Source organism: Arthrobacter sp. TJ-178 (assembly GCF_058269275.1).
Genome location: NZ_JBZCNK010000001.1, coordinates 170253 through 227619 on the forward strand (window position 1 = coordinate 170253; position 57367 = coordinate 227619).

52 protein-coding genes and 1 other RNA gene (2 of these 53 only partly in view) are annotated in these 57367 nt (G+C 63.7%); 17 read left to right on the top strand and 36 right to left on the bottom strand.

The annotated features are described in order from the left end of the window. Positions 1-1452, bottom strand: the 5' portion of a protein-coding gene (locus AC4D2Q_RS00780; RefSeq protein ID WP_490944250.1) for a glycoside hydrolase family 13 protein. It extends 258 nt beyond the left edge of the window; 1452 of the gene's 1710 nt are visible here — the first part of the coding sequence; the start codon lies at positions 1450-1452; its stop codon lies off the left edge, out of view. Positions 1453-1702: 250 nt separating this feature from the next. On the opposite strand from AC4D2Q_RS00780, the gene AC4D2Q_RS00785 reads away from it, so the two are divergent. Both AC4D2Q_RS00785 and AC4D2Q_RS00790 read left to right on the top strand, forming a co-directional pair. After that, a complete protein-coding gene (locus tag AC4D2Q_RS00785; RefSeq protein ID WP_490926666.1) occupies positions 1703-2194 on the top strand; it encodes a DUF1269 domain-containing protein in 492 nt (163 codons plus the stop codon). A gap of 169 nt (positions 2195-2363) precedes the next feature. Further along, on the top strand, positions 2364-2765 hold the full coding sequence (locus tag AC4D2Q_RS00790; RefSeq protein WP_490926665.1) for a hypothetical protein: 402 nt from the start codon (positions 2364-2366) through the stop codon (positions 2763-2765). A gap of 97 nt (positions 2766-2862) precedes the next feature. Here the strand turns inward: AC4D2Q_RS00790 and AC4D2Q_RS00795 are convergent, their stop codons facing one another. The 6 genes from AC4D2Q_RS00795 to ftsE form a co-directional block, all read right to left on the bottom strand. After that, complete coding sequence (locus AC4D2Q_RS00795; RefSeq protein ID WP_400931602.1) at positions 2863-3498, bottom strand: uracil-DNA glycosylase family protein; 636 nt, start codon at positions 3496-3498, stop codon at positions 2863-2865. A 375-nt stretch (positions 3499-3873) separates the two neighbouring features. Further along, positions 3874-4243, bottom strand: a transfer-messenger RNA (tmRNA) gene (ssrA, locus tag AC4D2Q_RS00800). A 103-nt stretch (positions 4244-4346) separates the two neighbouring features. Continuing rightward, positions 4347-4820 carry an SsrA-binding protein SmpB gene (smpB, locus tag AC4D2Q_RS00805; RefSeq protein WP_400931600.1) on the bottom strand — a complete coding sequence of 158 codons (474 nt, stop codon included), beginning with the start codon at positions 4818-4820 and terminating at the stop codon, positions 4347-4349. A 42-nt stretch (positions 4821-4862) separates the two neighbouring features. Continuing rightward, positions 4863-6269 carry a peptidoglycan DD-metalloendopeptidase family protein gene (locus AC4D2Q_RS00810; protein WP_490944252.1) on the bottom strand — a complete coding sequence of 469 codons (1407 nt, stop codon included), beginning with the start codon at positions 6267-6269 and terminating at the stop codon, positions 4863-4865. Between the two features lie 53 nt (positions 6270-6322). After that, complete coding sequence (gene ftsX, locus AC4D2Q_RS00815; RefSeq protein ID WP_490944254.1) at positions 6323-7234, bottom strand: permease-like cell division protein FtsX; 912 nt, start codon at positions 7232-7234, stop codon at positions 6323-6325. After that, positions 7231-8046, bottom strand: coding sequence for a cell division ATP-binding protein FtsE (gene ftsE / locus AC4D2Q_RS00820; protein WP_490944256.1), 816 nt, complete (start codon positions 8044-8046; stop codon positions 7231-7233). The genes ftsX and ftsE overlap by 4 nt, the downstream gene beginning before the upstream one ends. A gap of 189 nt (positions 8047-8235) precedes the next feature. Between ftsE and AC4D2Q_RS00825 the strand changes: the two genes are divergently transcribed. Next, positions 8236-10425: an acyltransferase family protein gene (locus AC4D2Q_RS00825; protein ID WP_490944259.1), complete on the top strand. Its 2190-nt coding sequence runs from the start codon at positions 8236-8238 to the stop codon at positions 10423-10425. A gap of 56 nt (positions 10426-10481) precedes the next feature. On the opposite strand, the gene prfB is transcribed toward AC4D2Q_RS00825, so the two are convergent. Next, on the bottom strand, positions 10482-11600 hold the full coding sequence (gene prfB / locus AC4D2Q_RS00830; RefSeq protein WP_490944260.1) for a peptide chain release factor 2: 1119 nt from the start codon (positions 11598-11600) through the stop codon (positions 10482-10484). A gap of 154 nt (positions 11601-11754) precedes the next feature. Here prfB and AC4D2Q_RS00835 point away from each other — a divergent pair, with 154 nt between their 5' ends. Then, positions 11755-12075, top strand: coding sequence for a hypothetical protein (locus AC4D2Q_RS00835; protein ID WP_490944261.1), 321 nt, complete (start codon positions 11755-11757; stop codon positions 12073-12075). Positions 12076-12144: 69 nt separating this feature from the next. Here AC4D2Q_RS00835 and AC4D2Q_RS00840 read toward each other — a convergent pair whose 3' ends face one another. The 8 genes from AC4D2Q_RS00840 to AC4D2Q_RS00875 all read right to left on the bottom strand — a co-directional run bounded on the left by AC4D2Q_RS00840 (position 12145) and on the right by AC4D2Q_RS00875 (position 17883). Then, a complete protein-coding gene (locus AC4D2Q_RS00840; RefSeq protein ID WP_490944262.1) occupies positions 12145-12627 on the bottom strand; it encodes a pilus assembly protein TadG-related protein in 483 nt (160 codons plus the stop codon). Next, positions 12624-13103, bottom strand: coding sequence for a hypothetical protein (locus tag AC4D2Q_RS00845; RefSeq protein WP_490944263.1), 480 nt, complete (start codon positions 13101-13103; stop codon positions 12624-12626). Before AC4D2Q_RS00845 ends, AC4D2Q_RS00840 begins: the two co-directional genes overlap by 4 nt. Continuing rightward, entirely contained in the window at positions 13066-13479 is a 414-nt protein-coding gene (locus tag AC4D2Q_RS00850) for a TadE/TadG family type IV pilus assembly protein (RefSeq protein ID WP_490945686.1), read from the bottom strand. Before AC4D2Q_RS00850 ends, AC4D2Q_RS00845 begins: the two co-directional genes overlap by 38 nt. Beyond that, a complete protein-coding gene (locus AC4D2Q_RS00855) occupies positions 13476-13700 on the bottom strand; it encodes a hypothetical protein (protein WP_400931582.1) in 225 nt (74 codons plus the stop codon). The genes AC4D2Q_RS00850 and AC4D2Q_RS00855 overlap by 4 nt, the downstream gene beginning before the upstream one ends. 24 nt (positions 13701-13724) lie before the next feature. Beyond that, positions 13725-14666, bottom strand: a complete 942-nt coding sequence (locus AC4D2Q_RS00860) for a type II secretion system F family protein (RefSeq protein ID WP_490944264.1) — start codon at positions 14664-14666, stop codon at positions 13725-13727. Next, the gene (locus AC4D2Q_RS00865; protein ID WP_490944266.1) at positions 14663-15517 is read right to left on the bottom strand and encodes a type II secretion system F family protein; all 855 of its coding nucleotides are present in this window, start codon (positions 15515-15517) and stop codon (positions 14663-14665) included. Before AC4D2Q_RS00865 ends, AC4D2Q_RS00860 begins: the two co-directional genes overlap by 4 nt. Continuing rightward, a complete protein-coding gene (locus AC4D2Q_RS00870; protein ID WP_490944268.1) occupies positions 15514-16740 on the bottom strand; it encodes a TadA family conjugal transfer-associated ATPase in 1227 nt (408 codons plus the stop codon). The genes AC4D2Q_RS00865 and AC4D2Q_RS00870 overlap by 4 nt, the downstream gene beginning before the upstream one ends. Before the next feature lie 174 nt (positions 16741-16914). Continuing rightward, complete coding sequence (locus AC4D2Q_RS00875; protein WP_490944270.1) at positions 16915-17883, bottom strand: D-alanyl-D-alanine carboxypeptidase family protein; 969 nt, start codon at positions 17881-17883, stop codon at positions 16915-16917. Between the two features lie 315 nt (positions 17884-18198). Here AC4D2Q_RS00875 and AC4D2Q_RS00880 point away from each other — a divergent pair, with 315 nt between their 5' ends. After that, on the top strand, positions 18199-19386 hold the full coding sequence (locus AC4D2Q_RS00880; protein WP_490944272.1) for a hypothetical protein: 1188 nt from the start codon (positions 18199-18201) through the stop codon (positions 19384-19386). Positions 19387-19410: 24 nt separating this feature from the next. Here the strand turns inward: AC4D2Q_RS00880 and AC4D2Q_RS00885 are convergent, their stop codons facing one another. From AC4D2Q_RS00885 to AC4D2Q_RS00895, 3 genes are all read right to left on the bottom strand, one after another. Then, positions 19411-20487, bottom strand: coding sequence for an acyltransferase family protein (locus tag AC4D2Q_RS00885; RefSeq protein WP_490944274.1), 1077 nt, complete (start codon positions 20485-20487; stop codon positions 19411-19413). 118 nt (positions 20488-20605) lie between these two features. Continuing rightward, positions 20606-22150, bottom strand: a complete 1545-nt coding sequence (locus tag AC4D2Q_RS00890; RefSeq protein ID WP_490944276.1) for a DUF2142 domain-containing protein — start codon at positions 22148-22150, stop codon at positions 20606-20608. A gap of 162 nt (positions 22151-22312) precedes the next feature. Next, entirely contained in the window at positions 22313-22783 is a 471-nt protein-coding gene (locus tag AC4D2Q_RS00895; RefSeq protein ID WP_490926644.1) for a GtrA family protein, read from the bottom strand. 253 nt (positions 22784-23036) lie between these two features. On the opposite strand from AC4D2Q_RS00895, the gene AC4D2Q_RS00900 reads away from it, so the two are divergent. Both AC4D2Q_RS00900 and AC4D2Q_RS00905 read left to right on the top strand, forming a co-directional pair. Further along, on the top strand, positions 23037-23774 hold the full coding sequence (locus AC4D2Q_RS00900) for a glycosyltransferase family 2 protein (protein WP_490926643.1): 738 nt from the start codon (positions 23037-23039) through the stop codon (positions 23772-23774). Between the two features lie 2 nt (positions 23775-23776). Continuing rightward, the gene (locus tag AC4D2Q_RS00905; RefSeq protein WP_490926642.1) at positions 23777-24217 is read left to right on the top strand and encodes a DUF2304 domain-containing protein; all 441 of its coding nucleotides are present in this window, start codon (positions 23777-23779) and stop codon (positions 24215-24217) included. Positions 24218-24301: 84 nt separating this feature from the next. On the opposite strand, the gene rfbA is transcribed toward AC4D2Q_RS00905, so the two are convergent. Beyond that, on the bottom strand, positions 24302-25165 hold the full coding sequence (gene rfbA, locus AC4D2Q_RS00910) for a glucose-1-phosphate thymidylyltransferase RfbA (RefSeq protein ID WP_490926641.1): 864 nt from the start codon (positions 25163-25165) through the stop codon (positions 24302-24304). A gap of 56 nt (positions 25166-25221) precedes the next feature. On the opposite strand from rfbA, the gene rfbB reads away from it, so the two are divergent. Genes rfbB through AC4D2Q_RS00930 form a run of 4 tightly spaced genes read left to right on the top strand, consistent with a single transcriptional unit; the run spans position 25222 to position 28741 of the window. Continuing rightward, positions 25222-26220 carry a dTDP-glucose 4,6-dehydratase gene (gene rfbB, locus AC4D2Q_RS00915; RefSeq protein ID WP_490944278.1) on the top strand — a complete coding sequence of 333 codons (999 nt, stop codon included), beginning with the start codon at positions 25222-25224 and terminating at the stop codon, positions 26218-26220. A gap of 4 nt (positions 26221-26224) precedes the next feature. Beyond that, positions 26225-27676, top strand: coding sequence for a sugar nucleotide-binding protein (locus AC4D2Q_RS00920; protein WP_490944279.1), 1452 nt, complete (start codon positions 26225-26227; stop codon positions 27674-27676). Positions 27677-27683: 7 nt separating this feature from the next. After that, positions 27684-28349, top strand: coding sequence for a glycosyltransferase family 2 protein (locus AC4D2Q_RS00925; RefSeq protein WP_490926638.1), 666 nt, complete (start codon positions 27684-27686; stop codon positions 28347-28349). Between the two features lie 5 nt (positions 28350-28354). After that, on the top strand, positions 28355-28741 hold the full coding sequence (locus AC4D2Q_RS00930) for a DUF2304 domain-containing protein (protein WP_490944282.1): 387 nt from the start codon (positions 28355-28357) through the stop codon (positions 28739-28741). A gap of 105 nt (positions 28742-28846) precedes the next feature. Here AC4D2Q_RS00930 and AC4D2Q_RS00935 read toward each other — a convergent pair whose 3' ends face one another. After that, positions 28847-29731, bottom strand: a complete 885-nt coding sequence (locus AC4D2Q_RS00935) for a glycosyltransferase family 2 protein (protein ID WP_490944284.1) — start codon at positions 29729-29731, stop codon at positions 28847-28849. 184 nt (positions 29732-29915) lie between these two features. Between AC4D2Q_RS00935 and AC4D2Q_RS00940 the strand changes: the two genes are divergently transcribed. Then, complete coding sequence (locus AC4D2Q_RS00940) at positions 29916-30695, top strand: glycosyltransferase (protein ID WP_490944286.1); 780 nt, start codon at positions 29916-29918, stop codon at positions 30693-30695. A 6-nt stretch (positions 30696-30701) separates the two neighbouring features. Here the strand turns inward: AC4D2Q_RS00940 and AC4D2Q_RS00945 are convergent, their stop codons facing one another. Together AC4D2Q_RS00945 and AC4D2Q_RS00950 are read right to left on the bottom strand one after the other, a co-directional pair. Then, on the bottom strand, positions 30702-31628 hold the full coding sequence (locus AC4D2Q_RS00945) for a glycosyltransferase (protein WP_490926634.1): 927 nt from the start codon (positions 31626-31628) through the stop codon (positions 30702-30704). A gap of 66 nt (positions 31629-31694) precedes the next feature. Beyond that, positions 31695-32600: a glycosyltransferase family 2 protein gene (locus AC4D2Q_RS00950; protein ID WP_490944288.1), complete on the bottom strand. Its 906-nt coding sequence runs from the start codon at positions 32598-32600 to the stop codon at positions 31695-31697. 173 nt (positions 32601-32773) lie between these two features. Between AC4D2Q_RS00950 and AC4D2Q_RS00955 the strand changes: the two genes are divergently transcribed. Next, positions 32774-34027, top strand: coding sequence for a polysaccharide biosynthesis protein (locus tag AC4D2Q_RS00955; RefSeq protein WP_490944291.1), 1254 nt, complete (start codon positions 32774-32776; stop codon positions 34025-34027). A gap of 42 nt (positions 34028-34069) precedes the next feature. Here the strand turns inward: AC4D2Q_RS00955 and AC4D2Q_RS00960 are convergent, their stop codons facing one another. The 7 genes from AC4D2Q_RS00960 to AC4D2Q_RS00990 all read right to left on the bottom strand — a co-directional run bounded on the left by AC4D2Q_RS00960 (position 34070) and on the right by AC4D2Q_RS00990 (position 43792). Continuing rightward, a complete protein-coding gene (locus tag AC4D2Q_RS00960; protein ID WP_490944293.1) occupies positions 34070-36040 on the bottom strand; it encodes a DUF6541 family protein in 1971 nt (656 codons plus the stop codon). A gap of 80 nt (positions 36041-36120) precedes the next feature. Continuing rightward, positions 36121-36852 (bottom strand): ABC transporter ATP-binding protein, encoded by a 732-nt coding sequence (locus tag AC4D2Q_RS00965; RefSeq protein WP_400931540.1) that lies wholly within the window; start codon positions 36850-36852, stop codon positions 36121-36123. Between the two features lie 4 nt (positions 36853-36856). After that, the gene (locus AC4D2Q_RS00970) at positions 36857-37729 is read right to left on the bottom strand and encodes an ABC transporter permease (protein ID WP_490926629.1); all 873 of its coding nucleotides are present in this window, start codon (positions 37727-37729) and stop codon (positions 36857-36859) included. A 2-nt stretch (positions 37730-37731) separates the two neighbouring features. Continuing rightward, positions 37732-39738: a glycosyltransferase gene (locus AC4D2Q_RS00975; RefSeq protein WP_490944294.1), complete on the bottom strand. Its 2007-nt coding sequence runs from the start codon at positions 39736-39738 to the stop codon at positions 37732-37734. Next, complete coding sequence (gene glf / locus AC4D2Q_RS00980; RefSeq protein ID WP_400931534.1) at positions 39735-40922, bottom strand: UDP-galactopyranose mutase; 1188 nt, start codon at positions 40920-40922, stop codon at positions 39735-39737. Before glf ends, AC4D2Q_RS00975 begins: the two co-directional genes overlap by 4 nt. A gap of 104 nt (positions 40923-41026) precedes the next feature. Next, the gene (locus tag AC4D2Q_RS00985) at positions 41027-43087 is read right to left on the bottom strand and encodes an acyltransferase family protein (RefSeq protein WP_490944299.1); all 2061 of its coding nucleotides are present in this window, start codon (positions 43085-43087) and stop codon (positions 41027-41029) included. Between the two features lie 267 nt (positions 43088-43354). Next, positions 43355-43792 carry a hypothetical protein gene (locus tag AC4D2Q_RS00990; RefSeq protein WP_490926626.1) on the bottom strand — a complete coding sequence of 146 codons (438 nt, stop codon included), beginning with the start codon at positions 43790-43792 and terminating at the stop codon, positions 43355-43357. Positions 43793-44037: 245 nt separating this feature from the next. On the opposite strand from AC4D2Q_RS00990, the gene AC4D2Q_RS00995 reads away from it, so the two are divergent. Beyond that, positions 44038-44286, top strand: coding sequence for a WhiB family transcriptional regulator (locus tag AC4D2Q_RS00995; RefSeq protein ID WP_104052537.1), 249 nt, complete (start codon positions 44038-44040; stop codon positions 44284-44286). A gap of 95 nt (positions 44287-44381) precedes the next feature. Here the strand turns inward: AC4D2Q_RS00995 and AC4D2Q_RS01000 are convergent, their stop codons facing one another. From AC4D2Q_RS01000 to AC4D2Q_RS01015, 4 genes are all read right to left on the bottom strand, one after another. Then, on the bottom strand, positions 44382-45863 hold the full coding sequence (locus tag AC4D2Q_RS01000; protein ID WP_490926625.1) for a sensor histidine kinase: 1482 nt from the start codon (positions 45861-45863) through the stop codon (positions 44382-44384). Positions 45864-45884: 21 nt separating this feature from the next. Further along, positions 45885-50732 (bottom strand): NAD-glutamate dehydrogenase, encoded by a 4848-nt coding sequence (locus AC4D2Q_RS01005; protein ID WP_490944301.1) that lies wholly within the window; start codon positions 50730-50732, stop codon positions 45885-45887. 85 nt (positions 50733-50817) lie between these two features. Further along, positions 50818-52155 carry a CpaE/TadZ family protein gene (locus tag AC4D2Q_RS01010; protein ID WP_490944303.1) on the bottom strand — a complete coding sequence of 446 codons (1338 nt, stop codon included), beginning with the start codon at positions 52153-52155 and terminating at the stop codon, positions 50818-50820. Continuing rightward, positions 52152-52799 (bottom strand): CpaB family protein, encoded by a 648-nt coding sequence (locus AC4D2Q_RS01015; RefSeq protein ID WP_490944306.1) that lies wholly within the window; start codon positions 52797-52799, stop codon positions 52152-52154. The genes AC4D2Q_RS01010 and AC4D2Q_RS01015 overlap by 4 nt, the downstream gene beginning before the upstream one ends. A gap of 221 nt (positions 52800-53020) precedes the next feature. On the opposite strand from AC4D2Q_RS01015, the gene AC4D2Q_RS01020 reads away from it, so the two are divergent. After that, positions 53021-53254 carry a helix-turn-helix domain-containing protein gene (locus tag AC4D2Q_RS01020; RefSeq protein ID WP_490926621.1) on the top strand — a complete coding sequence of 78 codons (234 nt, stop codon included), beginning with the start codon at positions 53021-53023 and terminating at the stop codon, positions 53252-53254. A gap of 18 nt (positions 53255-53272) precedes the next feature. Here the strand turns inward: AC4D2Q_RS01020 and AC4D2Q_RS01025 are convergent, their stop codons facing one another. Next, entirely contained in the window at positions 53273-53824 is a 552-nt protein-coding gene (locus tag AC4D2Q_RS01025; protein WP_490944308.1) for a hypothetical protein, read from the bottom strand. 198 nt (positions 53825-54022) lie between these two features. Here AC4D2Q_RS01025 and AC4D2Q_RS01030 point away from each other — a divergent pair, with 198 nt between their 5' ends. After that, on the top strand, positions 54023-54769 hold the full coding sequence (locus AC4D2Q_RS01030; protein ID WP_490944310.1) for a LysM peptidoglycan-binding domain-containing protein: 747 nt from the start codon (positions 54023-54025) through the stop codon (positions 54767-54769). Between the two features lie 74 nt (positions 54770-54843). After that, positions 54844-55437: an Rv3235 family protein gene (locus tag AC4D2Q_RS01035; RefSeq protein ID WP_490944312.1), complete on the top strand. Its 594-nt coding sequence runs from the start codon at positions 54844-54846 to the stop codon at positions 55435-55437. 24 nt (positions 55438-55461) lie between these two features. Here the strand turns inward: AC4D2Q_RS01035 and secA are convergent, their stop codons facing one another. After that, positions 55462-57367 carry the 3' portion of a preprotein translocase subunit SecA gene (gene secA, locus AC4D2Q_RS01040; RefSeq protein WP_490926617.1) on the bottom strand. The gene runs 851 nt beyond the window's last position, so the window shows 1906 of its 2757 coding nt (coding positions 852-2757); its start codon lies beyond the right edge, outside the window — the gene reads right to left on this strand; the stop codon is at positions 55462-55464.

Sequence of the window (57367 nt, forward strand, 5' to 3'; positions counted from 1 at the left end):
CCGCAGGCTGATCAGCTTTTGGTAATAGCGGTAGATGGATTTCTCAGCGGCGCGGTCCTTTTCCGCATTGATCCGGCTGGAATTCGAATTCACCGGAATCCACGGTGTGCCAGTGGTAAACCCGGCGTTTTCCCCGCCGTTCCACTGCATGGGGGTTCGTGCGTTGTCGCGGCTCATTGCCGCCAGCGCCTGCAGCGCTGCTTCCTCTCCCCAGCCGCGGCTCAGCGCGTCCGTATAGAAGTTGAGCGACTCCACATCCCGGTACTGGTCGATGGAGGTGAAATTGGCGTTGGTCATGCCGATTTCCTCGCCCTGATAGACGTAGGGCGTTCCGCGGTGCAGATGCAGCAGCGTGGCCCAGAGCGTTGCCGATTCGTACCGGTACTGCCCGTCATCCCCGAACCGGGACACGTGCCGCGGCTGGTCATGGTTCCCCAGGTAAAGGCTGTTCCAGCCCTTGTCCGCCAGTCCCCGCTGCCACCGGTTCCAGCTGGTCTTGAGGTCTGTCAGATTCAGCGGATGGTAGTCCCACTTGTTCCCCGGGCTCTGATCCAGGCTGACGTGCTCAAACTGGAACACCATGTCCAGCTCTCCGCGGTGCGGGTCCGTGTACAGCAGCGCCTGGTCCACTGTTGCACCTGGTGTCTCCCCCACCGTCAGGTAGTCGCCGCTGCGGTCAGCAAACACCGCACTGCGCATTTCCTGCAGGAATTCGTGGATCCGCGGACCCGAGGTGAAGTGCGGTGATCCGTCTCCCCACACCCCGCCGGGTTCCACCACTCCGTCCGGCAGCAGCGGATCTTTGGAAATGAAGTTGATGACGTCCATCCGGAATCCGTCCACGCCCCGATCAATCCACCAGTTCATCATTGCGTAAACCCTGGCGCGTACCCGGGGATTCTCCCAGAACAGGTCCGGCTGCTGGGGAGTAAAAAGATGAAGATAATACTGCTGGGTTTTCGGATCATAGGTCCAGGCCGACCCGCCAAAGTGGGATCCCCAGTTGTTGGGTTCGGCCCCGGGCTCACCGGGCTCAAACCCCTCCCGGGCATCGCGCCACCAGTACGCGTCGCGTTCAGCACTGTCGCGCGAACGTGCGGCGCTGATGAACGCCGGGTGCTCACTGGAGGTGTGGTTCACCACCAGATCCATGATGAGTTTCATGCCGCGGGAATGAATCCCCTCCAGCAGTTCATCAAAGTCCGCCTCGGAACCGAACAGGGCATCAATGCGCCGGTAATCGCTGATGTCGTAGCCGTTGTCGAACTGCGGCGACTGGTGAACCGGGGACAGCCAAATGACATCCGCACCCAATTCCGCGATATGGTCCAGCTTTGCCGTGATCCCTGCCAGGTCGCCGGTGCCGCTTCCGGTGCTGTCCGCGAAACTGCGCGGATAGATCTGATAGACGACGGCGTTGGTCCACCACGCCGGCTGTTCGGGATCCCTCACGGCGGCCCCTCTCGCTCAGCCCGGCGAAACCGGGCGCGACCCGCCGCTGACCGGACGGGATTGCGAGCATAATACGTCTCCTGCGCGAGTCAGGACAGGGGTATCGGGCACACTTCCCCGGTAGCCAACCGGTCCTGCCCGTTTCCTTGCCAGTGTCTTGGGAGCGTCATTAGTGTGGGCGCTACTTCGCCAGAGCCCAACCTGTGTGAGGTAGACGTTTTCTGGATCCCAATCGTTTGGAGACACTGCCATGGCAACATTGACCGTTTGGAAATTCCCGGATGCAGGAGCTGCCGAACAGGCAACCGAAACCCTTGATTCCCTGCAGTCGCAGGGTCTCATTAGCGTGCAGGATGAGGCTTACGTCACCTGGCCTCAGGATAAGAAAAAGCCCCGGACCGTTCAGGAACACCATCTGGTTGGTGCAGGGGCTCTCGGCGGCGGGTTCTGGGGCCTGCTTTTTGGACTGATTTTCTTTGTTCCGCTGCTGGGCCTGGTGGTTGGCGCTGCCGCAGGGGCCATCTCGGGTTCCATGGTGGACATCGGGATTGACGACAACTTCATCAAGCAGGTCCGCGACGAAGTGACCCCGGGGTCCTCGGCCCTGTTCGTCCTCAGCTCGGACGCCGTGGAGGATCGTGTTCTGGACGCTTTCCGCAGCAGCTTCCCTGATGCCAAGCTGATCTACACCAACCTCTCCAAGGAGCAGGAAGCCAACCTGCGGCAGGCCTTCGCGGACTAGCAGCACCGCACCGCTTCGGCCTGGTGCCGGTGCACAGGCCACTGGAGGCCGGACCGTCCCGCCGGGGATGGTCCGGCCTCCAGCTGTGCGCGGCTTGATGCCGGGGCCAGATGCCCGCAAACCGGCTGAGCCGCCGGAGGGCGTGCCGAGTCCCGTATCGTTAATGGGGATGATTACCAGACGCCAAGCAGCACTTGCCCTCGATATCCCCGTTGAAATGGCCACCCGCCACGGAATTCCCGCCCGCCTCTCCGAAGAGGAGCTGGCCCGGATGCAGGCGGATCCCCCGGCCTGGCTGGTTCAGTCCCGAGCCAACAGGACAGGAAAACGGCCCATCTGGACCGAGCTGGTGTGCACTGTGTGCGGCTACTCGGAGAGCGCCCGTCCCAAGAAGTGGTGGCCCGAGTTCGCGTTCCTTGCCTGCGCCGACCATGCCCTTTCCGAGCTTCCGGAAGTACCTGCCGGACACGTACGCGGCGAGTACGACGGCATTGGCACCCGTTTTGTGGGTTACGTCCATGTCCCGGCAGACCAGGTGCCGGGACGTTCGGATGCTCCGGAGGATCACTAGGCGCTCCGACAGCCGCCGGCGCTGAAGCTTTGGCCGGATGTAAAAAAACCAGGCGTGCTGTGAGCACGCCTGGTTTTTTTACACCTGAGTTTGGAGCCTAGCTCCCGGGAATGGCCAGCCCGGTGCGTGCCATGGCGTCCTTGTAGGCAATCCGCATGGTGGCGAGGCCTTCCTCCTGGCGTTCAGCGGTGGCGCCGAAGGCCCGGCCGTCAACGGAGCGGGCCTTGTAGATCTTGAAGCTGCGCCGGTAAATCATCCGGTTCTCGGTCTTGAGGAAAGCGGCACACAGCCGCTGGGCCTCGGTGCCGTGGGCAACAATGACGGAGGCACGCGGCACCAGGGCGAGGAAGCGCAGCAGGGGCTTGAGCCCCTCCTGGATCTGTTCCTTGGTCAGCTTGCCGTTCGGCTCCCCCGGGACGTACCACGGGTAGGTGTTCCACGGCATGACGTACTCGGGGCGCAGGCCCACCTGCCAGTGCACTCCCAGAAGGCGGGCCACGGCGTCGTCGTCTCCGGCGGTAATGAAACCGGACTTGTGGGCCGTGCCGATGTTGGAGAACAGGCTCACAATGCGGGTCTCTCCCACGTCGTGCATCGGATCAACGTAGGGCACCTCTGTGCCGGGCTTCAGTGCTTTCAGCGAATCGCAGAGCTGATTGACTTCAGCCACGTTGTCGTCGTAGCGACGGTTCCAGATCTCTTCGGACTGTGTTCCATGGTCCAGGCTTTGCATAAAGTGGTGCGTCTCCTACAGGGTCGTATCGACCGGTTATAGCTCATGTGCCCGGACGGAGCACGTACGGGCGGATGCTGCCGAACCCGCAGCGCCGGTACGCGGCGGTTTTCACGGATCCGCCTAAAGCGGTAGGCCGGATGCGGTTCCTGCAACAGGTTTCCGGCTCCTGCCAGTCTAGCAATTCCTGCTGCCCCTCCTCCGCCCCTGTCCTGAAGACGGCCCGAATATGCGCGGCCATGTGACCAACGCCTCCACCGGGGCAGTACCCCGAAGGGCGGCCCGTCAGGCCGGGACGGCGGCAGCGGGAAACAGTGAAGTTAAACGAAAAGCAGGGAAGAAGCCAAAAGGCTTCTTCCCTGCTTTTCGTTTTATGGGTGGAGATGGGGGGAATTGAACCCCCGTCCGATGTCGTGTTGTCAGGGCTTCTCCGGGCGCAGTCTGCGGTGGATTTTCTCGGCCCCAGCTGTCATGCAGACAAGCAGCTGATCCGGGCCCAGCCGTTTAAGAGTCCCGAACACGCCAACGGCGAGCATGTTCAGCAGTGGCCCTCTAAATGACGCCAGGGTCCGGGACGAGAGCATTCCCGGTCTGACGGACTATGCCCGCTGCTTAGGCAGCGAGAGCGAAGTCAGTGCGCTTTGAATCGGCACTTATTGTTTTACAAGGAGCGTTTACGAGATAACCCTGTATCCTCGGCCCGCTTCACCTGTCTCGACTAACACCGTCGAAACCTGTCATCCCCAATGTATGGGTAACCCATATGTACTTATCAAGAACCGGTCCGTTAGCCGCACCGGTGCGTTAAGTGTAGCCCATCGCCGGACCCGGCGCGGATTGGCTGCTGCTCAGGCGCCGCGGTTCTTCTCCCGCATATCACGCAGGGCTTCGCGGTTGTCCTGCTTTTCACGCAGCGTCTGTCGCTTGTCATAGTCGCGCTTACCGCGTGCGACGGCGATTTCCACCTTCGCGCGGCCGTCCAGGAAGTACAGCTGGAGCGGAACGATAGTGAAACCGGATTCCCGGATCTTCTGCGAGATCTTATCCAGCTGCTCGCGGTGCAGAAGAAGCTTGCGGCGCCTGCGGGCCGAATGGTTGGTCCAGCTGCCGTTGAGGTATTCCGGAATGTAAGCAGCCTCAAGCCACAGCTCATCGTTGTAGAAGGTACCGAAGCCGTCCACCAGGGACGCCCGGCCTTCCCGCAGGGACTTGACCTCGGTCCCCATCAAGACCATGCCGGCCTCATACGTATCGAGGATTTCGTAGTTGTGCCGGGCCTTGCGGTTGGTGGCCACAACTTTACGGCCACTTTCTTTAGGCACGGGACAGCTCCTTTTCGACGAACGGAAAACTCTATTGTAGGCCTAGAGCAGGCCCATGGGGTCAACCAGCTCACCGTTGAGCACCGTTTCAAAGTGCAGGTGGCAGCCGGTGGAGTTGCCCGTGGTGCCCACATAACCGATCAGCTGCCCGGCTTCCACCCACTGTCCCGGGGAGACCACAAACTTGGTCAGATGGTAGTAGTTTGTTGCCAGCGCACTGTTTCCGATCACGCCGTGGTTCAGGACCACGCGGTTGCCGGTGCCGATCATGCCGTCCGCCTGGCCCTGGTCTGCGCGCCAGACCTGACCGGAGGCCGGTGCGTACACGGGAGCGCCGCAGCCGGGGGCGAAGTCGATGCCGGAGTGCAGGTATCCGCCGGTGCCGTAGAAGTCGATGGTGCCCGCCGGCGTGGCCCGCCAGCCGAATCCGGAAGAAATGGGGGCCTGCACGGGCCGGCTCAAGCCGAACGCCGAAGGATTGGTGGGTTTGGTCGATGCAACTTCCGGTACTGGCGCGGGCCTGTTGTTGCGGGCGGCCTCTTCAGCTGCACGCCTGTTTTCCTCCGCAATGCGGGCCTCTTCAGCCTTCCTAGCCTCTTCAAGCAGGCGGCGCTGTTGTTCCGCGATGTCCGCCGTTGCCTGGGCCTTCGCTGTTTCCAGCGACGCGAGCTGGGCCTGGATCGCCGGCTTCTTGGCCTCCAGGGCGGCGTTCGCCGCAGCAGTCTGCTCGATCAGCGTATCCACCTTGGCCTTTTCCGCGGCAGCCGCGTCCCGGGCCTGCTGTTCCGCTTTCAGGGCTTCTTCGGCCTGCCCCTTGAGCGTGGAGATTTCCTCTTCCACAGCTGCCAGGCGTGCCTCGGAATTCACATTCGTGGCGCTTTGCTGGGAAAGCTGCTGCATGGTGGCGTTCTGTCCGCGGAGGACCTGTTCCGCCAGTCCCATGGAGTCGGTGAGGCTGTCCGCCCCGTCTGCGCCAAGCATCAGCGAGAAGCTCGACGGTACGCCGCCGCTCTTGTAGGCCTGCGCCGCAATTTGGCCGATGACCTGCTGCGTGTCCTTTATGGCGGCCTGGTCCTTCTCAATCTGCGTCGAGATCGTGCTGCGCGTTTCCTGCGCCAGAGCCACCCGGTCCGTCAGTGCGCTGACCTTGCCCACGGCGGCGGAGACACGGCCTTCGGCGTCTGCAAGTGCCTGCTGAGCTCCGGGGAGCTGCTGCTGGTAAACCGCCAGCTCTGCAACCTTCCGGCTGGATTCGGCGTCGAGGTACTCGTAGGTTTCCTGAACTTTTTGCTGTTCGCTTTCGATGGCTGCCTTGCGGTCATCAAGCTCATCTGCGGACGCGGTTCCGCTGAATGCCAGCGTCAGGGCAAGCACGGCTGAAGCAACCACGCCGGCCGAGGTTTTGCGCAGGGCAGGCCGCTGCGCCGGCGGCATGCCCGCGTTAGTCATTGATGCAACCATCCATGGAAATCCGTCCGCTTTCTTTGAGAGTGAGCAACACTCTAAACCTTTAAGTACCGTCGGAGGGTCAGCAGAGAGGATACACCTGCCATTAAGGCCCCAACAATAAGTAGAAGCGGGCTAAGCACCAGTACCTGCTGAGCTGAAATGAACGCCGTTGCCGGGTAGGCCTTCGCCAATGCACCGATAAAGAAGTGTGCCACTGCCCACAGCGTACCCGATGCCAGCACGGCGCCAATGACGGCGGCGATAACGCCTTCCAAGACAAAGGGCAGCTGGATCACCGCTTTCGACGCTCCCACCAGACGCATGATTCCGGTCTCACGGCGGCGGCTGAATGCTGACAGGCGAATGGTGGTGGCAATCAGCAGGATGGCGCACACCAGCATTACGCCGGCAATAATCAGTGCGATCAGCGACGCCATATTCATGAAGGAGAAAACTTTCTCCAGGAGTTCACGCTGGTCACTGACGGTTTCCACACCGGGCATCGATGAGAAGGCTTCGTGAATCACTTCGTATTTTTCCGGGTCCACCAGCGAAACGCGGAAGGATTCGGGCAGCTGGTCCGCGGTGACCGAATCAACCAGCGGGGAGTTTGCGAACTGCTCCCGGAAGTGACCCAGCGCGGTTGCCTGGTCCTCGTAATCAACCGAGGCAATGTACTGGGTAAACTCCGGGGACTTCAGCTCCCCTTCAATGGCATCACGCTGTTCATCTGTGACGGGACCGGCGGCGCAGGAGGCCGTGGTGGAGGAATCCGCGCACAGGAAGACCGCCACCTGGACTTTGTCATACCAGTAGCCCTTCATCTGCCCGATCTGCAGCTGCAGCAGTCCGGCCGCGCCCACGAAGGTAAGGGATACAAAGGTCACCAGGATGACCGAGACCACCATCGAGAGGTTGCGCCGGATCCCGGACCCGATCTCACCGAGGACGAATGCGAGCCTCATTCGGCTGCTCCCGTTCCGGCCGTGCGGCTGCCGTCAGCCGAGGGAGCGGCGTCAGGCGGGCGGACGCCGTCGTCGTCGGATGCGGTCACTGTTTCCTGCAGAATCACTGCCCCCTGCTGAGTCTGGGGCGCGCCCAGGTAAATGCCTTCGCGCTCGTCGCGCACGATCTTGCCGTGGTGGAGTTCGACGACCCGCTTGCGCATCGCGTTGACGATGTCGTCATCGTGCGTGGCCATGACCACGGTGGTGCCGTTCTGGTTGATTCGGTCCAGGATCTTCATGATGCCCTGCGAGGTGGTGGGGTCCAGGTTTCCGGTGGGCTCGTCCGCCAGGAGGATCGAGGGCTTGTTGACGATGGCGCGGGCAATCGCGACGCGCTGCTGCTCACCGCCGGAAAGCTCGTGGGGCAGGCGGTTGCCCTTGCCTTCCAGGCCCACAGTCTTGAGGACCTCGGGCACGGAGTCGCGGATCACCGCCCGGCTGCGTCCGATCACCTGCATGGCAAAGGCCACGTTGGCGAAAACGGTCTTGTTGGGCAGCAGGCGGAAGTCCTGGAAAACGACGCCGATGCCCCGGCGCAGGCGCGGCACGCGCCAGCTGGGAATCTTGGCAACGTTGGATCCGGCTACGTACACGGTCCCGCGGGAGGCATGCTCTTCCTTGAGGATCAGCCGTATGAAGGTGGACTTTCCTGAACCCGAAGCTCCCACCAGGAACACGAACTCGCCCCGGTCCACTTCGAGGTTTACGGAGTTCAGGGCAGGCCTGGATTTGCGGTCATAGACCTTGGTGACGTTATCGAAAGTGATCATGTCCGCTTCGCGCCCATCAGTGCAGCCGGAGCACGGGCCTTGGTTTGGGATGAGGGCACCGGCTGTTCGACTATATCGGCGCTTCAACGCGCCGGAGCAGATTAGGTCCGGTGTGTCGCAGGCCCGCTGCCGCCGCTTTGCCTCCGGCTGCCGGAGGGCAGGCGCAGCCCTGCCGTAGAATCGGTACTCGTGCCCACATCCCCCTCCGCCAGCCCGACCACTGCACCCGACCAGGCTTCCGCGGTATCCGGCGCTGCAGACAGCGGCGGAAAGACGCGCATCTCCGGCCATGCCCGCCCCGCCGCTTCAGCGGGAAAGCCTGCCCGGTTCCGCCCTGACATCCAGGGCCTTCGGGCACTCGCCGTCGGGCTTGTTGTGTTTTACCACATGTGGCCGGACGTCCTGCCGGGCGGATTCGTGGGCGTTGACGTCTTCTTTGTCATTTCCGGATACCTGATCGTGGGATCGCTGGTCCGCGAACTGACCCGGACCGGAACCATCGGTCTCCTCTCCTTCTACGGGCGCCGGATCCGCCGGCTCCTTCCGGCGGCGGCATCCGTGCTCCTGGCCACCCTGGCCGCAACCATGCTGATCTTCCCCGAAGGCAGATGGCAGGGGGTCGCCCGGGACACCGTGGCGTCCAGCCTGAACGTGCAGAACTGGAATCAGGCCGTCAACAGCACCAGCTATGCCGGTGCAACCTCCGCGGTTTCGCCGCTGCAGCATTACTGGTCCCTGGCCGTTGAAGAGCAGTTCTACCTCTTCATTCCGGTTCTGCTCCTTGCTGTTGCCGGGATCCTGCGGGCACTGGGACGAAAAACCGGCAGGGCGACGGCGGCGCTGGCCGCAATTGGTGCAGTCACCGCAGCGTCCTTCCTCCATTCGGTGCTTTTCTCGGCCTCCTCCCCCGATCTCGCCTATTTCTTTACCACCACCCGAATCTGGGAACTGGGCCTGGGCGGCATCCTGGCGGTGGCATCTGCCGGCCGGAACCTCCCGCAGCGGCTTTCGACGGCGGCAGGCTGGCTTGGACTGGCAATGATCTGCTTTGCGGCCGCCGTGTTCAGCACGAGCATGGCGTTTCCGGGCTGGATCGCGCTGGTCCCCACCGTGGGTGCCGCGCTGTGCATCGCTGCGGGAAACACCCCCGGCGCCGGATGGCGCAACGCGTCCCGGTGGCAGTCGCTTCGCCCCGTTACCTACGTGGGCGATATTTCCTATTCCCTGTATTTATGGCACTGGCCCGTCACCGTGTTCGGAGTCTTCCTGCTTGGATCGGCTCCCGGACCGCTGGCCGGCGCCGCCCTCATTGCCGTCAGCGTTGGCGCGGCAGCATTGTCCACGCGATTTATTGAAAAGCCGTTCCGGACCTTCGGTGCCTCTGCGTCCGGGTTTGCCTCCTCCCGCGGACGGCACGGAGCACCTCGGCCCGCTTACCGTGCCGTCTATGTGCTCGCGGGCGTATTGATTGCCGTGCCGGTTGCTGCCTCCGCGGTTCCCTATCTGGCGGTGCAGCAGAAGATTGATGCCCTGTCGCAGGAGAACGATTCCGGCTCCTACCCCGGTGCCATGGCCTTTGACTCCGCCAATCCTGCACTGGTTCCATCCGGCATGCCGCTGCGCCCTGACGCAGGTGCGGCCACCATGGACCAGCCGGACGTGAATCCCCAGTGCCTCAAGTACGACCCCGCAGTGATCGATTATTCCGACTGCGTCTACGGGGATACGGAGGCCCAGAAGAGCATCGTCCTTGTGGGAGATTCCCATGCTGGCCAGTTCGTGTCACCGCTGGACATCGCCGCGAAGGAAGCCGGATACCGGCTGTACATCATGACCCGCATCGGCTGCCCGTTCAGCGCCGAGCCTCTGCACAGCGACTCGCGCGTCTATGAGAACTGCTCCTCGCAGAACTCGGGGACCGTTCAGGACCTGCTGGAGATGAAGCCCGATCTGGTGGTCACCACTGCCATGCGGCCGGGCGGCTACAAAGATACCCTCGGCTGGACCTGGAACACGCAGGCGGATGCCGTGAACGGTTATTCGAAGCTGCTGGAGCCGCTGGACAAGGCCGGAATACCGGTGGGCGTCATAGGCGACATCCCCTATCCCGAATTCAGCGCGCCCGAGTGCGTAGTGAAAGAGAAGGACCCGGCAGAGTGCGCCGTGGACCGCTCGGACCACGCGTCGCAGGCGGACCCGCTGCTGACAGCTGCAGGCAAACTGGCGAACAGCCGGCCGGTGGACCTGACGGATTACTTCTGCGACGAGACGAAGTGCCCGTCAGTCATTGGCAATGTCCTGGTCTACCGCGACAACCACATCACCAACACGTTCGCGCAGACGCTGACTACTCCGCTTCAGGCCGGGCTGGGGCTGTAAGACCCCTGCCCGGCGGGCGGTCTTTACTTGCGGGCGGAGCTGCTTGCGGGCGGTCTTTACTTGCGGGCGGAGACGCTGCCGTTGGCACGCCAGCGGATGCCGGCGTCGATGAAATCGTCAATCTCGCCGTCGAACACTGCTGAGGTGTTTCCCACTTCATGTTCCGTGCGCAGGTCCTTTACCATCTGGTACGGGTTCAGGACGTAGGAGCGCATCTGGTCGCCCCAGGAAGCCTTCACGTCACCGGCGAAGGCCTTCTTCTCGGCGTCTTCCTGTTCCTTCTTCAGGATCAGCAGGCGTGACTGCAGCACGCGCATGGCGGCGGCGCGGTTCTGCAGCTGCGACTTTTCGTTCTGCATGGACACCACAGTTCCGGTGGGAAGGTGGGTCAGGCGCACGGCGGAGTCGGTGGTGTTCACGGACTGCCCGCCCGGACCCGAGGAGCGGAACACGTCCACGCGGATGTCGTTGTCCGGAATATCAATGTGGTCAGTGGGTTCGATCAGGGGAATGACTTCCACAGCCGCAAACGAGGTCTGCCGGCGGCCCTGGTTGTCGAACGGGCTGATGCGGACCAGGCGGTGCGTGCCGGCTTCCACCACCAGGGTGCCGAAGGCGTAGGGAGCCTTGACCTCGAAGGTGGCCGATTTCAGGCCGGCTTCTTCGGCATAGGACGTGTCCAGGACCGTGGTCGGATAGCCGTGGCGTTCGGCCCAGCGCAGGTACATGCGCAGCAGCATTTCGGCGAAGTCTGCCGCGTCCACTCCCCCGGCTCCGGAGCGGATGGTCACGACGGCCTCGCGGGCGTCGTACTCGCCGGAGAGCAGGGTGACCACTTCCAGCTGGGACAGCGACTTGCGCAGGGATTCCAGTTCGGTGACCGCTTCGGCCTTGGTCTCGGCGTCGGATTCGTCCTGTGCGAGCTCCACCATGACCTCAAGGTCATCGATCCGGGACCGGATCTTCTCCAGGCGCTCCAGCTCCGTCTGGCGGTGCGACAGCTTGGAGGTGATCTTCTGCGCTTCGGCAGGGTCATCCCAGAGGTCGGGAACTCCCGCCATTTCGCTGAGCTCTTCGATGTCCTCTTTGATCTTGGCTACATCGGAGACCTCCTCGATGGAAGCAAAAGTGGACCTGAGGGCGCGGATCTCCGCGGGAAAATCAATTTCAGCCATGGTGCTTACAGCCTACGCCATGAGCCGTGGCCGGTGCTTTCCGAGTGTCCCGGGGGTGCCCGCGGACACGGCACGCCGCGCCCGTCCTCCGTTCAACGGTTGTCGCCGGGGCTGGGTAAATTGGAAGTGTCAGCACATGCAGAAGGAGCCGACTGTGAGCAACCGCAAATCCGAAGGATCCGCGCAGTCCCTGCCCGTCCGTCATCCGGAATCGGGCCGCCGTTATTCGCTGGAAGAACTGGAAGCCCTCGCCGCCGAGGGTGACCCCTGGGCGCTGACCAAGATGGACGAGTGGGATGTGCACTTCAGCAACGAATACACTGGCCCGCTGAAGGACCGTTGCCCCGATCCGGAGTGTGACCAGTACGGGGAACCGGTCACCCTTTGCTACGCAGAGAACGGTGTCCTGCTGGACATCGACCACGGCGGCTGGGGACACGCGCCGTCGGCTGAGCCGCAGGCCAAGGCCTCCTAACGCCAGGCGCAGCCCGCGAGCGCCCCTATGTCCGGCCTACTGACTCCGAAACTCACTGGCTTAGGAGACCTACTGGCTCAGGCGGGCGCGGGCTTCACTGACCGCAGTAATCGGGATTCCGTCCGGTACCAGGAAGTTGACCAGCGGCGGATGGACGACGCCGGTCAGCACCACCTTGGCCGTACGGCCGTCCGAGGTTCCGGTTTCACCATCGATGCGCAGCCCCGGCAGCCGGTTGGCCGCGTTAATCTCCGCCAGATACCTGTTGGTCTCCGCACGAACCGCCGCCGGCGCCAGGACGGCGGCCGGCCCGTGCCCGGGTCTGCCTGGCCCCAGCTCGAAGGTATCGGCTGCAGCCAGGGCGGCACCGTCCGCAGCGGAGAGCAGCTTCTTGTGCCCGAGGTAGAGGGCGGAGGAAGCCATGACTACTGTGACAACCAGCAGGCTCACCAACATGTAGCCGATGATCAGGACGCCGATTTGTCCCTCCTCGCCGCGGCCAGTGGACTGCACAGAGGCCCGCAGCCGGGCGGCATAGTTATGCCCCCTCATCCGTAGCGCTCCACAACCTGTGTGGAGGACGAGTCAACGGTTACCGGGGCAAAGTCCATCCCCGGCAGCCCCGGCATCAGCGGCAACGGAACATCAAAGCTCACCAGCGCGGTCACTGTGGATCCCGGAGCCAGGCACTCCGCGGAACAGGAGATGTCCAGCAGCATATTTTCGGGCTCGAACCCAAAATCGGCAAAGGCCACTTCGGCTGCCATCCGTGCCTGATGTTCGCCGGCATCCGGCTCCCCGGCGTCGGCGTATACCTTTGCCGCGGATTCGGCAGCTCCGACGGCGGCAAACGCAGCACCCTGCACCTGCCCCGCGGTGATGATGAGGTAGATGACCGGCACCAGCAGCACCAGGCCCAGAAAGATGAACTCCACCAGGGCGCTGCCGTTTTCCCCGTTGTCATCACCTTCGCCAGGATCATTCCCGGCGTTAGCCGTTCGCAGCGGTGTCCTGTCCCCAGAAAGCATGTCCCCTCACCTCCAATCCGTTGCTCGGCCCAATGAAACCAATCACCGGAAGCGGCGCCCGGACCGTGATTTCCAGCATCCGAACGCCGCCGCTGGTCGTTTCCGCATAGCTGATGTCCCCGGCCAGCGAGTCGGTCAGTGCCACCTTGATCAGTTCACCGGTGCGTTCTGCGCCGTCGGCCGGGGTGCGGTCGGCCAGCGTCCCGTAGCGGGCCCCTGACGCAGCCGCGTCAGTCAGGGTATTCCGGACATGGAGAACCAGTGCCAGCTGGACAATCGATATGAACAACAGGGTCAGCAGTGCGCCGACCATGACAAAGTCCACCACTGCCGAGCCCGTCTCCCTGCCTCCGGCCCGCGGCCGACGGCCGATCAGGGAGTGCTGACCCTGGCGATTGCGGAGTTGAACAAATCTGTGAGGGCCGGCTTGGCCAGCCCCAGGATAAGAGCCACCAGGGTGGCTGACATGAGGGTGATCATGACCCACCCGGGGACGTCGCCGCGTTCGCGGTCCCCGCTTCGCACTGTCTGTTCGAAACGGACGAGCAGCGAGGTGCCGAGCAGGAGCAGGAGTCGTGGTGCGTGGATGGTGCGCATGGGTTGTTCCTTTCATTGGGTGTCCTAGAGTCCAATTCCCAGCAGGGAAAGACCGGGGAAAATTGAGAAGAGCACGGTGAGCGGAAGGACACCGAAAACCAGAGGGACCATCATGGCGATCTCCTTCTTCCCGGCGCTTTCCATCAGCTCGCGTTTAGCCAGGTCGCGCACGTCCTGGGACTGGGCACGCATCACGTCCGCCAGCGGGGTGCCGCGTTCAATGGCAACGGTCAGTCCGTCCACAAAACGCGAGAGCGGAGCGAGCCGAACACGGTCCGCAAAGTGCTGCAGGGCGCTGGTCAGCGGCACCCCGGAACGGGTTTCCGCGAGGATGCGGGCGAACTCCCCCGCCAATTCCCCGTTGGCCGTGCGGGCAATGCGTTCCAATGCCCCGTTGGCGCTTTCTCCCGCGCCGACGGCGAGCGCCATCATTTCCGCCAGGCTGGGAAACTCGGCCAGCATCCGTGTTTCGCGGTTCTGAATCTGGGAGGTGAGGCGGTAATCCCGGAGGACAAAACCCAGGACCGCCCCCATGATGGTTCCGAGGACGACCCCTGTGGCGCCTATCCGGTCCACGCTGGCGAGCCAGACGGAAATGATGCCGCCGGCCAGGAATCCGCCGCCGGTCCACAGCACCTGCTCGGCCCTGAAGTCCAGCACACTCGTGCCCTGCCCGGACCGTTCCAGCCTGCGCTCCAAATCCCGTGTGACCGGATTGAATCGGTTCAGGCGGTGGACTGCCAGATGCAGGGCCGGACGCAGGATGCGTTCCAGCGGGCCGAAGGGAGTCAGATCACCCGCCGGCATCATCAGCAACCGTGATCCCTGGCCACCGGTGCGCAGCTGCGGGGCGATTCGTTCGCTGAACGTCACAGGCCGCATCCAGGGCATCCGCAGGACCGCGAACCAGAGCGAGGCGCCCAGCGCGAGGCCGCAGAGGAGGGCCAGAAACCAAGGTGAACTCATCTCAGCACCCTCTCTTCTTCGGGAAGGGCGCCGATGCGCAGCATGAGCCGGTAGCAGAGAACCGAAATGACAATCCCTGCGGCCAGAACGGCCGCCCCCGCTGCGGAATTGTAGGCGGCAATGGCTTCCGGCCGGCTGGCCAGGAGCATCAGCACAATCCACGGGGCGGCGACGGCCAGGCGTGCAGCGTTGACGGTCCAGGATTGACGGGCCAGCAGCTCGCTCCGGGTCCTGGCGTTATCCCGCAGGAATTCGTTGAGCGTCCCGAGCAAACGGCCTAAATCCGAGCCTCCCACTTCCCGGGTCAGGCGCAGTGCCTCAACGATCCGGTCGGCGACCGGATCCGCAAGGTTCGCCTTCAGCCTCGTCAGGGAATGGTCAAACTGCCCGCCGGAACGGTAATCCGCCGCGAAGTCACGGAAAGGCTGCCTCAGCTCCTGCGGTCCGTTCTCTCCCAGCTGGATCAGTGCTTCGGGCAGGGACAGCCCGGCCCTGATGGCTGAGCGCAGGTGATCAACCGCATCGGGCCAAAGTTCGGCACGCGAGCTGCGTTGTTTGCGGGCCTGCCAGCGGACCAGGAACAAGGGGACGCCGGCGCCGAAGAGGCCAAAGCAGGCGGCGATGGGGATGCCGCCGGTTCCGGCGAGGACCAGCAGGGCCACCAACAGTCCTGAGGCGACACTGCTCGCGACAACGGCGCGGGGTGTCACGCGCTGAATTCCCGCCTGTAACAATTCATCCTCGAGCCTGCTGCTGCGGTGCGGGCGGACAGACGGCGCCGGCATAACCCAGCAGGACCGCCACACCAGGAACAATCCCAGTCCCAGCAACAGCCCGACGGCGGCACTCACGGGCGGGCTTCCAGCAGCTCGGCAACGTTGAACCCGGCACGGGCGAACTTTTCCGGTGCGGGCATAGACGCGGCAGTTACTTCGAGCCGCCCGTCGGTCCGCTGGAAAATGGACGAGGCTTCTATCACTCCGTTTTCCACTCGGTTGCCCAGCGCCATAATTTCCATGACCTGGCGTTTGCCGGCGGCGTTGCGGGCACAGTGGACAACGAGGTCGATGCAGGACGCGACGGTGGGCACCACAAAGGCACTGGAGATGTTTTCCCCGGCCAGCAGCGGCAGAGTGCAGATTTTCGTGACGGCATCATGGGCGCTGTTGGCGTGAACGCTGCACATCCCGGGCAACCCGGAATTCAGCGCGATCAGCATGTCCAGACTTTCCGCCTCCCGCACTTCGCCAACAATGAGGCGGTCCGGCCGCATGCGCAGGGCCTCCTTGACCAGCCGCCGCAGCGGGATTTCCCCAACGCCTTCCAGATTGGACTGGCGGCACTGCAGTCCCACCACGTCCCGCAGCGGCAGTTGCAGCTCAAAAATCTCTTCAACTGTCACCACACGCTCGCGCGGACCAATGGAGGCACCCAGGCAATTCAGCATGGTGGTCTTGCCTGCCTGTGTTGCTCCGGAAACCAGGACATTCAGGCCGCTGGCGACGGCGGCACCAAGGAACCTTGCCGCTTGCGGTGTCAGGGTTCCCAGCTCCACCAGGTGCTCAAGCCTGCTGGCGCGGGCAATGAATTTGCGGATGTTGACCGCCCAGTGCCGCCGGGTGATATCCGGAATCACCACGTGCAGGCGTGAGCCGTCCGGCAGTGAGGCGTCGACAAACGGAGAGGACAGATCCAACCGCCGGCCGGAGCTCTTGAGCATCCGCTCCACCAGGTCCCGCACCTGATCAGCCGAGAGCGACAGGGAGGTCAGTTCGGAGCGGCCGTCGCGTGCCGCGTAGATTTCGGTGGGTGAATTGATCCAGACTTCCTCCACCGTGGGGTCATCGAGCAGCGGCTGCAGGGCGCCGAAGCCGGCCACGGCGTCAAAGACACGGCGTCTGGCGGGCTCCAGCGCACCCAGCGGGGGCAACGATCCGAGGAGGGAGCGCTCGTCGTAATCCGTGACGGCGTCCTCCACCAGGCGCCGAACCTCGGCCAGCTGGCTCGCCGGATCCAAACCGCGCAGGCGGATCAGTTCCCGGACCTCATCCTCGACTATCGCAACGGCGTCCACTCGTTTCCCCCGGGCTAAGCACGGAAAAGGCTGCTGGTGAGCCTGGACCGCGAGACTGATGCGGCCCTTTTGCGGCCACGGCGGCCAGACTAGAAGCCGGACAGGGCGTTGGCTAGCGTAACTGTTGGTGCTGTGGACAACCGGGTAGCCGTACCCGTTTAATCCGCAGGCCGCTCAGTAGTTGGCGGCGGCTGGCAGGCCGGCGTACTCCTCCAGCGTTGCGATGCCCTCCGCGTGCATTCCCTCGGCGATATCGGCCCCCACGTAGCGCAGGTGCCAGGACTCATACGCGTAGCCGGTGACAGCCGAGGCTCCGTCCGGGTAACGCACAATGAACCCGAACCGGTGGGCGTTGACCGCAGTCCACGCTCCAACGGCCGTGTCCTCGAAACAGCCCTGAAGGGAGCAGGTGCCGTTCGGATCCGCGATGTCCACGGCGAGGCCGGTCTGATGTTTTCTGAACCCGGGACGCGCTGAGATGGTGTCTGCCGTTGGTGTCCCGTACTGCGCCGAATAAGCCGCGTACAAAGTTGCTTGGCTGCTGTAGGAGCGGTAGCCGCTGATCGCGGTGAAGGCCACGCCGTCTGCTGCCGCCGCCTCCTTCATCGAGGAATAGGCGGCAGCTGCGTCGGCGCGCAGCGGCTGCCCGTCCGCTGTCTGAAGATTCCCGGGAACATAGTCTGCGGTGCTGAGCGGGCGTTGCTTATTGACGACGACGGCGGCCGAGGCGGGATCATCCACCGCACGGCTGACCGTGATGCCCTGCGCAGCCGACCAGGAAATGGAACCCCGCTCATACTGCTGGGTGCAGGCTCGATGCCCGCAGCGCGGAGCGTCCAGAGGGTAGCCCAGCGTTCCCGTTTCGAAACCTTCCTCCAGCCAGGCCGAGCGGATGGCGCCGAGCGACGGCTGCGCACCGGTCTCCGGGGACCAGACGATGGCGCCGAACTGATAGTTGCGGTAACACCCGCCGTCGCGCAGTCCGCACACCTCGCTTCCGGCGGGGCTTCCCAGGCCGCCGGAGCTGCCGCCCAGCCGGCCGTAAGCCAGATCAATGGGCGAGGGGACCGAGGCTCCCGTGAGACCCAGCGAAACCAGGGCGCCCAGGAACAGCGGGATAACCTTGGAATGGCGCCGGGGCATAGGTCTCCTGATTCCGTTGGCCGGAGGTCACTGCCACAGCATACGCTTGAGCGGATTTCGCACACCCTCCCGGTTGGCGCTTCCCCCCGTACAGGCGTTAAGTTTCCGAGTACATGCCGCAGAGAACAGAACGCAGGTCCACCCAGAATGTCATTGAGCCCCAGGCTGAGTAACCGGCAAAGTAACCGGCTGGATAACCGGCCCCGCCTGGCATCCTTCCTCGTGATGCTCGGCCTCACCTTCGGTGGAGCCGCCCTTGCGTATTTCCGGATCCCGGCCCGCGCAGTCAGTAGGGTTTGGGCGGAGGACGGACCCTTGTTCCTTGCAGAGTACCTGGACCAGGGGCCCGGGCTTTTCACCCCCTATGCCGGATACCTCCACTTGCTGCCGCGCACCATTGTTGCCACGGTGGTGCCGGTCTTCGGGCTGGAAGCATATCCGGTGGCGGTCACGGTTGCCTGCTGTATTGTTCTGGGCCTCATTTCAGCGCTGACGTTCTACTGTGCCTCGGCGCTGACCACCAATGCGGCCGCCCGGCTTTGCTGGGCTTCCATCCCGGTGCTTGTTCCGCCGGGCGCAGTGGAGACCCTGGGCAACGTCGCCAACCTGCACTGGTACCTCCTCTGGCTGGCCCCGTGGGTGCTGATGAAATCTTCGCCGGTCCTAAGCCAAAAGATCCTGCTCGGCGCGGTCGCCCTGGTGATCGGATTGACTGAAATCCAGGCCGCACTGTTCCTGCCGTTGATTTTCTTCCGGCTCAGGGACAGGAATCTCTGGTGGGCCAAGGCAGGACTCGCCGCCGGAACGGCCTGCCAGTTGTTCACCCTGTGGCGGTTTCCCCGCTTCCCCGGAGGCACCGGGGAAACCGGGGACCTGCTGTCCGTCGTCTACGGATATTTCCTGAACTCAGCAGCGGCCATTTTCTACGGCAGTGGATCCGTGATCACCGACCTGATCCAGCGTTTCGGCGCCGCCCCCATCGTCCTCAGCGCCTTGCCCTTCGCCGCGGCCGCCGTCCTGACGGTGGCGGCGGGAAGGCCTCTGCACCGCATGGCCGGGGCCGTCTGGCTAGTGTCATCCATGGCCGTCTGGGCTGCAGCCGTGATAGTCAGCCCGGCAGCCTACTTCCACTACGCAACGTTTGAGTCGGCCCAAGACTGGGACGAATTCTTCCTTAGCCGCTACAGTGCGGTTCCTTCAATGTTTCTCCTGGCGCTGGTGCCGCTGCTGATCCCGGTCAGCGCGGACCGCCGTCCGGCCTCCGGACGGCTGGCAACATTCGTCAGCAGCTCGGGCTTTCGCGGTGGAGTGGCCGGCGCTTTTCTCATCCTGGTCACGGTCCATTTTTTCCCGCTTGAAACCTTGGGCTCCGCCGGCCCGGAATGGGCTCCCCAGATCCGGGAAGCACGGCAGGAGTGTGCAGCGGATCCGGCGCTGGAGAGCGTTCGGATAACTCAGGCACCGGGAAACTGGTTCACCACCATCGACTGCGCCGACCTGTAACCCTCCCCGGGCTGCTTCCGCGCTTCAGGCCGCCAGGGCGGGCCGGACGCGTCGTTTCAGCCGCATGGCCGGTCCCTCCACCCAGGTGAAGCTTGCCCACGCCAGCGGCACAACACAGGCGAAGGTGAGGAGGAGATAGACGGGGAGCGACAGATCCGGAAGTCCAACTTCAATCAGGTTTTGAACGGGCACCCCGTAAATGTAGATGCCGTAGGACAGATCACGGTTGGCGCCGATCCGGTTCAGCGGCAACACTGCCCCCAGGGCAAAGATCAGCAGCGCAAACGGAAGCGGAGCCAGAACTGTTGCTGTCCCAGTGGCCACAGAGATCAGCAGCACCGCGACGGCGACGGCGACCGCAGGCAGAACCCGGATTCTCCGGGCATGCAGGTAGAGCAGTGCTCCGCCGCTGAACGCGGCTATCAGCGGTGGCGCCAGAGTGAGTTCGCTGGCGGGAATCCATCCAACATGTGCGGCAAGGGACAAACAGGTGGCACCCGCAAAAAGCGTTCCCAGGATGGCGGTGCTGCGGCTGCGCAGCGCAGCAAACCCGAGCAGTCCGACGCCGATGTAGCACCCGGCTTCCCAGAAAAGGCTCCACAGGGCGCCGTTCCATATCTCGCCCTCGGGAAGCGTGGTGCCGATGGTGGTCTGCGAGAGGACGGGCGGATACAGGAAGAGATTCCGGACCACGTAGGACAGCGAGTCGCCCAGCGTGAAAGCGCCGGGCGAGCCAACGGCAACTGACAGGGGAGCAAAAACAAAAGCCACCAGCAGCAGTGCCACTAGGAATCCCGGATAGATGCGCAGGAAACGCGCCCGGAAAAACCGTGAAACAGGCTGTCCGTTCATCCTGCTGCGCGTAATCAGGTAACCGGAGATGCCAAAGAAGCCCAAAACGGACCATGCACCCAGCGTCCGGGCGCCCAGCGCGGGTTCCTCCCCCAGATTTCCAATAACCCAGGAATGGGAGACCACAACCAGGGAGGCCAACAGGAGTCGGAGAGCGTTCAGCGAGTTGTTCCGAGGATCAAACAACTCCCCCAGTGTCACCCGTGATCGCCGGTGAGCGGCGATGGGCGATTGGGCGGTACCGGGCATGGGTCAAACTTTCGGTTCAGTGTGGGAGCCGTCACGTGCGGGGCCGTCCCCAGCATAATGCACGTTGTCTGCGCAGCCCGTCCGGCGCCCGGCGTGCCGGACGGATCAACCTCAGCTGTTAATCGGCGGCAACCACTTTTTCCCGATGGTCCTTCCGGCCGCTTGCAAGGGCCGGCGCGAACAGCTGCCGGTACACCAGGACCGCTCCACCAAGGAGCACGAGGAAGTAGGCGACTGTCAGAAGCTGCCAAGTGAACGGCGGCTGCCACACGGGATGGAACATCTCGTTCCAGCGGACAGTGTCCTGAATGCCCACCGTGTAGCGGCGCAGCGTATAGACAAACGCGAAAACGTGGGCCGCAACCGCTCCTCCCAGCAGCCATTTTGCGGCGCCCCGGGCCCACGGCGAGGACGGGAAGGAATGGAACCGGAAGGCGACTCCGCATGCCAGCAGGAGCATGACCACCAGGGCCAGCAGATACCGGCCCTGCCAGATCCAGCCGAGGCTCTGGATGACCTGGGCCTGCATGATGGGCGGGACTGCCAGCACGGCAACCACCAGAAGATAAACACCGAACCGCCCGCGGACCGGACGTGCGCTGAGCCCGGTCAACAGGACCGCACCCATCAGCAGGTGCCAGAACATGTACACACCGGCGGGCAGCGGCGTATCCAGCCACCCCATGACACCCACGTAACCGGAGACATAATCGAAAGTGCGGTCAAACATGATGGCGGCTGCGGTATCCGGGGCCAAATCCACGGGGTTCCCCAGCAGGCTCTTGAAACTGTCGGCAATCACCAGCCAGGCGAGGCTGAAAGCGCAGGAGAGTCCAAGCAGGACCATCATCGCCTGGCTGAGCCGGTCGCGGAGTATCGGCAGCAGGGGGCGGAAGCCGTATGCCAGAACGACGGCGGCGGCAGCCAGCGCCAGCCAGAGCAGGGACACCGGCCGAGTGTTGGCCAGCGCAGCCCCGGAGACGGCCACCATGATGATGTTTATTTTGACGTCCGACAGCGTCCGGTGCTTTTCGAAGGCCACGCACGTATTCATGAAGAAGGCTGCAGCGGCGGCGATCTCAAGGGCATTGGGGTTAATCGATGCGTTCAGGAACAGAACCATCGGAGTGATGGCCACATATCCGGCTGCCAGCGGCCATTTGGGCTTCCCCAACCGTCCTGCCGCCTGAAGCGCGGAGGCAAGGAACGCAACGCCGATCAGCCCACTGAGGATTCGCATCCCGTAGATGGCCGGTGCACCGCTGAGCAGCAGTGTCGGAAGCCCCACGAAAAGGTAGTAGACGGGGTTGTAATTTCCCGCACTGGTCTCTGCCTGCCGCAGCTGGGTATCCTCCCCGTCCATAGTTGGAGCGCAGGCAGCGGGCTCAGCGGCATCATGTGCGTAGCATTCCTGCGCCCGAAGGTCGGCGATGTAACCGGGAACCGTCACCACGGACTGTTCGCTTTGCTGGCCCGAGGAGTCCCCCAGCAGCTGGCCCTGGGCCACCGAAGCAGCCCGGATTGCGTGGGCCGATTCGTCCGGAACAGACATGAGAGGGGAAGCAAAGGACCATAAAACGGTCAATAGTCCCAAGACCGTAAAGACCAGGGGGAAGGGCACCGCCGAGCGTCGGGAAATGGCCGAAGGGGACAATCTGCGCATGGGCCGGTGGGCTCCTGATCTATCGCGGGGAGGGGCTGGTGCGGCGGAATTGACCGCAACGCATCAGCAAGTCTACCGATCCGCCGGATGTCGACCGCAGGAGAAACCGCGGGGAATACAGGGGAAGACCCGCGGGATACAGGGAATGCGAAGCGGACGCGGTCAGGCAGTCCCGGCGGCGGGATCCGGCACCGCATTCTTTGCCGTAAAGACCCAGTACTTGTAAGCGAAAAAGTTCCAGATGGTCATGGCAGCCGTAGAGATTACTTTGCCCAGCATGTAGCTGCTGCCCAGCGTCTCAAAGCCGCTCACGATAAAGCTGGCCGCAACAGTATTGAAAGCAACCAGCGCCATGTACTTCAGGAAACTGGTCCCCTTCACAGATGTCCCGGAAAAGGTAAAGGACCGCTGCAGCACATAATTCGCGGCGAGGCTGGTAAGGAAGGCGATGGGCGTGGCAAGCCAGAGATGAACACCGAAGACTTCGTGCAGGAGCAGCAGCAGCAGGAAATCGACGGCGAAGGAGAGCCCTCCCACCAAAAGATATTTGCCTGCCGGTCCCAGGATCAGTTCCCGCAGCGCTCCTGCGCGCGACGACTTTCGGGGCGCCCCGATATTCTTGTCACGCGACATATAAGGCTTCCGGCTCCTGGTGGTCCTAGTGGGAGACCCCGCAAGGTCGGCTACGATAATAGCACCCTGGGATCATTCGCCGGGGTGCTGCGTTCCCCGCCTGCACTGCTGCAAACACCACCGCAGCTGTCCAGGTTCTGTCTGAAGAAGCCCATCGGCATGACAGCGCGGGCAGTCCAGGCTGCCTGCGGACTATCCGGTCGGGGCCGGGCCCTCGAAGGCCCATAACTTAGGAATAGGACTAAAGACTTTTATGCTCGTGCCGGAACGCTCCGACGTCCTCGTGATTATGCCCGCTTGGAATGAGGGCGAAACCGTGGGGAACACCGTCCGCGAGGTGTTGGCCCAGCGCAAGGGATATGACGTCCTTGTGGTCGACGACGGCTCCACCGACAGTACGGCCCGGTTGGCACGCGAAGCCGGTGCTACGGTGCTGCGGCTTCCCTTTAACCTGGGCGTGGGCGGAGCGATGCGGGCGGGGTTCAAATATGCGCGCAGCCGCGGTTACCAGGCGGTCATCCAGGTTGACTCGGACGGACAACATGATCCCCGGGACATTGAACGGGTGCTCAGCGGGCTGTCAGGCGCCGATATTTCCATCGGAGCCCGCTTCGCCGACAAGGGAGACGAATACAAGGTGGCCGGGCCGCGCAAGTGGGCCATGGCAGTGCTCGCCGGCGTCATCTCGCATTTGGCCAAAACACGGCTCACCGACGTTACCTCGGGGTTCCGGGCCGGGAATGTCAAAGCAATCAGCCAGTACATAGACCACTACCCCGCCGAGTATCTGGGAGACACCATCGATTCGCTGATTGTAGCCATCCGCTCCGGCTGTACGGTCACTCAGGTTCCGGTCACGATGCGGGTCCGGCAGGGCGGCGTTCCCAGCCACAACCCGGCAAAGTCTGCCCTCTATCTGCTCCGCTCGGTTTTTGCCCTGCTGCTTGCGCTTACCCGCCGCAAGTCACAGGTTTCTTTAGATAAGGCTTAACAATGGCTGTCCTCGCTGCATTCGTGTTCTCCCTGGTCATCGTCGTCCTGGTGCTGGTGATGCTGCGCCGCAAGAAGCTGCGCGAGAAATACGCCGTGCTGTGGCTGCTGGTTGGCGGCGGATCGCTGGTTCTTGCCGGCTGGCCGAGTCTCCTGGCCCTGCTGGCCGGATGGCTGGGCGTTGAGGTGCCGTCAAACCTTCTCTTTGCCATGAGCATTGTGCTGCTCATGGGAGTTGCCCTGCACCTCTCGTGGGAGCTGTCCGTCGTGGAGGAGGAGACCCGCGTTCTCGCCGAAGAAGTGGCCATTCTGGAAACATCCCTGACACAGCTGCGTGCCGAGGTGCAGTCGCTGTCCTCGGCGAAGTCACCGGGCCGGTCCGAATCAGCTGTGCACCGCTCCGGTGAGCCGCCGCGGGACACCCCCTCCCCCACCAGCTGCTGATACTACGAAAGAAGGGCCCCGGATCTGCGGATCCGGGGCCCTTCTTTTCTGCACTGTGCTGATCGGCCGGCAGCCGGCACCGTACTACTTCTTCAGCAGGTCCATCAGGTACTGGCCGTAGCCGCTCTTGATCAAAGGCTCGGCACGCTGGCGCAGTTCATCGTCGGTGATGTTGCCCAGCCGCCAGGAGATTTCCTCGGGGCAGCCGATGGACAGGCCCTGTCGCTTCTGGACCGTGCGGATAAAGTCCGAGGCTTCGTTCAGGGAATCAAACGTGCCTGTGTCCAGCCACGCCGTTCCGCGCGGCAGGATCTCCACCTGCAGCTTGCCCTTCTCCAGATAGATCCGGTTCACATCAGTGATTTCCAGCTCGCCGCGGGGCGAAGGCTCCAGGTTGCGGGCAATTTCCACAACGTCATTGTCATAGAAGTACAGGCCCGGAACCGCATAGTGGCTCTTGGGCGCTGCCGGCTTTTCCTCGAGTGAGATGGCACGCCCGGACTGGTCGAACTCCACCACGCCGTACGCGCTGGGATCGGCGACCCAGTAACCGAACACGGCACCGCCGTCGATATTCGAGAACCGGCGCAGCTGGGTACCCATCCCCTGGCCGTAGAAGATGTTGTCGCCCAGGACCAGGGCCACCGGCCCATTGCCGATGTGCTCCGCGCCCAGGACAAAGGCCTGCGCCAGTCCGTCGGGGGAAGGCTGCTGCTTGTAGGTGATGCTGATGCCGAACTGGCTGCCGTCCCCGAGCAGACGCTCAAACTGATCCGCGTCGTGGGGGGTGGTGATGATCAGGATGTCCTTGATGCCCGCCAGGATGAGGGTGGACAAAGGATAATAGATCATTGGCTTGTCATAGACGGGAACCAGCTGCTTGCTGACCCCGAGAGTGATCGGGTGCAGTCTGGACCCCGTGCCGCCTGCCAATATGATTCCGCGCATGCACCTCATCATCCCGGCTCGGTGGTGTCACGGCAAATCCGGTAACGTTGGTCTACATGCAGAAACTCCTGGTGACCGGCGGCGCCGGCTTTATTGGCTCCAACTTTGTTCACTACGCCCTTGAGCGCACTGACTATTCCATCACCGTGCTGGACAAACTCACCTACGCGGGCAACCGCGAATCGCTGGCGGGGCTTCCCGAAGACCGCTTCACCCTGGTTGAAGGCGATATCTGCGACGCCGCCCTGGTGGACCGCCTGGTCGCGGAGACGGACGTCGTGGTCCATTACGCAGCGGAATCCCACAACGACAACTCCCTGCATGACCCGCGTCCGTTCCTGGACACGAACATCATCGGCACTTACACGCTGATCGAAGCGGCCCGCAAGCACGGCACCCGCTTCCACCACATCTCCACCGACGAGGTCTACGGCGACCTGGAACTGGATGACCCGGCACGGTTCACCGAGTCCACCCCGTACAACCCGTCCAGCCCGTACTCCTCCACCAAGGCCGGTTCGGACCTGTTGGTGCGCGCCTGGGTGCGGTCCTTCGGCCTGAAAGCCACCATCAGCAACTGCTCCAACAACTACGGCCCGTACCAGCACGTGGAAAAGTTCATTCCCCGCCAGATCACCAACGTGATCGACGGCGTCCGGCCCAAGCTCTACGGCGCCGGCGAGAACGTCCGTGACTGGATCCACGCCAACGACCACTCCTCGGCCGTGCTGCGCATCATTGAAAAGGGCGAGATCGGCCAGACCTACCTGATCGGTGCCGACGGGGAAAAGAACAACAAGGAAGTTGTTGAACTGATCCTCAAGCACATGGGCCAGCCCGCGGACGCCTATGACCAGGTCATTGACCGGCCCGGACATGACATGCGCTACGCCATTGACTCCACCCGGCTGCGCACGGAACTGGGCTGGGAGCCGGAGTTCTCCAACTTTGACCAGGGCATCGAGGACACCATCGCCTGGTACCGCGCGAACGAGGCCTGGTGGCGGCCGCAGAAGGACCGCACGGAAGCCAAGTACAAGGAACAGGGCCAGTAACGCCATGGCCCCGGAATTCTCCAAGCCCCTTGCTGCCCGCCCGACGCCCATCCCCGGCGTCGTGCTTTATGACCTCCCCGTCCACGGCGACAACCGCGGCTGGTTCAAAGAGAACTGGCAGCGCGAGAAGATGCTTGCCCTGGGCCTGCCGGACTTCGGCCCGGTGCAGAACAACATCTCCTTCAACGAGAGCGCCGGCACCACCCGCGGCATCCATGCCGAGCCGTGGGACAAGTACATTTCGGTGGCCACCGGCCGCATCTTCGGTGCCTGGGTGGACCTGCGCGAAGGCCCGTCCTTCGGTGCCGTGTTCACCGCCGAACTGGATCCCAGCCAGGCCATCTTCATTCCCCGCGGCGTGGGCAACGCCTTCCAGACCCTGGAAGACAACACTGCGTACACGTACCTGGTCAATGACCACTGGAGCGCCGATGCGCAGGGACAGTACACGTTCCTGAACCTGGCCGACGAGACCGCTGCCATTGACTGGCCGATTCCCCTGGACCGGGCCGAGCTCTCGGACAAGGACAGGGCCCATCCGCGGCTGGCCGACGTAGTGCCCATGGCGCCGAAGAAAATCCTCGTGCTGGGTGCCGACGGCCAGCTGGGCAGGGCGCTGCGCGCCGCATACGACGGCGAAGCGAACGTGGAGTTCGCCACCCGCGCAGACCTGGACCTGACGGACCCCGCAGCTCTGGCCGGACGGAACTGGAAGAACTACTCCACGATCATCAACGCCGCCGCCTATACGGCAGTGGACGACGCCGAGTCCCCCGCCGGCAGGGCCGCCGCGTGGGCCATTAACGTCAGCGCAGTGGCTAACCTGGCCCGCACCGCGGCCGAACACCGGATCACCCTGGTCCACGTCTCCTCGGACTACGTCTTTGACGGCACCGCCGCCGAGCATCCCGAGGACGAACCCTTCTCGCCGCTGGGCGTCTACGGGCAGACCAAGGCCGCCGGCGATGCGGTGGTTGCCGCGGTTCCGGCCCACTACATCGTGCGCACCTCCTGGGTCATCGGTGAGGGCAACAACTTTGTCCGGACCATGGCGTCGCTGGCAGGGCGCGGCGTTCAACCCGCAGTGGTGGATGACCAGATCGGCCGGCTGACCTTCACCGAAGACATCGCGGCGGGTATCCGGCATCTGCTCGAATCCCGGGCACCCTACGGAACGTACAACCTGACCAACGACGGCGAACCCGCCTCATGGGCGGACATAGCGCGCCGGGTCTACGAACTCTCCGGACGCCCGGCGGACGCTGTCACCGGCGTCAGCACGGAGCAGTATTTTGCCGGCAAGGCGGCTGCCCCTCGGCCGCAGAACAGCATGCTGCCGCTGGACAAGATCAAAGCCGCGGGCTTTGCCCCGGCCAACGCCGCGGACCGGCTGGCCGCCTATTTGGCGGGCTCCGCCACTGCCGGCAAAAGTTCCGCCGCACGCGGTATGGGATAATGGCACGGTGAGCACCACATGGATTGTTATCCCGATGTACAACGAAGCGACAGTTGTCGGCTCTGTCATTCAGGACCTTCGGCGGGTGTTCCCCAACGTTGTTTGCGTGGACGACGGCAGCCGTGACGGCTCCCAGGCAGTGGCCCGCGCGGCCGGTGCAGTGGTGGTGCAGCACCCCATAAACCTGGGCCAGGGCGCCGCACTGCAGACCGGCATGGAGTACGCTCTCCAGGATCCCAACATGACGAGCATTGTCACGTTCGACGCGGACGGGCAGCACCGGGTGGTTGATGCCGTTGACATGGTTGCCCGCATCAACTCGGGCGAAGCCGAGGCAGTCCTGGGGTCGAGGTTCCTGGATGACCGGACCAAGCTCTCGCCGCAGAAACGCCTTGTCCTGAAGACAGCTGCCATTCAGTCCCGGATGGCAACCGGCATGAACCTGACGGATGCCCACAACGGGTTGAGGGCACTTAACCGCGACGTCGTCTCGAAACTTCACCTGACGCAGAACCGGATGGCCCACGCCTCCGAACTGGTCAACCAGCTGGCAACCATCCGGCCCCGCTGGGTGGAGCACCCGGTCGAGATCATCTATACCGACTACTCCAAGTCCAAGGGCCAGTCGCTGCTCAACTCCGTGAACATTTTGGCCGAACTCTTCCTTAGGTGACCTAATTGCTACTCATCGTCCAGATTGCGCTCGTTTTCGCCGTCATCCTGGTTTCCCTGGTCCTGATGCGCGGCGGCGTAAACGCCAAGCACCTGGCGGTACGCCGCATCATGCTGATGATCTTCGCCGTGGCGGCTGCACTGTCCATCTTCTTCCCGGATGTGCTGACCCGGTTTGCGGGGTTCCTCGGGATCGGGCGCGGCACCGACCTGGTGCTGTACGCGACCATCGTCAGCTTTTTCGTGTTCATGGCCACGACATACCAGCGTTTCCGCAACATGGAAACGTCCATCACCTCGCTGTCCCGGCGCATTGCCCTGGATGAAGCGCCCAAGCCGTGGCTGGCCAAGCACACCCCGGATGACCAGAGCACCGACGGTCTCCAGCAGTAGTCTTCCCCCGCTTCGCGCCTGCACACGCCGGCGGGGGCAAGGGCGGATACAAAAAAGTGGAGCGGACCCCTGACGGGTCCGCTCCACTTTTTTCTTGGGGAAAGACTAGCCGACCACGTGCTTTGCCAGCTTGGGGATGTAGCCAAACTTGCCGCCGACGGCGGAGCGGGCAATCAACGCGGCCGCGTTGAGGCGGGAGGTGGCGTGCAGCCGCGCTGCGCGGGCCGCCCGGGTCCAGCCGATCTGCTCAAAGCGGGTGGCCTCACCCTCGAAGAAGCGACGCTCCTCGTCAAAGCGCCGGCCGTCGAAGGCCCGGACGGACGAATCCGAGCCGGAATGACGGCGGTAGAGGAACGCCAGCTCCGGGGTCAGCACCAGGGAACCGCTGGCGGCAGCAATGTCCAGCAACAGCGCGAGGTCCTGGACGACGTCGAATTCTGTACGGAAACCGATTCGCTTGATGGTCTCGGACTTCCAGGCGATGGACGGGAAATAATGCCAGCCGGCCCGCAGCAGGCTCGTCGCCAGGTCTTCTCCGCCCAGGATGCGCCGCTCGTTGCCCCGGGGAAGGGCAACCCGCTTCACCCGGTCACCCAACGGGGCCGTGACCCGGCTCAGTTCGTCAATGACCTGAACGCCCGGCTGGACAGCGTCTGCCTGCGGGAACTCGGCAAAGGACTCCACCACGGAGGTGAGGTAGTTGGGGAGCATAATGTCATCCGCTCCCATCATGACCGCAATGGGCGCCTCAATGAGGTCAACGGCCTTGCGGTAGTTGCCGTTGGCTCCGAGGTTCTTCTCGTTGCGCTGGTAACTGACGCGGGGGTCCTCGATTTCCGCGAACCAGCGTGCGGGTTCCGGATCGGGATAGCCGTCGTCGATGACAACCAGGCGCCAGTCCTGGTGCTGCTGGCCCATAACGCTTCGGGCGGCTTGCTTCATCAGTTCCACGTCCCCGTAGTACGGGAACATAACATCTACGGCAGTCACGGGTTGCTTCTTTCACTTCTTTGCGACGGCAGGCATAGCCGACGGACGGCGCCGCAATCAGTGGGCGACCAGAGGGAGGGGATCAACCTCCACTATAGGGAGGGCATGCCGCTAAGTCGAAACAGGCCAGCCGGTATGCTGGATCCGGCACTCCAGCCCATACCAAAGACCCACCAGGATAAGAATGAACACCAGCGTCCACCCTTCCTCCCCCAGCCGCGGCCAGGTCAGTGTCTGCATGGCCAGCTACAACGGGTCCGCGCATATAGCGGAGCAGATCGCGTCAATCCTGCCGCAGCTGCAGGCCGGAGACGAGCTGGTGATTGTGGACGACGCGTCCACGGATAACACCGTTGACACAGTTGAAGCCATCGGTGATCCGCGTATCCGGCTCATCCGCTCCGCCGTGAACCGGGGCTATGTGAAGACCTTCGAAGCAGCCCTGACTGCGAGCACCGGCGAGTTTGTTTTCCTTTCGGACCAGGACGATGTGTGGCTTCCCGGCCGCGTTGATGCCATGGTTGCGGCACTTGGGCAGGCCGACGTCGTTGCCAGCAACTTCGGTTACTTCGGGCAGGCACCGCGCCGGATTGAGTCGATCCGGCTGCGCAGTTCGGACAGTTCCCGGCGGTGGGCCAATCTGCTGGCGCTGTGGATCGGAGTGCGCCCCTACTACGGCTGCGCCATGGCGTTCCGCGGCTCGGCCCGGAACCTGATCCTGCCGTTCCCCTCGTTCCTGGTGGAGACCCATGACCAGTGGATTGCCCTCGCCGGCAACCTCAAGGGATCCATGGTGCATTTGGAGCAGAACACGCTGAACCGCCGCCTGCACGAGAACAACACCACACCCAAAAAGGCCCGCAGCCTATCGCAGATCCTGCGGGCGAGGATCATGCTGGCGCGGGCCTTCTTTGTGGCTTTGAAGCGGATTCAGCGCGGGAAATCGGCTGCCGCAGGGTCCTAAGGCGGTTTACTTCTTCCGGGGCGTCACGAGCGCGGCGTCCCGGGCGCTGATCCGGCCCATCCGGCCGGTCAGGGCATCACGGACACCGAGCACAATGGCGGCGACCTGACGGGCACGGTGCGGCCCGTACACCACGCGCACACCGTAGAACACCACCTCGAGGCCGATCCGGCGCAGGACCCACACCGGCTGTTTGGTCAGGTAGCGCTTGTACATCACCAATCCGTTGCGGGTGATGTAGTAGACGCGGAAGGGCGCATGGGAGTGGACAAAGCGTTTCTGCCCGCCCACCGTGACGTGCCAGGTGCCCAGACGCATGGGCCGGGCCTCTCCGACAGCGTGGGTGATGTTGCATCCGGGCGCCACAATGGCCTTGAGCCCGAGGTCCCGGATGCGGGCAGTGAACTCGGAGTCCACGCAGTCGATGAACAGATCCTCCTCCAGCAGCCCGGCGGCATCGAAAGTGGCAGCCGGAATCAGGGTGCCCGACTGCATCGGATCAAAGGCCTCCGGATGCTCAACGCCTGCCTTCTGCACCATGACCGGCAGCTGGTTGTGGGACTCGGCGCAGACCATGCCCACAGGCACGCCCTGTGCCGTCGCCTTGTCGAAGGCCTCCAGTGCCAGGGCAACGTAGCCCGGGTCAAGCTCGGAGTCCTGGTCCAGGGTCAGATAGAAGTCCGGCGAGGAATCGGCCGCATAACGGATGCCTGCGTTGAGGGCGGCAGCGATTCCGCTGTTCTCCCCCTGTTTGAGGACGACGGCGCCCGCGGCTTCCAGCGCCTCGTAGACGGCGGGGTCTGCGGCGGGTGATCCGTCATCAACAACAATGACGCGTTCCACCTGGGCAGCGAGCCGCTGAACCTTTTCAACCAGGTCCGAGGGCGGGTTGAAGGCGGAAATCACCGCGGCAACGCGATGGGAATGGGTCATGCTGTACACCTTTGGTTGGAACGGGTCGGAGCTGATCGGCGGAAAGTCCGCACGGGCCTGCGCTGCTTATTTGCCCAGCTGCACGGTCCCGGACCGCAGCTGGCCGGGCCAGATGGTCCGCGGGGTGCGTGCGAGCCCCTCATACAGCCCCTTGGCGGCGCAGCGCAGCCACAGGGAGCGGTCCTGGGCCTGCACGCCCTGCCGCAGCGCGAGGACGGCCATTCCCGCTCCCCACCGGACCGGGTTTTGCAGCAGGGTCCGCGGCGCCGGGTCCAGGCGCCGGAGCCACAGGTTGTTGCGGAGGTAGTAGAACAGCCGTCCGGCCATGTCCGCCTGGTTTTGCTTCTCCGGATGGAGGATGCGGCTGTCCGGAAGAACCATCCCGTACGCACCGCGGTTCAGCCGCCGCGTGTATTCGGCATCATCAAACCAGATGAAGAAGTCGGCATAGGGCAGCGGCATTCCGGCGGCGGCCTTGAGGTCGATCAGCACGCCGACAAAACTGGCGCTGTTCACGGCAATGCCGCCGAGGGAATGCGCCTTCAACTGGCGGACCGGGTCCGTGGAGAGGTCGGGCAGGTGTCCGTTGTTCGGCTCCCCCTGGGGGTTGACCACCAGCGACGTAACGAATCCCGGACGTTCGGGTGCATTTTCCATGGCCTCGGCCAACGGCCGCAGGCTGCCGGGAAGCGGTTCGGCGTCGTCGTCCATGAGCCAGGCCGCATCATGTCCGGCTGCTATCGCATGCTCAATGCCCCAGGCGAAGCCCCCGGCACCGCCCAGGTTGGCGCCTGTCTCAAAGACCGTGACGTCAGGGAACTCGTCACGCACCATGGCAACACTGCCGTCGGTGGAACCGTTGTCAACGAGCATAATCTCGTCCGGTTTCCGGTCCTGGGACGCAAGCGCCGAAAGACACTTGCGGAGCAGGTCCACGCGGTTATACGAGACAACAACTGCTGCTACAGACAAAGAGTTCCCATCTTCGGAGGATGCCCCCGCCAGGCGCCGGAAGGCATACTGAGAGCGGGCTGCGCTACCACGATGATATCAACCCGAACATGGCCCTGAGTTAGAATCTTGGACGGGACCAAGCACCGGAATCGATCCGCCGCTTACCGTCGCCCCTGTTACGGAGGACATTCTTGGGTCAGCGCACGATTCTGCCGCACCTCCGCCGATTGGGGGCCTTCGGCGCTTCCGTGGTGATCACCACCGTGGTGGGAGTCCTGGCCATACCTGTGGTAATCGCCAACACCGGTGACAAAACCTGGGGTGTCATAGCTCTCGGACAGTCCACGGCCCTGCTCTTCGGCGTCTTGGTCTCCTTCGGCTGGGGCACCACCGGACCGGCCATGGTGGCTGGCATGCCGGCCGAACGGCGGCCTCAAATGTACATGGATTCACTCGTCAGCCGCCTGTACCTGTTCTGCGCGGCGGCGCCGGTGGCTGCGCTGGTTGTCTGGCTGATTGCCCATTATGACAAGCCGGTGGCTGTGCTCGCCTGCATGGCCTACCTGCTTCCCTTCCTGGGGGCGTCCTGGTTTTTCGTTGGAGATGCCCGTCCCGGACGGCTGCTGTTTTTTGACACGCTTCCCGTCACGCTGGGAACGGTGTTTGGGCTGATCGGCCTCACTGTCACGGGCAACGTCTATGTCTATCTGTGGATCCAGCTGGCTCTGAACCTTGCCGCGGTAGTGGTGAGCGGGGTGCTGATCCGGACGCGGTCAGCCGTGGCCCCATCCTTCAACTTCAACCTCCGCAGTGCGGCCCGCCGCCTGCAGGGCCAGCGGCACGCCGTCGTCACAGCCGCCACGTCCAGCCTGTACGTGAGTACGCCGCTAATGGTGGTGGCCGCAATTCTGCCGGGTTCCTTGTCGCTGTACGCGATGTCCGAGAAGTTCTTTAAGTACGGACTGACTGCGGTGGGACCGGTGGTCCAGGTGCTCCAAGGGTCCATCGCCAGTCCGGATAAGGCACGCCAGAATGCCCGCGTTCTCCTGGCCGCCAAGCTGGCCCCGTTCGCCGCAGCGCTCGGGGCCGTAGTGATGGCGCTGTGCATCCCCTGGGCCAGCCGTCTGCTCTCACAGGGGGAAATCCAGGTTGGCTTCGACCTCAGCGTGCCCATGGGAGTGGTCTTTGGCGCCGTCGCGGTCTCGCAGGTTGTGGGGCTCGCCTGCCTGATCCCCATCGGGGAAGGAAAGGCCCTGGCGGCCTCCACCGTGCTGGGTGCCGCCATCGGCATTCCGCTGATCTGTGCGGGCGCTCTGACGGTGGGAGTTTCTGCTGTTGCCTGGGCCGTGGCAGTGTCGGAGCTGGCAGTTGCCGTCTACCAGCTCCGCGTCGTCTTCAGCCACTTCCGGCGGGCTGCCAGGAACGCCGAGGTCGCAGCCTCCTGAGCCCGGCCGTCCGGACAGACCGCTTGGCGGTTTGCTCCGGCCTTAGCCGCAGGCCGTGATCCGGTAGAGCTTCGCGTCACCCTCGCTGTCGACGAGCTCCACCACCCCGCTGGATTCGAGGTCTTCCAGGCCCGGGTAGGGGTGGGTGCGGCCGTGGACTTCCTGGTCGCCGAAGTCCAGGACGTAGTCAACCTGCTCTGCTTCGACGGCGGGGCACACCTCAGGATCCGTCAGGGCATTGCGCAGGTTCGAGTAGATTTCGACTTCCTCGGGAGCCAGAGCGGCGATGGTGTGAAGCTGCATCGGCTCAAAGCCGGCAAGTGCGTAGACCAATGAACTCCCGGTCCACGGATTTCCGACCAGCCGGGCACCTTCCTCAATCTCGTCGTCCAGCCGCTCCATCAGCTCGTACTCATCCTGTGACACGAGGGGCGATTCCTCGCTGAGACGGTAATTGCCCGCGGCGGACCGGGCCTCGGCGCGGAGGTTTTCCGACTGCGTGGCCGCGGTGGCTACAAGCATCAGCACCACCACTGCAGCAGCAGTGGCGCCGCGCATCATGTCCGCGCGCAAGCCGCGGGCAGCCATCCGCTCCATGGCGGGGCGCCACAGCGCCTTGTTCAGGCCTTCGATGATGAGTGTGCCGCCCAGGGCTGCCACGGGGAGAATCACGACCGGAAGGAGTGCAGCCAGCCGGTTCGTGTCCGTGTACCACCCGCCGGTGATGAGGTCACGGAAATCCCCGTCCGGCGCACCGGTGGCCACGACGTAGAGGAATCCGCCGACGGCGTAGATCCCCGCGGTCCACCAGGGAGCCCGGCGAAGAATCAATGCGGCGAATCCAAACAGCGTGAGCACGAAGACGCCCCAGGAGACTGCAGTGCGCAGCGGGGCACTGGCCAGAACCTCACCCATGGCCTGTGCCTGGGTCTGGTACGGCAGCCAGATCAGCGTGTCATCCTCCGGCCGGACTGCATTCCACAGCATCACCACGCCGACGGCGTACAGCACGAAGACCAGGATGTAGAGCCATGCCCGCACGGCCCGCGACTGGGAGTACTCGATCCCGACCCGGCGGATGACAGCGGCCAGGACCAGAGGAACCGAGAAGGCGGTAACGGCCAGGAAGGCACTCGGATGCCCCAGGCCCAGGCCGGGAAGCAGGGCGATCAGAAGAAGCCAGGCCAGGGGAAGGGAAATATTGCGCCGGGCCAGTCCAAGGACGCTGAGCAGAACCCCCAGCACGGCAGGAATCAGGCTGACCCCGAGGAAGTTGGGGTAGAGGACTCCGAAGTTCACCAGCAGCAGCGGGAACGCGCCGAATGCACCGGACAGGACCCCTGCGATTAGCGTGGGCACGGCTTTCCGGCCGGCGATCTGCTGAACCAGGAAGATGCAGCCAAGCGGCCACACCAACGCGCCGATCACAAGGTTAACGGAGTTGACGCTGACCGGGATGGACGTGGAGGCGAGGGAATTGACGAGGGAAACAATCCCGTGCCAGCCCGAGGGATAGAAACCGATGCCGGTCATCCCGCCAAGGCTGAACGACGACGCGGAGCCGGTTTCCGCGATATAGCGGATCGCGTTGAGGTGGAAGATGTTGTCGAAAGTCTGCGAGATGTTCTCGGGTGCACCGAAGGCAAAGAGCAGGCGCCGCCCAATCAGGGCTGCAGCGCCCACCACGGCAACAGCCTCCACCACGTGGATTGTCGGATCGGTTGCCGTCGTCAAGATGTCCCGATCATGCCGCCTGCCCCACCAAAGCCGCAGTACCGCCGCCACAGCCGTGGCCAGCACCGTGAGCAGGGCAACCGGAACCAGGGACCAGCCCACCCCTGCCACATCGGCCACCACGGCCGCTACCGAGATCAGCGAGACGGACAGGACCGGTGATATGGCCAGGGCTGCCAGCCACCGGAGACGGAATCCGGCGAAGGCCAGCAGCGCTCCCGGCGCCATGATGACGCCTATCGCGGTGAGTATCTGTGGCGTGACGGAAATCCAGGTCACGGTCTTCCTTCCGGTGCTGTGGTCCACACCGCACGTTGCAGCGGGTAAGTCATATGGTGTCTGTAAGCGGGCGAGAAAGCCTACGAATCGCCGCGCATCCTGCCAACCACGTCGGTAACTGATGCGTCCATGACAATCTGGCCGTGCTCCAGCAGGACACCCCGCTCGCAGATCCGTGACACCAGATCCAGGTCATGGCTCACCACCACGAGTGTCTTGCCCTCGCCGGCCAGTTCCTTGATCTTGTCGATGCACTTCTTTTGGAAGGGCTCGTCGCCGACGGCCAGGATTTCATCCACCAGGAAGATGTCCGGGTCCGTGTGGACCGCAACAGAGAAGGCGAGGCGCAGGTACATGCCGGAGGAGTAGAACTTGACCTCGGTGTCGATGAACTGGCCAATTTCCGAAAATTCAACGATCGAGTCGAACTTCTCGTCGATTTCCTGTTCCGTCATCCCGAGGATGGCGCCGTTGAGGTAGACGTTGTCGCGGCCGCTGAGATCGTGGTGGAAACCCGCCCCCACCTCAATCAGTCCGGCCACGCGTCCGCGTGTCCCCACGGTTCCGCTGTCGGGGCGCATGACGCCGGAGATGTGCTTGAGGAGGGTGGACTTGCCGGACCCGTTCAGGCCCAGCAGTGCCACGGTCTCTCCCTGCTCGACGTCGAGGGACACGCCTTTGAGGGCATGGAACTTCTCGGACAAATCTCCCTTGCGGCCCTTGATCAGCCACACGAAGGCTTCCTTCATGGAACGGGTGTGCCGCAGGACAAACTGCTTGTTGACGTTATGTACTTCGATGGCGTTTGCCATGGTTCTACAGCTCCTGCGCGAAACGGCCTTCAAGGCGATGGAAGACGAGCTGGCCAAGCAGCAGCACAGCCGCCGAAATGGCCAGGGCAATAGGTATCCACACGGACAGCAGGTGCGGCGGAATCGCTTCGGCACCGTCAGTGGTGGGCAGCCAGAACGCGAAATGGAAGGTCTCCACGCCCACGGTGATGGGATTGAGCTGGTAGAGGTGGAAATACGTCTCCCCCAGCTTGTCCTGCACCATTTTCCAGGAGTACAGCACCGGCGACGCCCAGGTGGCGATCATCAACAGCATGTCCACCAGATTCTCGGCGTCACGGAAGTAGACGTTCACCGCACCGAAAAGCAGGCCGAGCCCCGTGGCGAGGAGCGCCACGATAATGAAACCGGCCACCGCGGCAGACAGCTGCAGCAGCGACGGCCGCCAGCCGTTGAACAGACAGGCCACCACCAGGATGAGCATCTGGGGCACGAAGTGCACGGCGGAAACCCAGACAGACGCCACCGGGAAGAGCTGGCGGGGCAGATAGATCTTCTTGATCAGCCCGCCGTTTCCCACAATGGATCTCGACGCATTGCCCAGTGCTTCGGTGAAGAAGTTGATCAGGACGATGCCGGAGAACAGATAAATGGCGTAGTTGGGCAGCCCGCCCGGATTTCGGGGGCTCTGCTCCAGGTTCAGGAAAACACCAAGCGCTACGTAGAAGACCACGAACTGCACGCCGGGCTTCACATAGGACCACAGCAGGCCCAGAACGGATCCGCGGTAGCGGACCTTCAGCTCCTTGGAAACGAGCAGCTTGAGCAGGAAGCGGGACCGGACGATGTCCGCCAGTCCCGCTCCCCGCCCCGGAGTTTCGAGTGCGCCGGTGGACAAGCTTATTTACTCTCTTCCGAGTGTTCGGCGAAGGTCTTCTTCCACGCCTCGAAGGATGTGATTTCCGGAAGTGCCTCGCGGTACTGGTCGCTGAGTTTCTGCCAGTTCTTGAGGATTTCCGCGTTCAGCTTCACGGCCTCGGCCAGCAGGACGCGCAGCTGCTTGGGATCGCGCTTGTACCAGGACGCGCCGGTTCCCTCGGCGTTGGACACCACGGCGCTGTCGTACTGGGACATCCGCCACCACTTGTTGTCCTGGTGGGCAATGTAGGCCTGCGGATGCTCCAGGCTCGAGGCCGGCACCTTCTTGGTCAGCTGGCGGATAACCGTCTTCGCAGCCCACGGGATCAGGGTGGTGTAGGACGGTGCGGAGAAACCCTGGCCATGACGCGGCGGCTTGTGCATCACCGGGGCCGGGAAGGCCTCCGGTTCCGGCTGAATCTGCGAGTCACTGAACTTCTTGGTCAGGGCACGGATTTCCGGCAGCTTCGTCGGAAGGATCTCATGCAGGTGCTCCGGGCCCTTCAGCAGGTCCCGCAGAGCCATGACACGGCCCTGCGCGGTGAAGTACTGCATGGAGATCAGGTGCTTGAGGTCGATGTATCCGGTCTCGCGGACCACACGGCCGCCGTGTTCGTACGGGCTGTGGATCAGCGCGGCAATCATGCGGTTGCGGGTGTGGAAGTACGCCTGCCAGCCCACCAGGTCATCCTTGTCGATCCAGGACACATGCCAGACCGCTGAGCCGGGCATCGATACCGTGGGGTATCCGGCACTCTTGGCACGCAAGCCGTATTCGGCGTCGTCCCACTTGATGAAGACCGGAAGGGAGAGGCCGATGTCACGGATCACCTTGGTGGGAATCAGGCACATCCACCAGCCGTTGTAGTCCACGTCCACCCGGCGGTGGAGCCACGGCGTGTGCCGCAGGTTGGAGCGCACAAAGTCGTGTCCCAGCGTCATCTGGTCATGCGGCTGGTCGGGCTGGAACCGGTACGGGTTCACCGTTTCGCCAAAGGTGTGCAGGACGGTGCGGTTGTACAGGTCAAACATGTGGCCGCCCACAATGGTGGGGGTCTTGCAGCGGTCGGCGAAGGTCAGGAGGCGGGAGATGCTCTCCGGCTCCATCACGACGTCGTCGTCCAGGAGCAGGACGTAGTCGCTTCCGTTCTCAACGGCCTCGTACATGCCGCGTGCGAAACCGCCGGATCCGCCCAGGTTGGCCTGGTTGATGATCCGCAGCTTGCCGTCCAGCATGGCTTCGACTTCAGCGAAACCCTCAGCATCGGCAACCTTCTCGGTGCCCTGGTCAACGATCAGGACTTCCTTGACGAAGGCCAGGGCCTCGGGATGCTCACCGAGGATGCGCAGGTTGTTGATGCAGAAGGAAGTCTTGTTGAGCGTGGTGATTTCCAGCGTTACGGCGCCGGGCTTCACAGGCTCTCCGGGAGCCTGCCATTCCGCTTCCTCGAGGATCAGCGGCTCGGAGCCGGCAACGAGATCGAACCAGTACCAGCCGCCGTCCCCGAAGGGCTTCAGGCTCAGTTCAAAGGTGCTGGTGGCCGGGGAATCCACGCGCTGGGTCTGAACATGCTGGAGCGAGCCGCGGGCGTTGGACTTGTAGACGCTGACGGCGCCGGTGCCCGTGGTGCGCACGCTGAGGCGTACGGTGTCCAAATTGGTCCAACGGCGCCAGTAGCTGGCCGGGAAGGCATTGAAGTACGTGCCGAAGGAAACGCGCTCGCCCGGGCGGACCGAGGTGGACCGCCGTGAGAGGAAGTCTTCAGCGTGTGCTTCCTTCCCCGGCATTGCAGCTGACGGCGACTGGGGGTTCGTGTGCGCATCACCGTTCATGGTGGACAGCTGCACGCCCGTAGCGCTGCCGGTGTCCATGTACAGGGGGATGGTGTCCAGCTGATCCGTGGACGGCAGTACTACCCGCTGCAGCGGTGACCAGACCTGGTCCGGTTCATTCACCTTCGGTGTCCGCTTTGCGGCTGCGTCACTCACGCGTCTACTCCTCCGCTTTGAAGTTTCGCCCCGCCGGTGAAGTGAGGCTTGATCTTATTGTCATACATCGACAACGCGGATCCGATCGCCATGTGCATGTCCAAGTACTTGTAGGTGCCGAGGCGGCCGCCGAACAGCACATCCTTTTCGCCCTTGGCCAGGTCACGGTAGGCCAGCAGCTTGGCACGGTCCTCCGCAGTGTTGACCGGGTAGTACGGCTCGTCACCCTTCTGCGCGAAACGGGAGTATTCGCGCATGATGACCGTGGCGTCCTTGGTGTAGTCCCGTTCCGGATGGAAATGGCGGAACTCATGGATGCGGGTGAAGGGAACATCTTCATCCGGGTAGTTCATGACGGACGTGCCCTGGAAGTCTTCGATGGGCAGGACCTCTTCCTCGAGGTCGATGGTTCGCCAGGAGAGGTCGCCTTCGGCATAGTCGAAGTAACGGTCGACTGCACCGGTGTAAATGACCGGAACCTGTCCCACGGTATTGTCACGGGAGAACTCGTGGCCGTCGTCGAAGAAGTCCGTCTTCAGGTGCACCTGGATGTTCGGGTGGTCGGCCATGCGCTCGATCCACGCCGTGTAGCCGTCTTTCGGCAGGCCCTCGTGCGTGTCGTTGAAGTACCGGTTGTCGTAGTTGTAGCGCACGGGCAGGCGGCTGATGATCTCGGCCGGCAGGTCCTTGGGATCGGTCTGCCACTGCTTGCCGGTGTAGTGCTTGATGAACGCCTCATACAGGGGCCGGCCAATCAGCTGGATTCCCTTGTCATTGAGGTTGGCCGGATCTGTGCCTGCCAGCTCGCCGGCCTGTTCCTGGATCAGCGCGCGTGCTTCAGCCGGCCCCATGGACGAGCGGAAGAACTGGTTGATGGTGCCGAGGTTGATCGGCATGGAGTACACCTCGCCCTTATGGCTGGTGTAGACCTTGTGCACGTAGTTGGTGAACTCGGTGAAACGGTTGACGTACTCCCACACACGCTCATTCGAGGTGTGGAAAAGGTGGGCGCCGTAACGGTGCACTTCAATGCCGGTCTGGACTTCGTTCTCACTGTAGGCGTTGCCGCCGATGTGGTGGCGACGGTCCAGCACTGCGACTTTGAGGCCCAGTTCCCGGGCAGCCCGCTCGGCTACGGTAAGGCCGAAAAAGCCCGACCCTACGACGACGAGGTCAACGTTCACTTGTTTCTCCTGTTTGTTTCGGTGCGGCCTATCCGGGCACGGACCCGACGGTCTAGGTTATCCGACAATCGAAGCACGGGCACTTTTACGGGCCCCTGCTGCTGTTACCAAGGCACCGCTGCATGGAACCGGCGGTCGAATTCATCAGTCATTGATGCTGTGTAAGTGGTTGTGAGGTGGTTGCCGTCCAGATAAACATAGACGTTCCCCACCACCGGCATGCAGGTCCCGTCGGGACAGATCAAATCTGTCATGTCGATGAGTTCCAGGCCGGGCATGGAATCGAAAAGCGACGCCACCGCTTCAGGATCCGAAAGCTTCTGGTCCACGGCAGTATTGCAGTCATCCGACTGGGCACCGTTGGCCTCGGCACACTGCAGCATGTTGAAGGCGTACCGCGGGTTGTCCCGCACACCGATGACCGGAACTCCTCCCTGACGCAGCATTTCTGCGGCTTCCGGAAGTCCGGCCACGGGAGGATCAGCTGGTTCAACCGGGTGGGCCGCCGTAGCGACGGTCACGACGGCGTCGGGCTTCAGTTCCAACGCGTAGTTCACGGCAGCTTCATTGAAGCTGTTGCAGTCTTCTCCGCGGCCATCGGTGAGGGCTCCGAACTGGCATCCGCCCAGCAGCAGGGAAACCAGCCGGTAGTTGTGCTCCTTGGCGAGGGGCTCCAGCGCTCCCAGCCACTGTTCGGCGTGGGAATCGCCAATCACCAGGATGGTTTTCTCCGGCTGCGGGGAAGGCTCTGTCATCATGCAGTTTCCGGCCAGCACCGGGTCCCCGGGCGCTGCCTCAAACTCGGAGCAATCACTCTCCAGGACGCCCCACTCCTGATCCAGCGCACTGAGCGCGGGAACGGGCCGGGCATCAGGGCTGCTGAGATCCTCGAACCCTGCGAGCAGGGAGCGTGCACCGGGATTATCCCGAATCGCCGCGGCCGCCTGCTTCTCGGCCTGCACTTTGAGTCCGTACTGCCAGCCGGCAATCGGAGCTGCGGCGACGGCGATGCACAGGCCTATCACCAGTGCGGCGCGGGCTGAGTTGCGGTTTACCCATGCGGAGGACCGGAGCGGGCGCTCCACCAGTTTGGTCGTCAGGTAGGCGAGGACCAGCGACACAGCAATGATCGCGGTTCCTCCAACGGGCCCAACCTCTTGGCGGTCCCGCCAAATCAGGTAGATGACCAGGACCGGCCAGTGCCATAAGTACAGGGCGTAGGACATGTCCCCCAGGCGCATCAGCGGTTTCCAGGACAACAGCCTGTCCGCTCCGATGCGGCTGCCGGTCTGCCCGGCAATAATTACGAGCGAGGCTGCCAGGAGCGGCATCAGAGCCACGTAGCCCGGGAACTGGCCCTGCACATCCAGCAGGAAGCCCACGCTGAGCATGGCTGCCAAACCGAGCCAGCCGGCCGCGACACGCAGACCCCGGGGAAGCTTCAGATACGGCAGTGCCAGGGCGAGCAGGGAACCCAGCGCGAATTCCCACAGCCTGGTGCGGGTGTCGAAGTAGGCATGGGCCTGATTGCCGTAGGTTTCAACAATTGAGAAGCCCAGGGACAGGGCAAAGACCGTTCCGAAGACAATCAGCACCATCCGCCGGAATCGGACCCGAAGGGTTTTGGCCAGAAGTGCCGCTGCCGCCAGGAGCAGCGGCCAGAGAATAAAGACCTGCCCCTGGATGGAAAGGGACCAGAAATGCTGCAGGGGGCTCGCTGTGCTGTGGTCTGCGGCGTAATAGTCCACGGACTGCGCTGCGAGCAGCCAGTTCTGGAAATACAGGAGGGACGCCCAGCTCTGCGAGAGGATCTCGCTCCATCGGCTCTGCGGAACAAACAGCGCCGTTGCCGTCAGAGTTCCGATGAGCACCACTATGACCGGAGGCAGCAGCCGCTTGAACTGGTGAAGCCAGTAGCGGCCCAGCGCCAGGGGCCGGCCGCCCTCCACCTTGCGGATAAAGGAGAGCGTGAGCAGGAACGCGGAGATGAGGAGGAAGACATCCACCCCGCCGGAAACCCGCCCAAACCAGATGTGATAGGTGACCACCATCAGTACCGCGAGGGCCCGCAGTCCCTGCACTTCGGGACGGTACGTGGACTTGGCGGCAGACGGAGTGGCGGCGCGAGCGGTGACCGGTTTGAGTTCCGTTTCTAGCTTCGACACACAGACCTCTCGTCAGGACAGCAATTCAGCCATAAACTGTACCCCCTCAAACTAGGGGGCTCAGGGCCACTGCCGTTGACGCGGCACATCCGTTGGGCCCGCTCGGCACCATTCTAAGGGCCTTGGCTTATCTCGCTAAAAAGCCACGCCCGCGCGGCTGCACATCAGAAAACCACTTGGAACAGGACACCTGCGCACAGGTATTCTCGGCGAGGCAGGGCCTCGCCGGCGGAAGCCGGCGTGTGGCCGATTCCACTGCCGGTCCGGTTACAGGGCCTTTGTCTCCCCCGAGAGCCTTGAGGTGTGCCGGACGACGGGCCGGGTGAACAGCAGTACCAACACGGCAGCGGCAGGCAGCAGCAGGAGCAGCCCGGCAAGAAGGACTCCGCCCTGCAGGGTGGGGACGGCGATCACCAGGGCAAACAGCTGGAACACCAGCACTCCGGCCCGGGTCCAGCGGAAACCGCGGAAGAAGAAGTGGCCCAGGGCCAGCAGCCATCCGCCTGCAGCTGCCAGCAGGACGGTGGTGAACACTGCCCCGCCCATGGATACCGGGGTTTCCGTGAAGAGGTTGTAGACAAACCAGCCCGCCAGCACCAGGAGAGTGGCTGCTTCCAGGATGAGGACTGCGGAAATGAAGATAACTGCCGCTGGACGGGACGCGGGGCGGCCCTCATGCGGCTGCGGCTCTTGAAGTCTTGACACACTGGCACACTACCGGACATAGTCGGAGGGCTCTGCGACAGGCCGCGGATTGGCCGTCCCCGCTGTGACACATCCCTCACGGTTTCGGGCAAATTGGGAGCTCCCTAACCCTTGTATGAGGTTCCTTTACATGGAATCCTAGGAGCTGGGGAAATGTGGGGCCGGAGCTGGCCCCTTTCGTTTGCAGTTGCTCGTGAATGTTTTCACAAACGGGAGACAACTATTTAGAGGAGATTGTGATTAGCATGGATTGGCGGAGCCGCGCAGCGTGTCTGGACAAAGATCCGGAGCTGTTCTTCCCTGTGGGCAACACCGGCCCGGCTCTTCTTCAGATTGAAGAGGCCAAGAGTGTGTGCCGCCGATGCCCGGTCATGGATACCTGCCTCCAGTGGGCTATCGAAACCGGCCAGGACGCCGGCGTTTGGGGCGGCATGAGTGAAGACGAACGCCGCGCGCTGAAGCGCCGTGCCGCACGCGCACGCCGCGCTTCATAATGAGCCGGATTTAGTCCGGGAAACTTCAGGAAGGGCCGCTGCCAAGAGCAGCGGCCCTTCCTGTTAATACGTTCATTTGCCGGAACTAAAACGTCTCAGCTCCGGCGCGACGCATTGTCCAAGCCCATTTCGATCCGCACTTCCGTTCCGCCTCCCGGGCGGGCGGACCATTCGATGGTGCCGTCCAGTTCGCTCTGCACCAGCGTGCGGACAATCTGGAGTCCCAAACCCTCCCGCCGCGGCCCCGGCGGCAGCCCCACGCCGTCGTCGGCCACTGTGACAATAAGGATTTCCTCGGCATAGGCGCCGTGCTGCCGTGCCGCACTGAGCCACACCGTGCCCTTGCGGTCGGACAACCCGTGTTCGACGGCGTTTGTCACCAGTTCATTGATCACCAGTGCCAGCGGGGTCGCGAAATCACTGGGCAGCTCTCCAAAGGATCCCTCCTTTTCGGTGCTGACCTGCTGGGTTGGCGAGGCTACTTCCGCGGCCAGGCGGAACTGCCGGTCAATGAGCTCATCAAAGTTGACATTCTGCGTCAGTCCCTGGGACAGGGTTTCGTGGACCAGGGCAATGGTGGCGACCCGGCGCATGGCCTGCGCCAGCCCCTGCTTGCCTTCTTCGCTTTCCATCCGCCGTGACTGCATGCGCAGCAGTGCGGCCACGGTCTGCAGGTTGTTCTTGACTCGGTGGTGGATCTCGCGGATGGTGGCGTCCTTGGACACCAGTTCCATTTCCCGGCGGCGCAGTTCGGAGACATCCCGGCACAGCACCAGGGCGCCGAACCGTTCCTTCTCGTCCCGCAGCGGAATCGCCCGCAGCGAGAGGCTGACTCCGCGGGACTCGATTTCCGTGCGCCACGGCATCCGTCCGGTCACCACCAGCGGCAGCGTTTCGTCCACCATGCGCCGGTCCTTGAGCAGTGCCGTGGTGATTTCCGCAAGGGCGCGGCCTTCCAGCGCCTCCATCTCCCCCAGCCGGCGGAAGGCGGAGACGCCGTTGGGCGAGGCATACTGCACAATGCCCTCGGCGTCCAAGCGGATGAGTCCGTCTCCCACGCGCGGGGCGCCGCGGCGGGAACCCGTGGGTGTGGCGAAATCGGGCCACAGTCCCAGGGTTCCCATCCGCAGCAGATCATAGGCGCACTGCCGGTAGGTCAGTTCCAGCCGTGACGGCATGCGGGAGGAGGACAGGTCCATGTGGCTGGTGACCACGGCCAGGGTTCGGCCGTTGCGGACAAAAGGAATGGCTTCCACCCGCATGGCCGTTTCCGCTGTCCAGTTCGTTTCCGGAGACCGTTCAATGACCTGGCTGTTCCACGCCCTGTCAACGAGGGGCTGCAGATCCGCCCGGATCCGCTCCCCCACGAAGTCGCTGTGGAACACGGTGTGCGACGTCGACGGGCGGGCATGAGCCAGCGCAACATAGCTGCCGTCCGGAAGAGGGAACCAGAGCGCGAGATCCGCAAACGCCAGGTCGGCGACCAGCTGCCAGTCGCCGACCAGAAGGTGCAGCCATTCCGCGTCCCCCGGTCCAAAATCGGCATGGTCCTTGATGGGATCGGTAAATATGGCCACTGTCTCTTTTTCTTTTCGTATCTAGCGTCGAACGATGGAGCGCAGCAGGCGCAGGGCAACCGAAAGGGATGCCATGTCCTCGTGCTCCAGTTTGTTCACATCTTCGAACATCACCCGGGCGCGCTCCAAATTATCCGAGTTCTGCTCTTCCCAGAGCGCCACCCGCTTCAACGGATCCTCGCCCGCCTGGCCCGCCGTCGCGGTCAGCGCGGCCACCGTCATGTCAGCGACGGTGGAGTACAGGTCGTCGCGGAGCGCGGCCCGTGCCAGCGCCTGCCAGCGGTCACCGCGCGGAAGCTTGGTGATCCGTTCCAGCAGATCATCAACACCGAACCGCTCGTAGAGTGCGAAGTAGACGCCTGCAACGTTCGCGGCCGGCTCATCCACCCGCTTTGCTGCCAGCAGTGCGATGTCCAGCAGGCCAAAGCTCTCAAACAGTTCCGCCCAGTAGGTGCCCAGGTTTTCCGGGACGTCCCATTCGCGGGAGCGTTCAAGGGCTGCCTGGAACCGGTCCAGGTCAGCGCCCTTGAGGTAGTGAAGGAGATCTGCCCGCAGCGGACCGATTACCGGCTTGAACGCCTCGATGTCTTCGTCGATGGAGCTGCCGCGCCCCACGTGGTTGACGAACCAGCGGACGGCCCGGTCCAGCAGCCGGCGCATGTCCAGATGGATGGTCGTCCAGTTTTCCGTGGGGAAGCTGGCCGGCAGGTGGTTGAGTTCGTCCACCACGCCGTCGATCTCGTAGATTTCCCGCAGGGCGGTGAAGGCCCGGGCCACCATGGATTCGGTGGCCGAGGTTTCCTCGATCACCCGGAAGGCAAAGGTGATGCCGCCGATGTTGATGATGTCATTGGCCACCATGGTGGAGATGATTTCCCGGCGCAGCGGATGGGTGTCCAGCTGGTCGTCAAAGCGTTCCACCAGCTGTTTCGGGAAGTACCGGCGCAGCGTTCCGCTGAAGTAGGGATCGTCGGCGAGATCGGACTGCGTCAGTGCCTTGGTCAGCTCGATCTTGGCGTAGGCGGCCAGCACCGAGAGTTCCGGTGACGTGAGGCCAACGCCGGCGGCCACGCGGGCCCGCAGTTCCTCATTCGTCGGCAGCGCTTCCAGCTCGCGGTTCAGGTCCGAGTGCTTCTCGAGCCAGTCCATCAGCCGTTCGTAGCTGGGGCTCCACTCGATCACGTGGCGGCGGTCATTGAGCAGGAGCATGTTCTGGTCCTTGTTGTCCTGCAGGACCAGGTGCCCAACCTCGTCCGTCATGGAGTGCAGGAACTCTGCACGCTCTGCCGGATCCAGCTTGCCGGCGGCCACCATGCGGTCCACGAAGATCTTGATGTTGACTTCATGGTCCGAGCAGTCCACGCCTGCCGAGTTGTCGATGGCATCGGTATTGAGGATGACTCCGGCACGGGCCGCTTCAATCCGGCCGCGCTGGGTCATGCCCAGGTTTCCGCCTTCGCCGATCACCTTGACCCGCAGGTCCCGGCCGTCCACGCGGATGGCGTCGTTCGCCTTGTCTCCCACCTCTGTGTTGGTCTCCGTGGAGGCCTTTACGTAGGTGCCGATGCCGCCGTTGTAGAGCAGGTCTGCAGGCGCCTTGAGGATGGCACGCAGCAGGTCCGGGGGGCTCATCTTGGTTACTTCACTGCCCAGCCCCAGCGCCTGGCGGACCTCGTCGCTGACCGGGATGCTCTTGGCCTGGCGCGGGAAGACTCCTCCGCCGTCGCTGATCAGCGACGCGTCGTAGTCGGCCCAGGAGGAACGGGGCAGCTCGAAGAGCCGGCGGCGTTCCGCATAGGAGGCGGCCGGATCCGGATTGGGATCCAGGAAAATATGCCGGTGGTCAAAGGCTGCAATCAGTTTGACCTGGTTGGACAGGAGCATGCCGTTGCCGAAGACGTCACCGCTCATGTCACCAACGCCGACGGCGGTGAACGGTTCGGTCTGCGTGTCGATGCCCAGTTCGCTGAAGTGGCGCTTCACCGATTCCCAGGCACCGCGTGCCGTGATGCCCATGGCCTTGTGGTCATAGCCCACGGAACCGCCGGAGGCGAAGGCATCGCCCAGCCAGAAGCCGTACTCGGCGGAAAGTTCGTTGGCGATGTCGGAGAAGGACGCAGTGCCCTTGTCCGCGGCCACGACGAGGTAACTGTCGTCACCGTCATGCCGCACCACGCGCTGCGGCGGAACCACCTGCTCCTCGCCGTCGGCGGACAGCACCAGGTTGTCGGTGATGTCCAGCAGGGCCCGGATGAAGGTGCGGTAGCTTTCCTTGCCTTCTTCCATCCACGCTCCGCGGTCTGCTGCCGGGTCAGGCAGCTGCTTCGCGTAGAACCCGCCCTTGGCACCGGTCGGAACGATCACGGCGTTCTTCACCGTCTGTGCCTTGACCAGCCCGAGGATTTCCGTGCGGAAGTCTTCCCGGCGGTCGGACCAGCGCAGGCCGCCGCGGGCAACCTCGCCGAAGCGAAGGTGAACGCCTTCAACCCGCGGAGAGTAGACCCAGATTTCATACTTGGGCCGCGGGAACGGAGCACCCTCGATGGCCGCCGTGTTCAGCTTGAAACTGACGTACGGCTTGTCCTGGTAGAAGTTCGTGCGCAGGGTGGAGTTGATCAGGTTGGCCACGGTGCGCAGGACCCGGTCAGCGTCCAGGGTGGGGACCTTTTCCAGTCCGGCGTCCAGCGCCGCGCGGGCCGCTTCTTCGGCCGCGGTGCGTTCATCGTCGGACAGGTCCGGATCAAACCGCGCTTCAAACAGGGCCACGAGGGCACGGGCCACCTCCGGATTGCGGCGCAGCGTTCCGGCCACGAACCCGTAGGAATTGGTGTTGCCCAGCTGGCGCATGTACTTGGCGTAGCTGCGCAGGATGACCACCTGGCGCCAGGACAGTCCCTGCTCAAGGATCAGCCGGTCAAAGTAGTCCGACTCGCTGGCTCCGGACGCTTCGGCACGGAAGGCTTCAGCGAGCAGGGAACCGGTCTTGATGGGGTCCAGCCCCGCCGGGTATTTCAGCCCCAGGTCGTAGAGGAACACCGAGGTGCCGTCTCCCCTGCGGATTTCATAGGGACGTTCGTCAAGCACTTCCAGGCCCAGGTTGTGCAGGGTGGGAAGCAGCTGGGTCAGGGACCGCGGCTGCAGCAGGTACAGTTTCAGCCGCGCGTCCTCGCTGCCGCTGACGCCGGTGCGCTCGGGAACGTAGACGAACAATTCGGGGGAAGACTCGGGTGCGGCCAGCCGGGCCTCAAAGCGGGCAATGTCTTCCAGGGCATCTTCGACTTCGTATCCGACACGGTAATTTTCGGGGAAGGCTTCGGCCCACAGGCCTGCCAGCCGCTGCGCGTCGCTCCGGCTGTACTTGGCACGGAGAACTTCGCTGATGCCTTCGCTCCAGGAACGGGCGGCCTTCACCAGCCGCTGTTCCAGCGCAGCCGGATCAACGTCCTGGATTTCTGCGCCGCGCGGCAGCCGGATGCGGAAGAAGATGCGGGTCAGTGCCGATTCGGTCAGCCGCGCCTCAAAGTCAATTGACTCGGCGTTGAAGCTGGAGCGCAGTTCGTCCTGGATACGCAGGCGGACCGAGGTGTTGTACCGGTCCCTTGGCAGGAAGACCAGGGCGGACATGAACCGGCCGTAGACGTCCGGGCGGAGGAACAGCCGGGTGCGGCGTCGTTCCTGCAGCCGAAGGATGCTCTGGGCTGTTTCCAGCAGCGTCTCCACGTCAATCTGGAACAGCTCGTCCCGCGGGTACGTTTCCAGGATGGACAGCAGGTCCTTGCCGGAGTGCGAATCGGCGGGGAAGCCGGCACGGCGCATGACTTCGCGGACCTTGTCCCGCACGATCGGGATATTGCGCACGGAGCCGGTGTAGGCGCCCGTGGAGAACAGTCCGATGAACCGGCGCTCACCGTTGACGTTGCCCTGCGCATCGAAGCTCTTGACGCCGATGTAGTCCAGGTAGGCGGCCCGGTGCACGGTGGACCGGGAATTGGCCTTGGTGATCACAAGTGCGCGCTTTTCGCGGGCCTTCGCCCGGCCGGCACTGGTCAGATGCTGCACGCGTCCGGCTGCCGAGGCACGGCTGAGCAGTCCCAGCCCCTTGTCCGAGCTGACGCGCAGCAGGTCCTCGCCGTTTTCGGAGATGAGGTCGTATTCGCGGTAACCCAGGAATGTGAAGTTGCCGTTGTCCAGCCAGGAAAGCAGTTCGCGGGCCTGCGCCAAGTCGGGAATTTCCCGGGGATTGGCGGCATTTTCCAGGGAACGGGAGACCTCGTGGACCTTTGCCCGCATGGCGGGCCAGTCGGCAACTGCCAGGCGGACGTCTTCAAGGACCTTCTGCAGCCCGGCGATGAGTTCGCTGCGCTGGGCTTCGTCGGCCAGTCGGCCGATTTCCACCGCAATCCAGGATTCAACGCGGGTGGTTTCATTCTGCTTGCCCAGAAGGCTGGAGAGGTTGGGCATGGCCGCGGTGTCACCGCTGGAAATACCCGCGCTGGCCGGCACCCGGTGCACGGCCTGAAGTTCGCCGGTCTCCCGGTCGCGGTTGGCCAGGAAGGTCGGGTGCACCACGAGCCTGATAGCGGCGTTGCGGCGCACGATTTCCGCGGTCACCGAATCGACAAGGAACGGCATGTCGTCGGTGACGATCAGGATGACGCTGGCATCGCCGTCGTCCATGATGTCCACGGACGCCTGGCCATCGGGCCGGACGGCTCCGAGGCTGCGGTGACGCACCGCCCTTTCCCGCAGGGCCGACGGCGGATATCCGTCTGCGTCTTCCCCTGCCAGATGCTCGTAGTAGTTCCCTATGAATTCATCCAGGGACTCGTCGATACCCGATAGATCCGAAATGGGGGATCCAGACGACATGTAATACGCCTCCGTTGTTGCCTTCTTTGCGACCCGCTTCTTTGCGGATGGCTTTCCTTGAGCCTATCCCGCAAGGATGAAAAGGTCACTTTGCCGCGGCCGCAATCCGTTTGCTCCGGCGCCGGGTGGAAATCCGGACCTCCGCGAGCGCCGCAATCGCATGCCGCAGGGGTGACGAGGGCGCCGTCTCCAGCAGCGCGGAACCGGCCAGCAAAGCTGCATCAACAGTGGCGTATTCCGCCGGGAGGAAAGCGGCCACGGGCATTCCCGGTCCGAAGCGTTCCCAGGCATCGCGCAGCTGCCGTTCCGGCGAGCGCCCCACCGAAGAGCTGCGCACTTTGTTCAGCACCACTTTCGGTGCAGTGCCGGGCACGGCGCTTTCCAGTTCCGTAAGCGCCCGGACAAGCCGCGGAACCCCCACGGAATCAGCAGCCCCCACGGCAAGCACTGTGTCCGCGAGTTCCAGGGCGCGCAGCGTGGCACCGTTGCGCCGCGGGGCCATGGTGTCGAAGCTCAGCTCCTCGTCCGCCTCCAGGCTGAAGCCGCAGTCGATGACGATCAGGTCCATGGACTTGCGCGCCTGCTCCACCACCAGGCCCAGGGCGGTGGGACGCAGTTCGATCCAGCGGTCCGACCGGGTAATCCCGGTGAGCACCAGCAGGCGCGGTCCCTTGATGGACACGCTGAGGGTGCTGCGGAGCAGTGATTCCCCGTCCAGCAGGCCCTGTTCCGCGAGGCGGCAGGCCTGCGCAACTCCTGCCGATTCCTCCAGCAGGCCCAGGTGTGCGGCCACCGAGGATCCATACGTGTCCGCGTCCACCAACAGCACGGCTTTTCCTGCAGCCGCCGCCTCGGCGGCAAGATTGACTGCAACGGTGGTCCGCCCGGGGGCGCCGGCCGGTCCCCACACCGCGATAACTGAACCGGCTGCCCGGTACTCGTCAGCACTGCCCGTTCCGCAATCCCCCGTCCCGTCAGTGTTCGTGTCCCGCCCCTGCCCGGCACGGGACTCCCCCGTCCAGTCGCTGAAGGCCCGGGAGGGATCGGCCAGGCGCGCCGCGCGCCCTGCGCCGTCGTCCAACCGGCCCACTGCGTCCGTCACCAGGTCCGACAGCACCTCGGGGCGGGAATTGCGCGGGGCATGTACGATGTCCAGCGTGTCGAGGCGGCGCTGGACATTCTCCTCGTCGCTCAGCACCAGCAGTGCCACGCCCGACGCCGCCAGCCGGTCCGCCAGCGCGGCAGTGACTTCACCGGCGTCGTCAGTGATGATGGCAGCGCGGGCGATGCCGCTCTGGCAGGCGGCGATCAATTCGGGCATCTCGGCGCAGCGGCGGACCACAGTCACGGGCCCGTGCAGGCGTTCCAGGTCCTGGACGAGGTTCCCCACCCCGCTGCCCGCCGTTACCACGGGAATATTCATGAGCCGGCCGCCGGATTGAGTACCACGGCAATCTTGGCACCGTTGGACCGTGCGCTGAGCAGGGCCGAAAGGTCGTCGTCCTCCACCAGAACCAGGATCTCGGTGGCCCGGGTGGCGCCCAGGACAGACTCGTCGATGGTGAGCTCAGAGATTTCAGCTCCGGACAAAATCTGTTGTGGCTCCTTGAATCCGTTTTGTGCATCCGGCATGGAGGACCAGACATCAACCCGTGACCCTGCTTGGGTGCCGGAGGGCAGCGGATCATCCACGCGCAGCCCCACCGGCTTCCGGTCGAGCTCATCCGCTGCGCCCAGGTCACTGCGGGAGACCAGTTCGCCCTTCCGCAGCAGCCCGGTGGCAACGGCTTTGTCCGGAATGCCGTCCGCCACCGGCAGATAGGATCCCTCCACATCGCCGAGCCGCACGGGCACCACGGCAAAATCCTCGGCCGTGACCGGGGTGCCCAGCGGGATGGCCTCGTCAACGGCAAAGACCTCAGTGGTTTGGTCCGCTGATCCCACGAGAGCAACAACGCCCGCCGTGGACGCGAGGACCAGGAGTATCCCCACCAGCAGCCGCGGATCTTTCCATGACGGCTTTTTCAAACGGGGCGCGGCTGCCTGCGTGCCTGTTGCGAGACTCATTTCTTCCCCCTGGTTGTTCCCCTGGCGACCCCGGAGTCCGGGGCTGCTGGGCCCGGACTGGCAATCGCTGACATTGTTGACTACAAATACGCGGAAGGAAACGGTGATTTGGGGAAAAGTTCAAAGTGTGGATAACGTGACCAGCGCAGCTGCAGGAATGGGACACTGAAGGCAGCAGTGCGGCACCCGGATACGCGGTAAATGGATACAGAGGTGGATACGTGGGTGAGAAGAGGTTCCTGACGCTGGCCGATGTCGGCGAGGTGCTGAACATATCCTCGTCCCAGACGTATGCGCTGGTGCGGTCCGGAGAGCTTCCCGCCATCCAAATCGGAGGACGGGGACAGTGGCGGGTGGAGACCCGCGTATTGGAGGAGTTCATCGCCGACGCCTACCGGCGGTCGGCTTCCGGCCAGCGTGAAGAAGCAGCCCAGGGCGCCCTCCCCGAGCAGTAAGGGGATGGCCGCAGGGCATCAGACGACGGAGCTGACCGCCGCAACAGCAGAAAGCGGCAGGGTGTAGACGCCGCGCACGTTTTCCGCCCGGCGCGGTTCGCCGTGCGGTATCAGCGACAGTTCAAAGAAATCCTTTCCCACCCGGTCCACCGTGCCTTCCAGGGCTGAGGCCGGCGGTACACCCGCCGGGTGCACCCGGACCTGGGCACGGTTCCGCGAGAGCCCGCGGAGCGCTGATGCCAGCCCCAGCCGTGCCGCTGGTGCTTCGACGTCGGAAAAGCGGTCCATTCCGCTGATGGACAACGCGTGGTCAAGGGCGACAACGAAGGAACGGCCGCTGCCTTCCAGCACAACCCACCCGCGGCCCACATGGCTGAGCACCCCCTCAAGGGTTCCCGGAAGCCCCAGATCAATTTTCAGGAGCCGCCCGGCCTGGCTGTGCAGCCGGCCGGCCAATTCCATTGCGGCGAAGTCCGTTCGCAGCCGCTCCGACACCTCGGACTCGAGGACCTGTTCACGCACCGAAGCAAGCTGGGCTTCCAAATCGGCAAAAAGAGCATCCCATCGCATCTGCACAGGCTAACCGCTCTCCGGGCCCCCAACTACGGCACAGCGTTACAAACAATCTTGAAAACACCCTAGACACCCTCCGGGCGGGCCTGTAGACAAGTCCCATCAAACGAACTCATTCACTCTAAATCGCATCAAACAACGTCAAACTACATCAAATTGCTGATGACCGGTCCGGAACCGAAAGGAGACTCAGGCATGAGACACCATCTGCGGGATCTCCTCACCCTGGCCGCCGGCACCATTGCCGCAGTGATTCTGGTCCGGGCAGGATTCGCAACTCGGCCCAACCCTGAAACGCTTCTTCGCGGCTCCGTTTCTTCGCTGCAGGAGCTTGCCGGTTTTACCGCTGCTGCGGCGGGACTGGGCATCGCGGTGGTGTGGAGCGTTGGACTGGCCATGGCTGTGGCATATGCAGGGCTGCGCAAGGCGGGCCATGCTGCCGCCGCCGCTGCCGCCGGTGCACTGGCCCCCGCCTTCATGAAGCGGCTCGCCGTTGCTGTCATCGGACTGAATCTCGTCTCCGGAACGGGTGGGGCCCAGGCCGCTGAGTTCTTCCCGCAGGGAAGCCAGCCGCCGGCAATCTCCTCTTTCGAGCAACCTCCACAGACCGTCCGCCCCCAGTGGAATCCTGCCGCAGCGGACGGAAGCGATGAGCACCCGACACCCCACTGGAAACCCCGGGCAGCACCGGATGCACAGAATGTCTTTGTCCGTCCCGGACGGCCGGAAACCGAATCACAGGCAGTAGTGCGGGAAGGCGACTCGTTATGGAGTCTGGCCTCGGCGCAGCTGGGTCCGCAGGCCACGGAGGCGGACATCGCTGCCCACTGGCCCCGCTGGTATGAGCGCAACCGTGCAGTGATCGGCGACTCCCCGGACCTGATTCTGCCCGGCCAGGTCTTGGAGATTCCCGACGCTCCGGAAACACCGCCGCGGCACTGACCCGACGTACATGTTCGGCTCGCATCCAGTTATCGGCGCTCCCCGGAGCAGCCGTGCAGGAAAGGACAGTCACCATGACCACCGTGATCACATTTCCCGTCCATGAGGAAGCAGATGACCTGGCGGCTGCCTCGGGAGCCCCGCGTCCGCTGACTGTCCAGCGCATTGCCGTCACGGGCTACGCCCCGCAGGATGCTCCGCCCGTCAAGCTGCTGCCGCGTCCCGTCGCGGTTGATTTCGAGACCCCGTCCGGGCCGGCGGCGGTGGAGGAGGCACATTGGCGCAGCGACCCCGCGGATGATTCACGGGTGGATGCCATCGCCAGGTCAGTTACCCAGGCAGCGTTGGAGGTGCTTGGAGGAACCCGCCCCCTGCAGCAGATGGCCCGCTGGCTGGATCCGGACAGCTATGAACGGCTGCAGCTGCGCGCAAACCTGGTGCGCAGCAGGAATGCGGCACCCGCCGACCGCAAGGGCGGAGGCCCGCTCCCCGCTCCGGTGCGGCTGCACCGGCAGGTAGTGATCCGGTGCTGCCGGATCTGTCCGGTCTCGGAGGGCGTCTATGAGGCTTCAGTGGTTGCCGCCGAACAAAACAGAGTCCGCGCCGCAGCTCTGAGAATAGAACTGCGGCGCGGACTCTGGAAAATTACCGCTCTGGAGATCGGTTAGGCCGGACGGCTGCCGGCCTCACCCCTACTTGCGGCGCTTGGTTTTCTTCGGAGCGCCCTGTGCCTTCCGCTGCTGACCTTCAGCGCCGGACTTCGCAGGCTTGTCGGAAACGGCACGCTCAACACGGGTTTCCACGCCGCCCTCGGTGTTGGGCGCCGAGAACTGCAGGCTGGCAGGACGCTGGGGAGCCTCGAGGCCGGCAGCTGTCACCGTCGGCTGGCCGACGACGCCGCGTCCGTCCTTAAGTCCGGCCAGAGCCGGCGGAACGTCCGCGGCAGGCTGGTTTACCTTTACCTCGGCATTGAACAGGTAGCCGATGCTCTCCTCGCGGATGGCCTCCGTCATCGTCTGGAACATGACGAACCCTTCGCGCTGGTACTCCACCAGGGGATCGCGCTGGGCCATGGCCCGAAGTCCAATACCCTCCTTGAGGTAGTCCATCTCGTAAAGGTGTTCCTGCCACTTGCGGCCGATCACCGAAAGCACCACCCGGCGCTCGAGTTCGCGCATGGCCGGTGCACCCAGCGCATCTTCCCGGGCCTGGTAGGCCAGCTTGGCATCGGACAGGATTTCCTCCTGCAGGAATTCCCGGGTGACCTTGGAGCGTCCTCCGGCTTCCTCAACCACTTCGTCAATGGTCAGGCTCACCGGGTAGAGCGTCTTGAGGTTGGTCCACAGCTGTTCGTAGTCCCAGTCATCGCCATGGCCCTCGGCGGTCGCCTCGTTGACGATCGAGGTCACGACATCCTCCAGGAAGAAGCCGATCTTCTCCTGCAGATCGTCGCCCTCCAGGATCCGGCGGCGGTCGCCGTAGATGGCTTCACGCTGGCGGTTCAGGACGTCGTCGTACTTCAGGACGTTCTTGCGCTGCTCGGCGTTGCGTCCCTCCACCTGGCCCTGGGCGTTCTGGATGGCCTTGGACACCAGCTTGGATTCCAGTGCGACGTCGTCGGGCATCGAGGAGCTGTTCATGATCCGCTCGGCGGCACCGGAGTTGAACAGACGCATCAGGTCATCGGTGAGCGAAAGGTAGAAGCGTGACTCGCCCGGGTCGCCCTGGCGGCCGGAACGACCGCGCAGCTGGTTGTCGATGCGCCGGGATTCATGGCGCTCGGTTCCGAGGACGTACAGGCCTCCGAGCTCAATGACTTCCTGCTGCTCGGCGGCAACGGCTTCGCGTGCCTTCTCGAGGGCATCCGGCCAGGCTGCCTCGTACTCGTCCGGATTCTCACTCGGGTCCAGGCCGCGCCGCTCAAGCTCGGCGATCGCGTTGAACTCGGCGTTTCCGCCCAGCATGATGTCGGTGCCTCGGCCGGCCATGTTGGTGGCCACGGTTACGGCGCCCTTGCGTCCGGCCTGCGCCACGATGGCGGCTTCGCGTGCATGGTTCTTGGCGTTGAGGACCTCGTGCCGGATCCCGGCCTTGGCCAGCTGCTTGGAGAGGTACTCGCTCTTCTCCACGCTGGTGGTTCCCACCAGGACCGGCTGCCCGGCGGCGTGGCGCTCGGCAATGTCCTGGACGACGGCGTCGAACTTGGCAATTTCGTTCTTGTAGATCAGGTCGGACTGATCGATGCGCGCCATGGGCTTGTTCGTGGGGATCGGCACCACGCCCAGCTTGTAGGTGCTCATGAATTCGGCGGCTTCGGTCTCGGCCGTGCCGGTCATGCCCGAAAGCTTTTCGTAGAGACGGAAGTAGTTCTGCAGGGTGACCGTCGCCAGCGTCTGGTTCTCCGCCTTGATGGCCACGCCTTCCTTGGCCTCAATGGCCTGGTGCATGCCCTCGTTGTAGCGGCGGCCGGCGAGGATGCGGCCGGTGTGCTCATCAACGATCATGACCTCACCGTTGAGCACCACGTAATCCTTGTCCCGCTTGAACAGTTCCTTGGCCTTGATGGCGTTGTTCAGGAAACCGATCAGCGGCGTGTTG

Bases quoted from the DNA above. Each gene is read 5' to 3' on its own strand.
- AC4D2Q_RS00905 (WP_490926642.1), top strand. From the start codon at position 23,777: ATGGCTGTCCTCGCTGCATTCGTGTTCTCCCTGGTCATCGTCGTCCTG.
- AC4D2Q_RS01015 (WP_490944306.1), bottom strand. From the start codon at position 52,799: ATGAGTCTCGCAACAGGCACGCAGGCAGCCGCGCCCCGTTTGAAAAAG.
- AC4D2Q_RS00920 (WP_490944279.1), top strand. From the start codon at position 26,225: ATGGCCCCGGAATTCTCCAAGCCCCTTGCTGCCCGCCCGACGCCCATC.
- AC4D2Q_RS00860 (WP_490944264.1), bottom strand. From the start codon at position 14,666: ATGAGTTCACCTTGGTTTCTGGCCCTCCTCTGCGGCCTCGCGCTGGGC.
- AC4D2Q_RS00795 (WP_400931602.1), bottom strand. From the start codon at position 3,498: ATGCAAAGCCTGGACCATGGAACACAGTCCGAAGAGATCTGGAACCGT.
- ftsE (WP_490944256.1), bottom strand. From the start codon at position 8,046: ATGATCACTTTCGATAACGTCACCAAGGTCTATGACCGCAAATCCAGG.
- AC4D2Q_RS00785 (WP_490926666.1), top strand. From the start codon at position 1,703: ATGGCAACATTGACCGTTTGGAAATTCCCGGATGCAGGAGCTGCCGAA.
- AC4D2Q_RS01035 (WP_490944312.1), top strand. From the start codon at position 54,844: ATGACCACCGTGATCACATTTCCCGTCCATGAGGAAGCAGATGACCTG.
- AC4D2Q_RS00790 (WP_490926665.1), top strand. From the start codon at position 2,364: ATGATTACCAGACGCCAAGCAGCACTTGCCCTCGATATCCCCGTTGAA.
- AC4D2Q_RS01030 (WP_490944310.1), top strand. From the start codon at position 54,023: ATGAGACACCATCTGCGGGATCTCCTCACCCTGGCCGCCGGCACCATT.
- rfbA (WP_490926641.1), bottom strand. From the start codon at position 25,165: ATGCGCGGAATCATATTGGCAGGCGGCACGGGGTCCAGACTGCACCCG.
- AC4D2Q_RS01005 (WP_490944301.1), bottom strand. From the start codon at position 50,732: ATGTCGTCTGGATCCCCCATTTCGGATCTATCGGGTATCGACGAGTCC.
- AC4D2Q_RS00810 (WP_490944252.1), bottom strand. From the start codon at position 6,269: ATGACTAACGCGGGCATGCCGCCGGCGCAGCGGCCTGCCCTGCGCAAA.
- AC4D2Q_RS00855 (WP_400931582.1), bottom strand. From the start codon at position 13,700: ATGCGCACCATCCACGCACCACGACTCCTGCTCCTGCTCGGCACCTCG.
- AC4D2Q_RS00840 (WP_490944262.1), bottom strand. From the start codon at position 12,627: ATGAGGGGGCATAACTATGCCGCCCGGCTGCGGGCCTCTGTGCAGTCC.
- prfB (WP_490944260.1), bottom strand. From the start codon at position 11,600: ATGGCTGAAATTGATTTTCCCGCGGAGATCCGCGCCCTCAGGTCCACT.
- ftsX (WP_490944254.1), bottom strand. From the start codon at position 7,234: ATGAGGCTCGCATTCGTCCTCGGTGAGATCGGGTCCGGGATCCGGCGC.
- AC4D2Q_RS00945 (WP_490926634.1), bottom strand. From the start codon at position 31,628: ATGACCCATTCCCATCGCGTTGCCGCGGTGATTTCCGCCTTCAACCCG.
- AC4D2Q_RS00995 (WP_104052537.1), top strand. From the start codon at position 44,038: ATGGATTGGCGGAGCCGCGCAGCGTGTCTGGACAAAGATCCGGAGCTG.
- AC4D2Q_RS00965 (WP_400931540.1), bottom strand. From the start codon at position 36,852: ATGGCAAACGCCATCGAAGTACATAACGTCAACAAGCAGTTTGTCCTG.
- AC4D2Q_RS00895 (WP_490926644.1), bottom strand. From the start codon at position 22,783: ATGTCGCGTGACAAGAATATCGGGGCGCCCCGAAAGTCGTCGCGCGCA.
- rfbB (WP_490944278.1), top strand. From the start codon at position 25,222: ATGCAGAAACTCCTGGTGACCGGCGGCGCCGGCTTTATTGGCTCCAAC.
- AC4D2Q_RS00885 (WP_490944274.1), bottom strand. From the start codon at position 20,487: ATGCCCGGTACCGCCCAATCGCCCATCGCCGCTCACCGGCGATCACGG.
- AC4D2Q_RS01010 (WP_490944303.1), bottom strand. From the start codon at position 52,155: ATGAATATTCCCGTGGTAACGGCGGGCAGCGGGGTGGGGAACCTCGTC.
- AC4D2Q_RS00940 (WP_490944286.1), top strand. From the start codon at position 29,916: ATGAACACCAGCGTCCACCCTTCCTCCCCCAGCCGCGGCCAGGTCAGT.
- AC4D2Q_RS00900 (WP_490926643.1), top strand. From the start codon at position 23,037: ATGCTCGTGCCGGAACGCTCCGACGTCCTCGTGATTATGCCCGCTTGG.
- AC4D2Q_RS00875 (WP_490944270.1), bottom strand. From the start codon at position 17,883: ATGCCCCGGCGCCATTCCAAGGTTATCCCGCTGTTCCTGGGCGCCCTG.
- AC4D2Q_RS00890 (WP_490944276.1), bottom strand. From the start codon at position 22,150: ATGCGCAGATTGTCCCCTTCGGCCATTTCCCGACGCTCGGCGGTGCCC.
- AC4D2Q_RS01025 (WP_490944308.1), bottom strand. From the start codon at position 53,824: ATGCGATGGGATGCTCTTTTTGCCGATTTGGAAGCCCAGCTTGCTTCG.
- AC4D2Q_RS00845 (WP_490944263.1), bottom strand. From the start codon at position 13,103: ATGCTTTCTGGGGACAGGACACCGCTGCGAACGGCTAACGCCGGGAAT.